The sequence below is a fragment of the Fibrobacter sp. UWB7 genome, assembly GCF_900142945.1.
GTDB lineage: Bacteria > Fibrobacterota > Fibrobacteria > Fibrobacterales > Fibrobacteraceae > Fibrobacter.
Genome location: NZ_FRCO01000001.1, coordinates 1,211,102 through 1,267,642, shown reverse-complemented (window position 1 = coordinate 1,267,642; position 56,541 = coordinate 1,211,102). Strand labels below are relative to the sequence as shown.

General features: G+C 46.5%; 54 protein-coding genes and 1 pseudogene. 32 read left to right on the top strand and 23 right to left on the bottom strand.

The genetic code is table 11. The features are described 5' to 3' along the window. Positions 1–25 precede the first annotated feature (25 nt). On the top strand, positions 26–961 hold the full coding sequence (locus tag BUC30_RS05310; RefSeq protein WP_073423850.1) for an Rpn family recombination-promoting nuclease/putative transposase: 936 nt from the start codon (positions 26–28) through the stop codon (positions 959–961). 210 nt (positions 962–1,171) lie between these two features. On the opposite strand, the gene BUC30_RS05305 is transcribed toward BUC30_RS05310, so the two are convergent. Continuing rightward, on the bottom strand, positions 1,172–3,412 hold the full coding sequence (locus BUC30_RS05305) for an efflux RND transporter permease subunit (protein WP_244536492.1): 2,241 nt from the start codon (positions 3,410–3,412) through the stop codon (positions 1,172–1,174). 303 nt (positions 3,413–3,715) lie between these two features. Between BUC30_RS05305 and BUC30_RS05300 the strand changes: the two genes are divergently transcribed. From BUC30_RS05300 to BUC30_RS05290, 3 genes are read left to right on the top strand one after another with little or no spacing between them, the layout of a single operon-like run. Beyond that, entirely contained in the window at positions 3,716–4,321 is a 606-nt protein-coding gene (locus tag BUC30_RS05300) for an MptD family putative ECF transporter S component (protein WP_073423848.1), read from the top strand. 47 nt (positions 4,322–4,368) lie between these two features. Beyond that, the gene (locus BUC30_RS05295) at positions 4,369–4,998 is read left to right on the top strand and encodes an energy-coupling factor transporter transmembrane component T (RefSeq protein WP_244536491.1); all 630 of its coding nucleotides are present in this window, start codon (positions 4,369–4,371) and stop codon (positions 4,996–4,998) included. 59 nt (positions 4,999–5,057) lie between these two features. Then, complete coding sequence (locus tag BUC30_RS05290; protein ID WP_073423846.1) at positions 5,058–6,581, top strand: ABC transporter ATP-binding protein; 1,524 nt, start codon at positions 5,058–5,060, stop codon at positions 6,579–6,581. Between the two features lie 82 nt (positions 6,582–6,663). On the opposite strand, the gene BUC30_RS05285 is transcribed toward BUC30_RS05290, so the two are convergent. After that, on the bottom strand, positions 6,664–8,319 hold the full coding sequence (locus tag BUC30_RS05285) for a glycosyl hydrolase (RefSeq protein WP_073423845.1): 1,656 nt from the start codon (positions 8,317–8,319) through the stop codon (positions 6,664–6,666). A gap of 166 nt (positions 8,320–8,485) precedes the next feature. On the opposite strand from BUC30_RS05285, the gene BUC30_RS05280 reads away from it, so the two are divergent. Next, on the top strand, positions 8,486–9,334 hold the full coding sequence (locus tag BUC30_RS05280) for a TIGR02147 family protein (RefSeq protein ID WP_073423844.1): 849 nt from the start codon (positions 8,486–8,488) through the stop codon (positions 9,332–9,334). After that, positions 9,331–10,494, top strand: coding sequence for a hypothetical protein (locus BUC30_RS05275; protein ID WP_073423843.1), 1,164 nt, complete (start codon positions 9,331–9,333; stop codon positions 10,492–10,494). Before BUC30_RS05280 ends, BUC30_RS05275 begins: the two co-directional genes overlap by 4 nt. Before the next feature lie 88 nt (positions 10,495–10,582). Here BUC30_RS05275 and BUC30_RS05270 read toward each other — a convergent pair whose 3' ends face one another. The 5 genes from BUC30_RS05270 to BUC30_RS05250 form a co-directional block, all read right to left on the bottom strand. Then, positions 10,583–10,984 carry a hypothetical protein gene (locus tag BUC30_RS05270; RefSeq protein WP_139260790.1) on the bottom strand — a complete coding sequence of 134 codons (402 nt, stop codon included), beginning with the start codon at positions 10,982–10,984 and terminating at the stop codon, positions 10,583–10,585. 90 nt (positions 10,985–11,074) lie between these two features. Then, entirely contained in the window at positions 11,075–11,518 is a 444-nt protein-coding gene (locus BUC30_RS05265) for a hypothetical protein (RefSeq protein WP_073423841.1), read from the bottom strand. A gap of 2 nt (positions 11,519–11,520) precedes the next feature. Further along, on the bottom strand, positions 11,521–12,162 hold the full coding sequence (locus BUC30_RS05260; RefSeq protein WP_244536490.1) for a DUF4405 domain-containing protein: 642 nt from the start codon (positions 12,160–12,162) through the stop codon (positions 11,521–11,523). Between the two features lie 39 nt (positions 12,163–12,201). Further along, positions 12,202–13,635, bottom strand: coding sequence for a flavodoxin (locus BUC30_RS05255; protein WP_073423839.1), 1,434 nt, complete (start codon positions 13,633–13,635; stop codon positions 12,202–12,204). Next, on the bottom strand, positions 13,635–14,864 hold the full coding sequence (locus BUC30_RS05250) for a carboxymuconolactone decarboxylase family protein (RefSeq protein ID WP_073423838.1): 1,230 nt from the start codon (positions 14,862–14,864) through the stop codon (positions 13,635–13,637). Before BUC30_RS05250 ends, BUC30_RS05255 begins: the two co-directional genes overlap by 1 nt. A 599-nt stretch (positions 14,865–15,463) precedes the next feature. On the opposite strand from BUC30_RS05250, the gene BUC30_RS05245 reads away from it, so the two are divergent. Continuing rightward, a complete protein-coding gene (locus BUC30_RS05245; protein WP_073423837.1) occupies positions 15,464–16,033 on the top strand; it encodes a sugar O-acetyltransferase in 570 nt (189 codons plus the stop codon). Positions 16,034–16,261: 228 nt separating this feature from the next. Here the strand turns inward: BUC30_RS05245 and BUC30_RS05240 are convergent, their stop codons facing one another. Continuing rightward, entirely contained in the window at positions 16,262–16,774 is a 513-nt protein-coding gene (locus BUC30_RS05240; protein WP_073423836.1) for a flavodoxin, read from the bottom strand. A gap of 329 nt (positions 16,775–17,103) precedes the next feature. On the opposite strand from BUC30_RS05240, the gene BUC30_RS05235 reads away from it, so the two are divergent. Both BUC30_RS05235 and BUC30_RS05230 read left to right on the top strand, forming a co-directional pair. Continuing rightward, positions 17,104–18,042 (top strand): aldo/keto reductase, encoded by a 939-nt coding sequence (locus BUC30_RS05235; RefSeq protein WP_244536489.1) that lies wholly within the window; start codon positions 17,104–17,106, stop codon positions 18,040–18,042. A 66-nt stretch (positions 18,043–18,108) separates the two neighbouring features. Beyond that, positions 18,109–18,912 (top strand): LysR family transcriptional regulator, encoded by an 804-nt coding sequence (locus BUC30_RS05230; RefSeq protein ID WP_073423835.1) that lies wholly within the window; start codon positions 18,109–18,111, stop codon positions 18,910–18,912. Between the two features lie 61 nt (positions 18,913–18,973). On the opposite strand, the gene BUC30_RS05225 is transcribed toward BUC30_RS05230, so the two are convergent. From BUC30_RS05225 to BUC30_RS05215, 3 genes and pseudogenes are all read right to left on the bottom strand, one after another. Continuing rightward, positions 18,974–19,306, bottom strand: a complete 333-nt coding sequence (locus BUC30_RS05225; protein WP_072980505.1) for a putative quinol monooxygenase — start codon at positions 19,304–19,306, stop codon at positions 18,974–18,976. Positions 19,307–19,517: 211 nt separating this feature from the next. Beyond that, positions 19,518–19,646 (bottom strand): annotated as a pseudogene (locus BUC30_RS05220) (type II toxin-antitoxin system mRNA interferase toxin, RelE/StbE family); the annotation flags it as partial. Positions 19,647–19,771: 125 nt separating this feature from the next. Beyond that, the gene (locus tag BUC30_RS05215; RefSeq protein ID WP_073423834.1) at positions 19,772–20,062 is read right to left on the bottom strand and encodes a hypothetical protein; all 291 of its coding nucleotides are present in this window, start codon (positions 20,060–20,062) and stop codon (positions 19,772–19,774) included. A 171-nt stretch (positions 20,063–20,233) separates the two neighbouring features. Here BUC30_RS05215 and BUC30_RS05210 point away from each other — a divergent pair, with 171 nt between their 5' ends. The 3 genes from BUC30_RS05210 to BUC30_RS05200 all read left to right on the top strand — a co-directional run bounded on the left by BUC30_RS05210 (position 20,234) and on the right by BUC30_RS05200 (position 22,700). Continuing rightward, positions 20,234–21,502: a hypothetical protein gene (locus tag BUC30_RS05210; RefSeq protein WP_073423833.1), complete on the top strand. Its 1,269-nt coding sequence runs from the start codon at positions 20,234–20,236 to the stop codon at positions 21,500–21,502. 139 nt (positions 21,503–21,641) lie between these two features. Further along, complete coding sequence (locus tag BUC30_RS05205) at positions 21,642–22,169, top strand: hypothetical protein (RefSeq protein ID WP_170861503.1); 528 nt, start codon at positions 21,642–21,644, stop codon at positions 22,167–22,169. Positions 22,170–22,178: 9 nt separating this feature from the next. Then, on the top strand, positions 22,179–22,700 hold the full coding sequence (locus tag BUC30_RS05200) for a hypothetical protein (protein WP_073423831.1): 522 nt from the start codon (positions 22,179–22,181) through the stop codon (positions 22,698–22,700). 86 nt (positions 22,701–22,786) lie between these two features. Here the strand turns inward: BUC30_RS05200 and BUC30_RS05195 are convergent, their stop codons facing one another. The 4 genes from BUC30_RS05195 to BUC30_RS05180 all read right to left on the bottom strand — a co-directional run bounded on the left by BUC30_RS05195 (position 22,787) and on the right by BUC30_RS05180 (position 25,987). Further along, positions 22,787–23,314 carry a cyclophilin-like fold protein gene (locus BUC30_RS05195; protein WP_244536488.1) on the bottom strand — a complete coding sequence of 176 codons (528 nt, stop codon included), beginning with the start codon at positions 23,312–23,314 and terminating at the stop codon, positions 22,787–22,789. A gap of 124 nt (positions 23,315–23,438) precedes the next feature. Then, positions 23,439–24,641 (bottom strand): alpha/beta hydrolase, encoded by a 1,203-nt coding sequence (locus BUC30_RS05190; protein WP_139260788.1) that lies wholly within the window; start codon positions 24,639–24,641, stop codon positions 23,439–23,441. A 159-nt stretch (positions 24,642–24,800) separates the two neighbouring features. Then, a complete protein-coding gene (locus BUC30_RS05185) occupies positions 24,801–25,412 on the bottom strand; it encodes a DUF1349 domain-containing protein (protein WP_073423830.1) in 612 nt (203 codons plus the stop codon). A 35-nt stretch (positions 25,413–25,447) separates the two neighbouring features. Beyond that, positions 25,448–25,987 carry a flavodoxin family protein gene (locus tag BUC30_RS05180; protein ID WP_072977139.1) on the bottom strand — a complete coding sequence of 180 codons (540 nt, stop codon included), beginning with the start codon at positions 25,985–25,987 and terminating at the stop codon, positions 25,448–25,450. A gap of 454 nt (positions 25,988–26,441) precedes the next feature. On the opposite strand from BUC30_RS05180, the gene BUC30_RS05170 reads away from it, so the two are divergent. Then, positions 26,442–27,299: a fibrobacter succinogenes major paralogous domain-containing protein gene (locus BUC30_RS05170; protein ID WP_073423828.1), complete on the top strand. Its 858-nt coding sequence runs from the start codon at positions 26,442–26,444 to the stop codon at positions 27,297–27,299. Between the two features lie 52 nt (positions 27,300–27,351). Here BUC30_RS05170 and BUC30_RS05165 read toward each other — a convergent pair whose 3' ends face one another. Further along, entirely contained in the window at positions 27,352–27,642 is a 291-nt protein-coding gene (locus BUC30_RS05165; RefSeq protein WP_244536487.1) for a type I restriction-modification enzyme R subunit C-terminal domain-containing protein, read from the bottom strand. A gap of 179 nt (positions 27,643–27,821) precedes the next feature. Between BUC30_RS05165 and BUC30_RS05160 the strand changes: the two genes are divergently transcribed. Then, on the top strand, positions 27,822–28,703 hold the full coding sequence (locus BUC30_RS05160) for a LysR family transcriptional regulator (RefSeq protein WP_073423827.1): 882 nt from the start codon (positions 27,822–27,824) through the stop codon (positions 28,701–28,703). Positions 28,704–28,726: 23 nt separating this feature from the next. Next, a complete protein-coding gene (locus tag BUC30_RS05155; protein ID WP_073423826.1) occupies positions 28,727–29,215 on the top strand; it encodes a GNAT family N-acetyltransferase in 489 nt (162 codons plus the stop codon). Here BUC30_RS05155 and BUC30_RS05150 read toward each other — a convergent pair. Continuing rightward, the gene (locus tag BUC30_RS05150; protein ID WP_073423825.1) at positions 29,200–29,991 is read right to left on the bottom strand and encodes a hypothetical protein; all 792 of its coding nucleotides are present in this window, start codon (positions 29,989–29,991) and stop codon (positions 29,200–29,202) included. The genes BUC30_RS05155 and BUC30_RS05150 overlap by 16 nt on opposite strands. Before the next feature lie 167 nt (positions 29,992–30,158). On the opposite strand from BUC30_RS05150, the gene BUC30_RS05145 reads away from it, so the two are divergent. Continuing rightward, positions 30,159–31,628 carry an ATP-binding protein gene (locus tag BUC30_RS05145; RefSeq protein ID WP_244536486.1) on the top strand — a complete coding sequence of 490 codons (1,470 nt, stop codon included), beginning with the start codon at positions 30,159–30,161 and terminating at the stop codon, positions 31,626–31,628. Between the two features lie 2 nt (positions 31,629–31,630). Here the strand turns inward: BUC30_RS05145 and BUC30_RS05140 are convergent, their stop codons facing one another. Next, positions 31,631–32,419, bottom strand: a complete 789-nt coding sequence (locus tag BUC30_RS05140; protein ID WP_073423823.1) for a ZIP family metal transporter — start codon at positions 32,417–32,419, stop codon at positions 31,631–31,633. A gap of 30 nt (positions 32,420–32,449) precedes the next feature. Further along, complete coding sequence (locus tag BUC30_RS15860; RefSeq protein WP_139260787.1) at positions 32,450–32,641, bottom strand: hypothetical protein; 192 nt, start codon at positions 32,639–32,641, stop codon at positions 32,450–32,452. Between the two features lie 200 nt (positions 32,642–32,841). Between BUC30_RS15860 and BUC30_RS05135 the strand changes: the two genes are divergently transcribed. The 3 genes from BUC30_RS05135 to BUC30_RS05125 all read left to right on the top strand — a co-directional run bounded on the left by BUC30_RS05135 (position 32,842) and on the right by BUC30_RS05125 (position 35,146). Continuing rightward, a complete protein-coding gene (locus tag BUC30_RS05135; protein WP_073423822.1) occupies positions 32,842–33,105 on the top strand; it encodes a type II toxin-antitoxin system RelB/DinJ family antitoxin in 264 nt (87 codons plus the stop codon). 111 nt (positions 33,106–33,216) lie between these two features. Continuing rightward, positions 33,217–34,224 (top strand): FISUMP domain-containing protein, encoded by a 1,008-nt coding sequence (locus BUC30_RS05130; RefSeq protein WP_083555511.1) that lies wholly within the window; start codon positions 33,217–33,219, stop codon positions 34,222–34,224. A 325-nt stretch (positions 34,225–34,549) separates the two neighbouring features. Beyond that, positions 34,550–35,146, top strand: a complete 597-nt coding sequence (locus BUC30_RS05125) for a class I SAM-dependent methyltransferase (protein WP_073423820.1) — start codon at positions 34,550–34,552, stop codon at positions 35,144–35,146. A 22-nt stretch (positions 35,147–35,168) separates the two neighbouring features. On the opposite strand, the gene BUC30_RS15760 is transcribed toward BUC30_RS05125, so the two are convergent. Beyond that, entirely contained in the window at positions 35,169–35,540 is a 372-nt protein-coding gene (locus BUC30_RS15760; protein WP_083555509.1) for a DUF2442 domain-containing protein, read from the bottom strand. A 31-nt stretch (positions 35,541–35,571) separates the two neighbouring features. Beyond that, positions 35,572–36,498, bottom strand: a complete 927-nt coding sequence (locus BUC30_RS05115) for a PD-(D/E)XK nuclease family transposase (RefSeq protein WP_073423819.1) — start codon at positions 36,496–36,498, stop codon at positions 35,572–35,574. A gap of 209 nt (positions 36,499–36,707) precedes the next feature. On the opposite strand from BUC30_RS05115, the gene BUC30_RS05110 reads away from it, so the two are divergent. Both BUC30_RS05110 and BUC30_RS05105 read left to right on the top strand, forming a co-directional pair. Further along, positions 36,708–37,145: a hypothetical protein gene (locus BUC30_RS05110; RefSeq protein WP_073423818.1), complete on the top strand. Its 438-nt coding sequence runs from the start codon at positions 36,708–36,710 to the stop codon at positions 37,143–37,145. 14 nt (positions 37,146–37,159) lie between these two features. Further along, a complete protein-coding gene (locus BUC30_RS05105; RefSeq protein ID WP_073423817.1) occupies positions 37,160–37,756 on the top strand; it encodes a fibrobacter succinogenes major paralogous domain-containing protein in 597 nt (198 codons plus the stop codon). A 315-nt stretch (positions 37,757–38,071) separates the two neighbouring features. On the opposite strand, the gene BUC30_RS05100 is transcribed toward BUC30_RS05105, so the two are convergent. Further along, positions 38,072–39,799, bottom strand: a complete 1,728-nt coding sequence (locus BUC30_RS05100) for an ABC transporter ATP-binding protein (RefSeq protein WP_073423816.1) — start codon at positions 39,797–39,799, stop codon at positions 38,072–38,074. Beyond that, complete coding sequence (locus BUC30_RS05095) at positions 39,792–41,555, bottom strand: ABC transporter ATP-binding protein (RefSeq protein WP_073423815.1); 1,764 nt, start codon at positions 41,553–41,555, stop codon at positions 39,792–39,794. Before BUC30_RS05095 ends, BUC30_RS05100 begins: the two co-directional genes overlap by 8 nt. A gap of 179 nt (positions 41,556–41,734) precedes the next feature. On the opposite strand from BUC30_RS05095, the gene BUC30_RS05090 reads away from it, so the two are divergent. From BUC30_RS05090 to BUC30_RS05040, 11 genes are all read left to right on the top strand, one after another. After that, on the top strand, positions 41,735–42,937 hold the full coding sequence (locus tag BUC30_RS05090; RefSeq protein ID WP_073423814.1) for a hypothetical protein: 1,203 nt from the start codon (positions 41,735–41,737) through the stop codon (positions 42,935–42,937). A 97-nt stretch (positions 42,938–43,034) separates the two neighbouring features. Next, positions 43,035–45,284 carry a TonB-dependent receptor gene (locus BUC30_RS05085; RefSeq protein WP_073423813.1) on the top strand — a complete coding sequence of 750 codons (2,250 nt, stop codon included), beginning with the start codon at positions 43,035–43,037 and terminating at the stop codon, positions 45,282–45,284. Positions 45,285–45,299: 15 nt separating this feature from the next. Then, on the top strand, positions 45,300–45,521 hold the full coding sequence (locus BUC30_RS05080; RefSeq protein WP_014546404.1) for a FeoA family protein: 222 nt from the start codon (positions 45,300–45,302) through the stop codon (positions 45,519–45,521). Next, positions 45,518–47,548 (top strand): ferrous iron transport protein B, encoded by a 2,031-nt coding sequence (feoB, locus tag BUC30_RS05075; protein ID WP_073423812.1) that lies wholly within the window; start codon positions 45,518–45,520, stop codon positions 47,546–47,548. Before BUC30_RS05080 ends, feoB begins: the two co-directional genes overlap by 4 nt. 202 nt (positions 47,549–47,750) lie before the next feature. Continuing rightward, the gene (locus BUC30_RS05070) at positions 47,751–49,988 is read left to right on the top strand and encodes a TonB-dependent receptor (RefSeq protein WP_073423934.1); all 2,238 of its coding nucleotides are present in this window, start codon (positions 47,751–47,753) and stop codon (positions 49,986–49,988) included. A gap of 59 nt (positions 49,989–50,047) precedes the next feature. Beyond that, positions 50,048–51,394: a hypothetical protein gene (locus tag BUC30_RS05065; RefSeq protein WP_073423811.1), complete on the top strand. Its 1,347-nt coding sequence runs from the start codon at positions 50,048–50,050 to the stop codon at positions 51,392–51,394. A gap of 226 nt (positions 51,395–51,620) precedes the next feature. Then, on the top strand, positions 51,621–52,328 hold the full coding sequence (locus BUC30_RS05060) for an energy transducer TonB (protein WP_072827996.1): 708 nt from the start codon (positions 51,621–51,623) through the stop codon (positions 52,326–52,328). Then, positions 52,328–52,894 (top strand): MotA/TolQ/ExbB proton channel family protein, encoded by a 567-nt coding sequence (locus BUC30_RS05055; protein ID WP_073423810.1) that lies wholly within the window; start codon positions 52,328–52,330, stop codon positions 52,892–52,894. Before BUC30_RS05060 ends, BUC30_RS05055 begins: the two co-directional genes overlap by 1 nt. Beyond that, positions 52,887–53,279 carry an ExbD/TolR family protein gene (locus tag BUC30_RS05050; protein WP_073423809.1) on the top strand — a complete coding sequence of 131 codons (393 nt, stop codon included), beginning with the start codon at positions 52,887–52,889 and terminating at the stop codon, positions 53,277–53,279. The genes BUC30_RS05055 and BUC30_RS05050 overlap by 8 nt, the downstream gene beginning before the upstream one ends. 4 nt (positions 53,280–53,283) lie before the next feature. Continuing rightward, on the top strand, positions 53,284–55,659 hold the full coding sequence (locus BUC30_RS05045) for an efflux RND transporter permease subunit (protein ID WP_083555504.1): 2,376 nt from the start codon (positions 53,284–53,286) through the stop codon (positions 55,657–55,659). 9 nt (positions 55,660–55,668) lie between these two features. Beyond that, positions 55,669–56,442, top strand: a complete 774-nt coding sequence (locus tag BUC30_RS05040) for an outer membrane lipoprotein-sorting protein (protein WP_073423808.1) — start codon at positions 55,669–55,671, stop codon at positions 56,440–56,442. The last annotated feature ends 99 nt before the right edge of the window (positions 56,443–56,541 follow it).

Sequence of the window (56,541 nt, the reverse complement as noted above, 5' to 3'; positions counted from 1 at the left end):
ATTCTCTTCTTGAGAAAGGAATTATATGAGCGAAGAAAATAATGCAACGAGACGAAACCACGATCCGTTTTTCCGTTGGCTGTTTTCTGATGTTGGGCATCTTAGAAATCTGTTGGAACTTGCTGGCAAAGTAAATTATGATGTTGGCGAATTCATATCGGCTATAAATATGGATACTCTAGTCCGTATTCCAGATTCGTATTCAGAGGTTGACGATACGGGTGAAGCGGATTTGGCGTTTCGTGTGAATGTATCAACAGGTGCACCGATTTTGGTTGGAATTCTGTTAGAACATAAATCGGGACGGGATCCAAATGTTCTTGATCAGATTGCTCGTTATGTCAATTCTGTGATGAAGATTTATGATAAGAATCGTGCATTTAGCGGAATTCCGACGATGGCAATTATCTTTTATAATGGACGGGAAAATTGGAATCCACTTAAGAGACTTGAAGAGGGTTATCCGGAGTATTTTCGTGGTTCTGTATTGCCTTTCCATTGCGCTTTTGTGAATATGGCGGATATACCCGATAGCGATTGTTTGACTTGCGAAGACGTTGCTGCTGGAATGGGCGTTGTCGCAATGAAGTATGCGTACAATAAGGAAAAATTGTTAGATGTTTTGCCTAAATTCCATGAAAACTTGCGAAAAATGCCACGCAACGAGGTGTCTTGTTTATTGCAGAAAATAAACATATATTTGAAAGAGTACGTTGATGAAGGTGTTCTCAAGGAGCTTGACATGGCTTTTGTAAGTGTTGGACAAAAATACGGTTTTGTGAGTGCCGGTGATGTTTTTCGTCAAAGGCTTGCTGAAGCTCGCAAGGAAGTGGATGAAGAACGGAAAAAAGCTGAAGAAGAAAAGCTTAAAACGGCTAGGGGACTTTATGAAGATGGGGTTCCCTTAGAGACTCTCGTTCGTAGATTCAATCTTACGGAAGAACAAATTCACGGAAAGTGATTTTTTTGTAGGGTTTATTAAGTCTATAGCTCTAAAATTCGAAAATGTTTACAAAAAGGTAGTCGAAAGACTACCTTTTTTACAGCATATCTAATAAAAGGGGGGGGGCACCTTTTATTGAAAAAAATCTTAGTGAGAGAAATTATGGATTCCCTCCCCTATCGTGCTACGCACTCCAGGGTCGAGAATGACGTCGGGGATGACATTGCATTAGCGGACTTGTTTATTTCGTTTCTCTCTCCCATACGGCTTGGTGACGTACACGAGGGCGGTGGTAAGCGTGTAGTCGGCGACGAGGGCGGCGGCAAGGCCGATGATGGAGAGTAATCCGACGTTGTGCAGTGCGCCCATGGGGCTGAAGATGAACACGAAGAACATCGCGCAGAGAATGAATGTTGTCATGCCCATCGTCTTTCCGATTTCGCGGTAAGAGAGCAACAATGCTTTTTTGTAACTGCCCGTGCGTTCGTAACCGTATTTGATGTGGTTGTTCATGTGGATGGTATCGTCAACGGCGATACCCAAAATCATCGGCATTACGATCATTGTTATCATGTCGAGCGGCATTCCCGAATAGCCCATGACGCCACCGATTAAAAGTACGGGGGCGACGTTTGGAATCATGCCGATGAGGCCTGCCTTGATGCTCCCGAATGCGAGAATCATCATGATGGCGATAATGACAAATGAACCTCCGAACGAACGCAACAGTCCATTGACGAGCTTGCCGTTCATTTCGGCATAGTTTACGACTTCACCGACGATTGAAGTTTTGGCGTCCGGGAAGATTTGGGCGGCGTATGATTTGGCGGAATCGAGATCCTCGACGATTTTCTTGGCATCGTATCCGGAAAGTTCTATGTGGATGTATGTTGTTTTGTAATCTTCGTCCATGCGTTCAAAGAGCGCGTCGGCATCTGAAATCTCGTAGAGGAACAGCAGTTGCGTGAGCATGTCCTGCGCGTCGGGAATTTTGTAGTATTCCGTGCTGTCGGCGTTTAGCGTGCGGTTCATTTCTTTCACGAGTCGCGTTACGGATTGCACGCGGGGCTTGTCGCCTGAAATTTTTGTGAGCTGGAGCGTGCCGAGTTTTTGTTCAAGCGTTTCGATGCGTTTCATGTTGGCGGGATTTTTAAGCGCGTCGCTTTCGTTGAATTCGACCATCACATTGAAATCGTAGAGGCTTCCGAGCTTGCCGCTGAGCATGTCCATGAGCCTTGTGACGAACGGGATTTTTTCGCCCATCGTTTTTGTGTAGTCCATGTTTACATCGATGTTCATCACGCCTGGAATTTGCAACAACATTATGGCGGCGGAAATTGCGGCGACGATGCCGCTGTGCCTGCAAACTTTGCGACCGAAGAATTCAAAGAGGATGTCGGTTTTGGTGGCGCCGGCCGCTTTCACTTCTGTCGGGTCGGGTTTTGCATTTTTGCCGAAACTCATGAGAATCGGAATCAAGATGATGACATACAGGTAAACCATGAAGACGATGCCTGCCGAAATGCCGCCAATCCAGCGAATCGGGCGGATGCCAGCGAACAAGAACGAAATCAGCGAGGCTACGGTAGTGATAACAGTGAAGAGAATTGGCCAGCCGGTTTCTTCGACGGCGTTTATCACAGATTCACGGCGGTTGCCCGTGCGCCTAAAGTGCATGCGGAACGAATTAATGTAATGGATGGAGTAGCCGACCGAAAGTGCCATGCCCAAAAGTACGGGGAGTGCGACCATGCTTTCGTCGCCGATGATGCCGAGCCAAGCGTTTACGCCGAGCACTGAGGCGATTCCTCCGACGGTTGCAATGGCAGGGACGATGACTCCGCGCAAGGAACGTACGAATAAAATAAGGCATGCGAGCATGACGGCAAAGCCGATGATAATACGCATGGCGCATTCACGCGAGATAACTTCGTTCTCTTCCATTTCGGTGTAGCTCATGCCGGTTGGGAGCATCTCGAATTTGTCACTTTTGAATTCATCGGAGAGAATGACGTTGCGGGCGAAAGGTGCGATGCTGTCTTTGCCGAAATCGATGCCGCCTTCGTATGATTTCAACGAGAGAATAACCCATGTTTCTTTGGCGTCGTCAGAGACGATGTTGTTTACCAGCGATTCTCGGCTCATGATGAGCGATTTCTTGGCGGCGAGTTGTGCTGAATCTGTCGGGATGCCGCTTTCGAATGGGTCGATGACTTCGAAGCCCTCATCATTTGCGATGGGGATGGATAAGTTATGCGTGAGTGAAACGACGCGGTCAGCGTAAGGGACTTCATTTTCGAGGCGTTTTGAAAGTCGGTCAATGGCGCTTAAAACTTCGGGTGCAAAAACATCGTTAGCACGGACCATCACCATATAGCCGTCATCGCTGCCGAAAACATCATTGAAGTGCGCTTGGTCGATTTTGACTTTGTCCCAGTCGTCGAACCATTCTTCTTCGCTGCTGGTCATTTGCAGTTGCGGAAGTCCGAGACATGCAATGAAAGTTACAAGAATTGTTACAAGTAAAATTAGCCAACGGAATTTGACTTGAAAACGCCCCAGACGGGCGAAAACTTTATTAACGCGAGAAACTTGCATGTTTCCTCCCCAAAATTTTTGCCCGAAAATAACATAACGCGTAGTGTTTTTCTACTCCAATCGGACGCGTTAGGAACAAGTGATGATATAGTATGTGTGGAAAATGTTAAACGGGGCTAAACTGCGTCTAAATGGAGTTGAATTTATAGCAAGAATTTTCAAGTTTTGGCGGCTATGAGAACTACTGGTAAAAAATCTTCGAATACATTGGTGCGTGACCTCGTGAACGTGGGCATTTTTGGTGCACTTTACCTTGTTCTTTCTGGACTTGGAGCGAGTATCGGTTTTATTCCTGCGTTTATTGTGGTTTCCACATGCGTAGTGAGCTTGGTGACGAGCGTCCCGCTATTCCTTTTCTTTTCGAAAGTCGAAAGACCTTTACTTTGCTGTGTGCTACTTTGCATGCTTTTCGGCGTTGTCATGACAATCTCTGGTCATGGAATTTCTTTTGGTTTACTTTGTGTGATATATGGCGTTTTGGCGGGCCTTTGCTTAAAGCTGTTCCATAAAAATTTTGTCGGTTGCCTGCTTGCTAATGTGATGATAAGTTTTGTGCCTTCTTCGATGATGATTCCACTTTGGTCTTCGACCGAAGAATATTTGGCGTATTGCAGTTCTATTTGTGATAAGGCTTATATTGCTCATTTGGCGGAGCTTTCTAGCAGCTATTGGCCTTTGATTGGTCTTTTTGGATTTGGTGCCGCAGGTGCTGTGGTGGGTGGCTTTATTGCTCGTCGCATGATGAAAAAGCATTTTGAACGCATCGGACTTGCGCAGTGAAACTAGATCCGCGTACAAAATTGTTTTTAGCGGCGGTGGCAAATGGTATGATTTTTTCCGCTCCGCTTGTCTATAGCTTGTTGATGGTTGTTGTAGCGTCTGTTTTGCTGTTGCTTGAGGGAAAGTGGAAATTTGTTTGCGCTTTCTTTTTTGTTTATTTGACGGCTGGCTTTTTCTTTGATTTTGTGAAAAATTTGGATATTGGCACCTCGGGCACGATAATTCTGGCGTCGTTGTTTTTGATGTACCGTATTATGCCGGCCTGCGCTGTGCTTTATTATGTGATAACAACTACCAAGGTCAATGAATTTTTGGCATGCATGTCGCGAATGCATGTTTCGAACAAGGTGACGATACCCTTGATTGTGATGATTCGATTTTTCCCGACGGTGTATGATGAATCCCGTGCGATTGGCAATGCCATGAGAATGCGCGGAATCCGCTTGTTCAGCTTGCGGACTTTAAAAAGTCCAGTGGCGTTTCTTGAATATCGGCTGGTTCCGCTTTTGGTTTCTGTTACGAAAATTGGTGATGAACTTTCGATTGCTGCGGTGACGCGTGGACTCTCGGCAGAAACAAAACGCACCTGCATTGCAACGATTGGATTCCGCTGGGCGGATGCTGTTGTGTGCGCTTATTGTATTGTTGTAGTTGTAATGTTTTTACTCCGTAATTAGTGCTGTTACGTCATTGCGAGCGTAGCGAATCAATCCATCTTAATTGTCTTTCCCAACCTATGAACATCTCCCTAAAAAATATTTCCTTCTCTTACTCTGATTCCCTTGACGATGCGATTCTCAAGAATTTGAATTTGGAGATTCGTTCGGGCGAGTGCGTTGTGCTGGCGGGTGAATCGGGCTGCGGGAAGACGACGATTTCAAAACTCATTAACGGTTTGATTCCGCATTACCATTCGGGAACGATGGATGGCGATGTGTTGCTCGGCGAAAAAAATACCGCCGATATGACGCTAGCCGAAATTTCACGAGTTGTGGGTTCCGTTTTTCAGAATCCGCGTTCGCAATTTTTCAACATCGATACGGATTGCGAACTTGCTTTTGGCTGCGAAAATTTGGGAATGGATCCCGAAGAAATCAAACAGCGCGTGGAGAATGTTGTTCAGGAATTTCATTTAGAGCATTTGCTTGGCCGTAGCATCTTTAACCTTTCGGGCGGCGAAAAACAGAAAATCGCGTGTGCGTCTGTTTCGGCGACAGGACCTGAAATTTTTGTGCTCGATGAACCTTCTGCAAATCTGGATCTCAAGACGATTGCGGATTTGAAGGAAATTGTTTCGCGATGGAAAAAGGCGGGGAAGACGGTCGTTATCGTGGAGCATCGCCTTTACTATTTGCGTGATGTCGCCGACAGAATTTGTTATGTGAAGGATGGGCAAATTGCAGAAGAGTGGACGCCTGCGGAACTCGAAGCGAAAGGCCCGGAATATGCGGCAAGCCTCGGACTCCGATGCATGAATTTGGAAATGTTGAATGGGCGGAATGGTGTCATCCTGAGCGTGGTTCGGCAAGCACACCGACATAACGACATTGCGAGCGGTGAAATTGACGACGTTGCGAGCGACAAAAATAACGTCATTGCGAGCGAAGCGAAGCAATCCATTATATTTACCAATCTCACTTTCTGTTATCATCGCAAGCATCCGATTTTGGATATTGACCGTCTTGAACTCCCGTGTGGGCAAATTACGGCGCTGATTGGTCATAACGGTGCCGGAAAATCGACGCTTGCCCAATTGCTGTGCGGCTTGCAGGGAAGCTGGCATCAAAAACGTGCAGCACGCAAACGCGGCGCATACCTAATTATGCAAGATGTGAACCATCAGCTTTTCACTGAAAGCGTTCTGGACGAAGTCTTGCTCGGCATGAAACCGCAAAATGAAAAACTTGCTCTTGAAATTCTTGATGGGCTCAATCTTAAGCAATATACGGAAAATCATCCGATGGCACTTTCGGGCGGGCAAAAACAGCGTGTCGCTATCGGCAGCGGAATTTCGAGCGGGTGCGATGTCGTTGTCTTTGATGAACCGACAAGTGGCCTTGATTATAGGCAGATGCTTGCTGTTTCTGCAACGCTTAAAAAACTTGCCGCCAGCGGAAAAACTTTGCTTGTAATTACCCATGACCCTGAATTTATTTTAAACAGTTGCCAATCCGTGATTCGTTTGGAACACGGAAAAATCGTGGAACAGTATCCGCTTTCAGGGAATGAAAAACAGCTTATCAAGACGATGGTGGAATGAGAAACGGATGCCGAGTTTTCGACATCCGATTTAGCGTGAATGCGTAATGTTCTTTTATCGCGCCGCCCTACACCCAATATTTTTATTTCTTGAAATACACCGTATTCACAATGTGTCCTTGAATCTTTCTACGTACAACATAGTTCCCTTGCGGAAGTTCTCGCATGCTGATGCCCAAATAATGACCGTTCATGTCAAAAATCCCAACGGTGGTTGCAGTCCCGGCCATGCGTGGCATGGTTGCGATACTGGTGGTACTTGTGTCAGGCTTGATAATTGCCGTGTACTTGTCCCAACCTGGCATGTCTTCGAGAGTAATGATACGCTCGTCATTCATGTTGCTCTTCCAAACGTCATCTTTTGTTTGGCCGGGCCAAGTTCCGCTCCAGGTGCTGTACCACGGCATCCACCAACTCCATACGGCTTCGTCGGTATGCATGTTGTTCACATCGGGAATGGGACCGTTTTCGCTGAGTGCGATAATTTTCGTGCTTTTCGATGCGTTTTTGAATTTGTCGAAGGCGCTTGCATTACTGGAATGGTCGTTTGCGCTATTGTAGATATCGATGGAGAGAACATCATAGTATTCGCTACCCGGATTCCAAGAGGTGACGGTGCTTCCTTCAGGGTTATAGACCCAAATCATGTTTTTTACACCCTTGACTTTGACCATGCGGTCATAGACGAGGCGATAGAGGGCTGCAAACTGTTCTCCGGAATTAATACTCCACCAGAACCACTTTCCGCCAGCTTCATGTAAGGGGCGATAGATTCCCGCTACACCTTCTTTCTGCAATTCAAGGAAGTAATCGGCGATGTGGTCAATGTCTGCAACGATTCCTTTGTAAGCCGCACTTTCCGTGTTCCATTCGGTAGTGCCTGGCTTGAAACCTGTAGAAAAATCAAAATCGGTGTATTCGCCACCATTCGCAGCGCTTTGAATATAGAAGGCGTCTTTTTTGTCTAGCGGATCTTTCCAGTGCCAAGTGAATGCCGGGATGCCGCCCGCTTTCCAAAGGCCTTTCGCGATGGAAATTGCTTTGTCCGTGTATTCCTTGTTCCAGCTTTCGTTTGCTTTCGGACCGCTTGCAAACAAGAAATCTAAACCGACAAGAGCCGGGTACTTTCCTGTGCGCGTGTAGGTGTATTTCACGTCGTCGTGCGTCTTGAAGTCGGCTCCCATGGTGTAACCGCTCATATCGCCGGTCATCATGCCGCTAATCGTCTTTTTGCCAAAGTTTTCACGCAAAAAGCTGTAGAGCTTGATTGCACTTTCGGTGGCGTTCGGGGTAACCGGTGTTGCGGATATTTTGAAAGGGGAGGATTGATAAGGCTCAACCTCAATATAGTCCACGCTAATCCAGCCCCAGTATTTCTCAATAGAGATTGTGTTTGTCCCGGCTTTAAGTGTAGCGACTGTCGTGACATCCGCCCATGAAGTAGTGGCGTTAAAGTCGATGGTGCCTGCTGTTGCGCCGTTTACTTTCAAGTAGTTTGCTTTGAAATCCCCGGCCTTGTAATGGATGGTCACTTGGTACTTGCCCGCACTTTCTGCGGTGACTCCATTAAAAGAAATATTTCCTTCTTGCAAGTCGGCATAACCCGTTCCCGAAACTCCGGATGCGTTGACATTTTTTGCTCCTCCGGAAAGAGTCGCTGCTTCAGCTTCGTACTTAGTTGCAAATGCCATACTCGAAAGAGTAAGAATCAAAATAAGGAAGTTTTTTCTTTTAATCATTAGGGTTCCTCCATTTTACGAAATTATATTCCCCAAGTATATTTATCAATTATTTTTTTCGAATGGTGTGGACAAAAATGTCCACGAATTGTATATTTTTTTTACGAGACGCCAGGAAATGAAACGATTTTTAGGTAGAGCTTTTTTATATCTGGCGAGACGCTTTATGTTTGCAAAAAACAAAATCAACATCTACGACTATTCGGACTACCGCAAGTTCCTGCAAGAGTTCTATGAACTCGAAAAATCGCTGGATTCCTCGTTCAGTTATCGAGTGTTTGCTGCGGCGGTTGGCATGGACGCAAGCCTGCTTTTGAAAATATTGCAGGGTAAACGCCACATTTCTCCGAAATGCATAGATGTTTTCGTTAAATTTTTCCGTTTCAAAGATGCCAAGGCGGAATACTTCCGTGAAATGATTGCTTACGGCAAGGCTAAAAACGACGAGGACGTTCGTCGACATTTCGAGACTCTTCAAAAAATGCGACCTGCAGCTTGCCGAGAACTCGACGAAGCCCGGTACCGCTATTTTCAGCAATGGTATTATCCGATGATCCGCTCGGCGCTCGATGTATTCAATTATCGCGGTACACAAGATGCTGCCGCCCTTGGGGAATGCTGCATTCCAAAGCTTTCCGCTTCGCAAGTAGAAAACGCTGTCGATGCTTTGTTGCAGCTCGGACTTGCGCATGCCCGCAATGACGGTCGCGTGGTTCCGACCGAAGCTCATCTCAAGACTATGGAACACTGGCTGAGTGCCTGTATCAGCGATTACCAAAGCAGCATTGCGGAACTGGCCGGCAAATCCATCCAGAATACTCCCAAAGAAAAACGCGACATCAGCACGCTCACGATGGCTCTTGATTCGCAACAAATTGATAAAATTCGTGAAATCCTCGCCAAAACGAGAAAAGCCATCGTAAACGTAGTCAATGCGATGCCTCCGCAAATTTGCGATAGCGTTTATCAGTTAAACTTTCAGTTGTTTCCGATGATGAAAAAGGAAGAACAATGAAAAAAGGTATGGAAACTTCGTTTTGTGTTTCGTTTTGCGCCTTGCTTTGCCTGTCGCTGTTTTTAGGTTGTTCAGAAAATAACACCGCAGGTGCCACAAGTGAAACGACAAATGGAATTGCCTTCAACGTCGTTGACAGTTTAAATAAGCCGTTCGCTTGCGCACAAATGAAGGTGTATTCAAAAGATGCCTTCTCGGTCATTGATAGCGCCCTTTCGGATTCAAGCGGACGAGTTTCTTTTAATGACAAACTCGGCATCTGCACAGACCAAGGCTGTTTTGTAGAAGCCCTTGCGGGCGAAGATTCCGCATTCATGAGTTGGTCGCCGGTCGATTTTGCAGACACCTCGGTTCAAGAAATTGCATTGTTGCCTTCGGCATCGCTCATTGTACGTACTGGCGTTTCGACCCAAGAAATCGAAGGCCTGTTAGAAAATGTTCAACTGGAATCGACCCCCTATTTTGCAAACCGCTTCGGTAGCGAGTATGTGTTTGCGCATGTGCCGGCAGGGTCCTTTACCATTGTTGCTGGAGATTCGACCGTCGCAGAAGTGGCGCTTGCGCCAAACGAATCCGCAGATACGCTCGTTCCTGTTCCAGGAAAGTCTGTTGAGTATGTTTTCGAAGACTTTGACGATGGAGATAGTTTGAATAACCTCGCCAAAACTTATCCTAACTACGGATGGTATTTTAATGCTGTTGGCAAAGCGAATTTTGCAATACCTGATAGTGCTGAAAGTTTCTCATCCGTATTAAAAGATGATAAAGATCATGGAAAGTATCTCGCTGTTAAATTCGCAATAGATACAGGCTTCGTTTTGCTCGGAACTCATCTAGGACTTGATACAGGATTTTTCGACCTGAGCAATCTCACGGCGATTCGCCTTACGGTAAGAGGCGACTGTGAATTGAATATCGCTTTGGAACATTACCGTGAAGTTGGAGAAAATACCTTTAAAAAATCGTTATGGAAGGCCAAAGCGACTGAAAACTGGAATGAAATCATCTTGCACCCCGGTAGGGAAGTTCTTGAAGAAAGCTCCTATCAAGTGGAGTGGAAAGAGATTTCTCACGAAATCGGTCTGTTTAGCATTTTTATGAGAAGCGGAACTTATTTGGAAGTTGACAAAATCGTGTTTGAAGGAATTGATTTCAAATAAGCGATTAATGCGATTGGTTATGCGATAGCGACTTCGGCATCAAAGCCCCCTCGTTTTTCCGAGGGAGCCTTTTTGACGATATGTCCGTTTATTTCACGAAAACGGCGAGAAGTTTATGTGCCTCGTCGCCTTCGACAAAACGGATTCCACCTACGTTATGGTACTCGAATCCCGAGAAATGCTGCAATTGCAGTGCCGCAAATTCGCGGTCCTGCGAGTAGCAAAGGTTCAGGCGAAAGTTTCCGTTGTCGCTTGTTTTAGGGTGGCCAATTCTTTGAATTGCCGCCACCAAATCATTTGAAGGCGCCCCGACAATCGTCTGGACTTTTTGCCCTTCCGTGGGGCTAAACTCCAGGCATATTCCCACAACGGGTGAATTCGTCTTAGTGTAGGTGACGTTTGTCTTGAAACCGAAAAATTTCTTTTCGGTCTTGATATAGGGCTTATTGAAGAGGGCGTTAGCCATCTCCATCTTGGAAATGTTATCCATGTTCTTTCTCTTTTTTAAAATGAATGATGTCGCGCACCCGGTAAGGGCCGCGGCCATTTACTAGTGCTTAAGGCTTGGAGAAAGAACTTGCTAACAGAGCATTCGCTCTAGCGTGTAAACGTAATATTCTTTAGGTTTTTGATAAACTAGCGGTAAAGGGAAGCCGCAATGGATGCAAATAGTTGACCGCGCGATTTTAGTCGCAAACGGTGTAGCCTGTTTGGACGTTGCCGAACCGCGCCCGCCATAGCCTTGAAGGCTACCGCTTCGCGATGTCCGCAATGAAACCTGCCGGCCCGACCTGCGCGTAAGCAGTGTTGCATCAGCTGTTGATTCTCGAGACAGGTATAACGGATTATCGGCAAAATCGTGAGCAGTGAAAACTTTCTCACTTTCTGCAACCTGACCAAGTTCAGCGCCGTAATCGTAAACAAAAGAACCCTCGACAATAGCAGAAAGAATCGCGAATAACGCGACTGCAATCATCGACAGAATATTTTGTTTAACAGGCTTCATTGTACTAATAATGTACAAATCTACGCCTTCATAAGTTTCGCCACATAATGCACCGCAACGGCAAACAGCACGACGATGGCGATATAGTCCACGAAAAAGAGGGCGTAGCCGCGTTCCGCATCAAAGAAGAAGAAGGGCTGCTGCAGGAACATGTATTTCCAAAGCCCGCGAATAACGAAGGCGTAAATTCCATAGCATGCCACGAGAGCGGCAATCACGCGAGTTGCGACAAGTGCAGCCTTTGACTTGAAAGCGCCCGCAAGCCCCAAGCGGTTTGCAATCAGGCTCACATGCAGCCCGATGTGGAGCGACATGAACACATAATACCAATGGCTGGCGAGCAGGTGCGCCGTGCGGGCGAAGCTTGCGCCCGATTCAATCCCGAGCCAGGCGAACACATGGTTCGAAAGCATGATTCCGCTCACCATCAAGAAAATTGCACACAAAAGAATCCCGCAATTCACAACCGCCTGCAAGAAGCGGAATGCGTTGTAGCGTCCCTTGAATAGCGAAAGGAAAAAACGCCGGTTCAGCGTGATATGCACCGCCCACAGAACAAGCAGCACCACGCCCAGAATCTCGTGAACGGCAGTCGATTCAAAGAAGTAATTGCCGCCCATCAGCAAGAGCGTCGCGACCGTCATCGCGATATCAAGTGGCATACGAATTTTAGCGGAAATAGGCATATCAAGGAATATACATTATTTCGTCTTCACGCCGTTTTTCTCGAGCCACTTGGCCACATCTTTCGAGAGGCTTGAACCGCCGGAATAATGCACCGAAAGGCCTTCGCCGATTTTTGCATTGGGCGCGAGTTTCGCAATCGCGGTGATGCTCTGACCAAAGCGCCCGCCACCGTGGGAGCAGAACGGCAGAATCCGCTTGCCCGTAAAGTCGTAACTTTCGAGCAAAGTCGCAATAGGCATCGGGATACTCGCCCACCAGTTGGGGTAACCGATGATAATCGTTTCGTAACCGGCCCACTTCTTTGCGTCGGGCTTTTTCTTGAGGGCAGGGCGTGCCTGTTTGTGCTGGTCGTTCTGCGCCTGCTTCAAGACGGTATTGTAGTCGTCGGAATAGGGCTTCACGAGTTCAAGTTCTACCATGTCGAAACCGGTCTGCTTCTTGATTTCGCGGGCGACACCGCGGGTATTCCCGCTCCAGGAATAGAAAACAATCAGCGCACGGGAAGTGCTTTTCGGGTTCGACGCCGCTTGTGCCTTTTCGCCCTTAAAGCCCGCCGCTTCTTGAGTCACAAAAGTTCCCTTGACGCCTGCACCCGCATTCATAGCGAGCCGGAGCCCCACATTGTAACTCTTGTTGGATTGCTGCATGGCTCCGCGATAGGCACTGCGGAGGTTCTTGCCGAAGTCGTTCCAGCCGCCACCGCGATGCACGCGTCTTGTGCCCGAAGGTTTGCCCGCCGGGTCAACCGTCACGCTTGCCGAGCTCGCAGAAACACCGTAATCGCCGTAAAAGTCAAAGCACCATTCGCCCACGTTCCCGTAAATATCGTAAAGCCCGAAGGGATTGGGCTTGAACTTACCCACGGGGAGCGTGTTCCCGCGGTAAACGCCGGGGCGTGTTTCCAGAACCTCGTCGTTGAAATAGTTCTGCTCGATTTGATACGGATAATGCCCGTAAAAATTCACGTCGTCGGCACCGGGAGCCTTCTTTGTGTAGAAAGGCGTGGTTGTGCCGCCCCGGGCCGCGTATTCCCATTCCGCTTCGGTAGGGAGCCTGTAGCCATTCGCCTCACGATTCCAGCTGACCGCATCGCCTTCGATAGCGTAAACGGGAGTGCGTCCGTTGCGTTCGCTTAACTTGTTGCAAAAACGAGCCGCTTCGAGCCACGTGATGTTTTCGACGGGCAGGTCGTCACCCCTAAAACTGGAAGGATTTTCGCCCGTCACTTCGCGGTAAAGCTTTTGCGTCACCTCGTATTTACCCAGGTAAAAATCGGAGACCTTCACCTTGTGCAGCGTCTCGTCGTTGACACGCCAGTCCTCGTTTGCGGGGCTTCCCATGTTGAAAGTCCCGCCCTTGATAAGCACGAAGCCGTCGGGTGCAGGTGCCGCCGCAAGCGACACCGCCGAGAACCACAAAATTGCACAAGATAAAAGTTTAGCGAGCATTATTTCAACTTCCCGTAGTCTTCGTCACTTACAGGCTCAAGCCATTCGTTGCGACCGCCTTCGCCAGGGACTTCAATCGCCAAATGCTGGAACCAGGAATCCGGAGCCGCCCCGTGCCAATGCTTGACGCCAGCCGGAATGTTCACCACGTCGCCGGGATTCAGTTCCACCGCCGGCTTGCCCCATTCCTGATAGTAGCCGCGGCCCGCCGTCGCGATGAGAATCTGGCCACCGCCCTTCTTTGCATGATGGATATGCCAGTTGTTGCGGCACGCCGGTTCAAAAGTCACGTTCCCGACACCCACCTGTTCCTTGCTGATCATGTCGAGATAGCTCTTGCCCACAAAATACTTGGCGTAGGCGTCGTTCGGCTTGCCCACCGGGAACACACTCCAGTCCTTGCCCGGCATGTTTTTTGTACCCGACGCGTTTACGGCACCAGCCGTCGCGTTTGCTGCCTCAGCCTCAGTCACCGCTTCCTTGAGCAGTCGCAACGCATTCAGCGTGCGTGGGTAACCGCAATACGGCAAGCAGTTGTAAATCGCCTGTTCCACGTATTCGGCCGTGCGAATCTTGAGGTTCGCGCCGATATGCGCCTTGAGCTGCGGTTCCGTTCCCAGGTTCACGAGAATCGCCATCGTCAAGAGTTCGCGGGTATTCAGGTCAAGCCCCTTGCGGGTGTAGTAATCGCCAAAGCAGTTGCTCGCCAAGAAGTAATTGATGGTCGGCATACCGCTCTTGCCGTTTTTCGCCATGTCGCGGAAAGTCTGGCCGAATAGCGTTCCCTGCGCGTCGGCACCCGCCTCCAGGCGGGACTGCGCCGTCACCGTCGCACGGTTTTCGTCCACCTTTACGTTCTTCGCCTTGAACACGCTGCGGGCAATTTCCACCGCATCCACCGTCCGCGGGAACCCGGTGTAGGGGGCGCACTGGTAAATCGCCTCGAGAATTTCTTCGGGAGCAAGCCCCTGCGCAAGCGCCGTCGCCACCTCTTCTTGCAAAAGAGCGCCCGACTGCTGCGTCACAAGCGACACCAGATGAATCAACTCCACCTCGCGCTTTTCCACAAGCGGAGTCGCCGCCGGAACCTCGTTCTGCGTGAAGTTGTCCATCACGGCACGCAGTTCCTTGTCCTGCGAAAGCGCCTTCGCCCCGTCTTGCGGACAGCAATCACATGCGGCAAGCACCGCACCCATACCAAGCATCGTCATAATCGTCCCTAGTTTCATGGTTTGTTCCTTTTTTATCTACGCCTTTAATATAAATAAATGCGCAAATCCCGCAAAATACCATTTTTTCATGCTCAGTATGCACGAAACGCATAGTGAAGCCCGCCAAGGGGATTGTTTCCCCTAGAAGATGTTATACATGACTGTTTAGGCAATCAAGCACCGCACTTTTGTAAACAATTTTGCCTATGAAACTGCGGAAATAAACATTGAAGTAAAACATCTTCAACCTTTAAAATTCTATCAAAATGATGAAGTTGTCGTTGATTTGGAGTAAAATATGAAAAGATGGATTCAAAAGGGAACATCTTTTTCTGTAAAAAGGTATTTGTCAGATGAATGCTTCTATAGCCTTCTTTTGGACTTTGCCTTTGAGTTCGGCGACTTGCCTTTTATCGCCAATTAGTATTAGTATATATTTGTTATTGGAGGTCTATTATGCGAGTGATTTCACAAGAATTCAAGCAGATGCTGAAAGATAGTGATGTGTTGTATTTGCAGACGGCGGGTATCACATACAAAAGTAACTAAAATTACAAAATCTTGAATATAATCGACTAGTAATAGACTAAGACAAATCGGAATTTGTGGAGGGAATGATGGAAAATTGCAGGAAAACTGAACGAGAAAGAATGACAAATGGAGAATCTTTTTTTACAAATGACCCGCAGCTCATGGAGGATAAGAAAAACGCTCGTATCCTCTGTTCTCGTTTTAATAGTTCTCCGGAAGATGAGTCCTTAAGAAAAGCATTGTTAAAACAACTATTCGGGCACTGCGGGGAGAGGATAGCCATCAAGCCCCCGTTCCATTGTGATTACGGATATAACATCTTTGCGGGCGATGACTTGTTCATAAACTTTGACTGCGTGTTCCTGGATGCAGCTCCGATTCGGATTGGAGAACATTGTATGATCGGACCTAAAACCTGTATATATGCAATCGGTCATCCGTTGGACGCAGAATCAAGAAGAGAAAAGATTGGTATCCCTAAGCCGGTCACCATTGGCGATAATGTCTGGATCGGTGGTGGAGTCACGATTCTTCCGGGTGTATCCATAGGAGATAGCACGGTAATCGCTGCTGCTTCTGTAGTAACTAAATCTTTTCCTGATCATGTGGTGATTGCAGGAAACCCAGCAAAAATCATAAAGAATATTGAAGAATAACTTCCAGTTTTTGGAAGAGAACATGCGCATAGATTTCAATGAGATTGCATCCATGACTATACATGACTGTTTGGGCAATCAAGCACCGCACTTTTGTAAACAATTTTGCCTATGAAACTGCGGAAATAAACATTGAAGTAAAACATCTTCTTTCCCCTAAAAAGAAAAGACTGCCAAGAGTTTCCTGGCAATCTTTCTAAAACATTCCGCCCATAAGGCGCTAGCCGATTACTTCACCCACTTGTCGACTTCTTTCTGGGCCTTGTCGCGTTCGTTCTGGGCCACGTGTCCGTAGATGGCAAGGCCCGCAGTCACGTTCGCGCCGGTCACCTTCTTGAGGCGTGCAACTCCCGAAAGGCCGCTGCCTTCGTGTGTCACGAACGGGTGAATCGTCTTGCCCTTCAGATTATACTTCTCGAAGAAAGTGAACATGGGCATGGGCATTTCGCCCCACCACACCGGGTAACCGACGTAGATTTCGTCGAATTCTTCGGGGTTCACGTTCACCGGCTTGATGGCCGGACGCGCGTCCTGCGCAAGTTCCTTCTTGGCCACGTTGATGCAGTCATCGTAGCCCTTGGGATATTCCTTCGCGGGTTCCACATGCAAAAGCGTGCCGCCCGTCTTTTTCGCAATCATCTCGGCAATGATTTCGGTATTGCCCTTGGTGATTGTTCCGACTTCATAATTTTCATCGGCACGGGAATAGTATGCGACGAGGATTTTCTTTTCTGCTGCCATAGAGACTCCTAGAAGAAGTGATAAAAGAATCAAGGTGATTTTTTTCATGAGATCCGCCTTTATCGTTAAAAATTTCCTTGAACCGGTTGTCTATAATATAAATAAATCCAGCACAGCCGCGTAATGCGTAATTTTTATGCCCAGTATGCGTGTGGCGCATAGCGGAAGTAACCATCTGCTCTTGAAAAAAAACAAATAATCCATTTTCGGGCTAAAATTCCATTTGAACTGGCGCAAATTTAGGTTTTCCCCCGCCTATGCCTTCAAAGCATATCTTTTATGCGAAATAAGTATTTGGGTTTGTTGCGTGATTTGGTTATTTTTAGGGCATGAGGTGGTTCAGTTTCTTGTTCGTTTTCCTGTTCATGGCGTGTTCGAGCGATGCTGCGTCGCAGGCTATGCCGAAAGTTTCGAACAAAGGAAATTCAATCGTGCAGAATAGCAAAGGGGCGGCCCCAACGGTCAAGTTGAATTCGGGTTTCGATATGCCGGTTCTCGGGCTTGGCACTTGGACTTTGCGCGGCAAGGTGGCTGAAGATGCGGTCTATGTCGCTATCAAGAACGGGTATCGACTGATTGATACGGCAAAATATTACGACAACGAAGAAGCCGTGGGTAGGGGGATTCGTCGGGCGATTGACGATGGGCTCGTGAAGCGCGGAGATTTGTTCGTGACATCGAAACTGGTGCCGTGGAGCAGTTCCCTGGACGAAGACATCGACGACTTACTCGAAAGGTTGGGGCTCGAATATATTGATTTGATGCTGTTGCACCAGCACGGGAGCGACGCCGAAGACAAGGCGGTTTACAAGGCTATGGAACGTGCTGTGAAGGCGAAGAAGATCCGTTCCATCGGCATTTCGAACTACTACACCGAAAAGACGGCGAAGCGCTTTTTTGCCGATTTCGAAATCAAGCCTGCCGTGGTGCAAAACGAGAACCATGTGTTTTACCAGAACACGGAATTCAAGGAATACGCAAAACGATACGGCGCTGTGGTGGAATCTTATTACCCGCTGGGCGGGCGCGGCCACACCGAAGACGTCTTGGGGAACAAGGTTGTCGCAAAGATAGCGAAGGCTCACGGGAAATCGGCCGCACAGGTGGTGTTGCGCTGGCATGTGCAATCGGGCTACATTGCCATTCCGGGCTCCAAGAACCCCGACCACATCGCAGAAAACATATCGATTTTCGATTTCGAGTTGACAGACGACGAAATGAAGCAAATCGCCGCCCTCGATACGGGACACCGCTACGAGAACTGGTGAAAACTCCCCCCACTATTCACTTGACGCATAGCGGATTTATTATATTCTCCCCAAAAGGGGATTTTTATGTTTGTCGAGACCTACATTTTGCGATTGCTGGCCGGGTTCCTGGAATATGGCACGCTTTCGGCCGTTGCGGACAAGCTCTACACTTCGCAGCCGGCGGTGAGCCGCGCGTTCAAGAAGTTGGAAGACGAAATCGGTGCTCCGCTTTTTGAGCGCAAAAAGAACCGCATTGAGCTGAACGAGAAGGGACGCACGGTCGCCGAATACGCTAAGCGCATCATGGATTTGCAAGGCGAGATGATGGAAAAGGTGAGCCCACAGGGAGCGGGCATGCGCACATTCTCCATCGCGTCGGTGGCCATTCTCCCTGCCATGCGGATGGTGCAGGAACTGCAGGAGAAATACCCCGGCGCGCAAGTCACTTACGAGATTATCGACAACGAGGCGGGCGTGCTGAAGGCGCTGAACGAAGGCTCTGCGGATATCGGCATCACGCTTAAGGCCCCCCGTGCAAAGAAGTATCGTGCCGAAAAATACATGCAGGAGCGGCTCTCGATTGCGCTCCCGAAAAAGCATCCGCTTGCGAAGCGCAAGTCCATCCGGCTCCGGGAACTCAAGGGCGAGACCATCATCCAGCGCAGCAATGTGGGTTTCTGGGAACAGGTCAAGCGCAAGAAGATTCCCGACGCCACCTTCATCAAGCACGACAGCACGAAGGGCATTTCAAAGCTCATCGAGCAGTCTTCGCTGTTGACGTTCGTTTCGGACCAAAAGTTTGATTACGACATTCCCAAGAGCCGCAAGATTGTGCCGCTCGCCGACCGCGAAATGAACGTGGAATTTTTCAAAGTGACGCTGGCGTAAAGGTTATTTCTCGCTGAACGATTTATCGCCGAACAGCGCGCGGGCATTGCATTGTTGCGACTTATTTCCTGATGAACTTTTCGTCGGTCTTGGGCATGGTGTTGTCGGGCGTGTAGCGTTCGACAGTCATTTTCAAGTCGTACTTGTCGCGGAGTTTCGCAATCGTCTTCATCATGGGCGAAGCGTGGTGCACGTCGATGGCGGCCTGGCTTTCCCACGCGTCAATCAGCAAGATGGTCTCGGGATCGTCCAGCGACTGGAAATATTCGTAGCGGATGTTGCCCTTCTCGGCACGTATTTTCGCCACCGTCCCGCTAGAAACCATCTCTTCGGCGAACTTCTTTGCCGCCCCGTTCTTACCCGTATAGCGCAGGTTTACCGTAATGTTGCTCATGGAACTCTCCGCAAACACGCTCGCAGCGAGCGCAAGGATTGAAAATAGTGTTAAAAATTTGAGTTTCATTTTGCCACTCCGAACTTATTTGCATATAATATAAATAATTTCGGAGCATGCACAAAATGCTTAATTTTCATGCTCAGTATGCGTAGGACGCATAGTGAAAGCAAATGCTTTTATGGTTTACTGTCGGAAAAATCTTCGGTGATTATTTCTTGAAAATATCGCTGTGCGTTCCCGTATCAACCAAGGTCAGCACAAGTACACCATTGTCCTTCAAGTAAAGCAAAAGCCAATCTGGTTGAATATGGCATTCCCAGACACCTTTGAAATTTCCTGACCGATTTAGGCCATTTATCTTCACTCATCTTTCCTCCCTCCGCCTACATGCATAAAAAGGCGGGACTTTGATTATTTGTCATTGCGAGCGAAGCGTGGCAATCTCTTACCAGAGAGGCTCTGCTAGGCTATTCCGTACGCCCGACCTCGGCTAGCAAAAAAATCCTCAATCCGTAAGCCCTTCCAAAACTGTTTTTCGGCTGCATGACCGATGTTTTTACGCTGAAATGACCGTTCGGCGGTCCGCAGCGTTTCCGTAGCCGTACAGAATGACTGGACAGAGCCAAAGAGTCTTTCTTTGGGGATTATCAAGAAATACTTGACGAGTTCGGCGTCCAGCTGCGTACCGGCAACATCCTTGATAATCTGGAGTGCGTCTTCGTGTATCTTGGGCGCCTTATACGAGCGACGCATGGTGATTGCCTAATGAACCCAAACGAATACAATATGTTCTATACAACAATACGTCAAAGTCTTTTCGCGATACGACTATTTCTTGGAAGTTGGTGTATCGCGACGAATATGGCCGTGGCGATACACTTGACATGACAACGAAATTTAAATAATTTGATAAAAAAGTCGTTTATGAAATGTCTGTCGCTTCCTGTTTCCGTAATCCTTTTGCTTGCAGGTCTAGCTTTTGCCCATGAAAGCAACCACCGGGGCAACCGCAGTATTTGCGGAATGACTTCAGTCTGGTTCTATGATAACGACGAAGAAGCTCAGAAAAAGATGGCTCAATCCCAGAAGCGTGAAGATAGCTTTGTCAAGTATGCGAAAAAGTTCTACCCAAGAGCAAAGACTAGGCTGAATACTGTGCAAGACGCATCGCAGAACGCACCAGTTTTTGGCTCTATCGTCAAGAAAAAGATTCTTGACAAGGACATCGAAGATGTTTTTCCAGAATATTCCGAGTCGTTTGCGAAATGGTGCAATGATAAAAAACAGGAATATAAAGCGAATGTCGCCAAGGCATCGTTAGAGACGCAGGAAACTTTTGAAGATTATAACGAAATTTCTACAGGATTCGGTTCACAATGTTTTCTGCTGCATATGGTGATTGACGTTAAACAGAAATATGATGTCGAAACGAAAAAATGGATTGCTCCATCACCTGAAGAAAAGCGCAAGACATTTTTTAAGTTCCTTTATCGGGGAGCATCTGCGGAAATCGATTCTGCGAAATCAGATTCTGCCGTTGCATTATTTGAAAAGGATTTTTTTCTTCCAGGGCCTACAGGAAACCGCATTTTCTTTGATGACGGCTGGACTCCCGTGCTTACGAAGAAGGAATTATTGTCCGTCAGCGACTCATTTGGGGATTCTTTGGCGTTTGTCCCTTTTCAGGTTGGTGGCCCGCTTCCTATAAATAAAAATTTGAGCCTGAAAAAGAAAATTTTAACCCATTTGGAAAATGGTGAATTTGATTCTATTCCGCCGCTGATAGACGAAAGCATGCACTATGCCGATACGGTGCATTTTCTTTTGTATAGACAGCTGTATTCCGAAAAGGAGTATTACGGCCTTTCGTTCTTGACTCGCCGATTCGATATGATTCTGAATAGAGACCGTAGCCGTTATTACCGCCCTGAAACGGTGGTTATGCATCGCCCATTAAGTAAAATCGATAAATGGATTTACGAAAATCTTGACAAGCATATCGACCAGACCCGTCTGGATTCGGCGCTTATCATTGCCAATTACAGCCGCCGTGCAGACTATATTATTCGCGAACAATACGAAAGATTCAAGGAACGGCACTTGCCTAACCGTTCGGGTGTTGTCAGGTACGTAAGGGATAGCGACGTGAAAGCAGTGGAATATGAAGTAAAGTTACCCAAGAACAAGAGGTGATAGGGCGTTGAAAATAAGTTATTTTTATAATATGAAGCATCTGCCTGTAGTTCGAATATTTCTTCTAGCGGTCCTGTTGTTCCTTGTCGGGTGTGCGGATGATAATTCGTCTGCACCCGAAGAAGATTCTCGCTTCAAGATGGAACTGGGAGAATTTACCTATGGTGAGTTCAAGGTTCGTACTCCCGCGTATCCTGTTTTTGAACATGTTGGCAATGGATATGACATTCTTGCCATTGGCAACAGCCCAAAAGGCCGCGTAATGCGGCTTGAGAAATCTCCGTGCAGCGGTGCCGACACTTCTTGGTTTGGTCTAATTTTTAGGGCTTTTTGCAACGGAGTCCCTTGCGAAGGGTATCCTGCTCAGACTATAAACTTCTATCCATTTGAAGGAAGTTATCAGACACTTGTGAACGCTCCTTCAAACGAAGATTATGACGCTGACAAAGATGGTCGTTTGCTTGTTTTTACTGCAGAAATTGATAAGGCAGGATTCTACAAGGACGTTCAAGTGGTTGCGATGCCCCAAAATGCTGAATTGCGTGTAGAAAAAATTACTTGTAAATTCCCTATTCCAAAAGTTGATGTCTCGGATACGTTAACTGTTAAAAACGCGATGTCTTCCGGTTTGATGGGCGGATTGTTTAATGAAAACGGTGTTTTTTGATAAAGACCTATGAAAATAAAAATTCTTTTTTTCATTGTTATCTCTTTGGAACTTCTTGTCGGGTGCAATGATTCCGCATCCAGTTCGGCGGAAGAAAAGAACCCAACGCTATATACTTCGGTGGTTCTTGGAAAGTGTGCGGATACTTCCTCATTCAGTTCGTCGGATATTGAGAAGATGATTTCGTCGCTAATTGTTGGTTATGATGAACATTCAGCTGTTTATTTAGGCGATTGCAGAGGTTGCTTTGACTTGACTCTTTACGCTTTAGATTATTGTGACGTTTCCGCTGATGTAGCTTTAGATTTTGTAGATGATACTCTGTTTATTTCTTATGTAAATGTGCAAGAGGCTTCCAAGTGCACCTGTTATTCCTCCCATGATTTCAAGGTTCCATCAGTGAATTATAGGTATGTCAAATTTAATGAACAAGTTTTTAATGTTGTTGCATCGAACATAAGGGTTGTCTGCTCAAATAAAGGGGATTATAAAGAAGGTTATTGCGTCGAGAACGGACCGACGCATTTGTAATTGTGATTCTATACAATATTTTTGCCAAAACAGGCTAAAAAAGTTCACTTTTGGCAGATTTATGGTAGTAAAATCGCCAAAACTACTTATTCCACCGAGAAAGTAGCCTTTACGTTCCCTTTGCCGAGGATCTGCTGGAGGCGTTTCTTGTTCACGTTGTCGATACGGGCGAGGCGCGTGAAGTTCCAGGAATTCTTGTCGTAGTAGATAGTAATGGAATTGCCCTGGTAGAGGATGATGTCGCCTGCGTCGGTGTCGATTTGCGTGTCGTTGCGCGGGAAACTGCGCGGCAGGTCGGCCACCTTCTCGAAACTGCCGTAGTCGTGCATGTCAAGCGTCATGTCACCCTGCGTGAGGAATTCGGCGAAGGCCTTGGCCGAGGAATTTTCTTCGAGCGTCGCCGTGAAGGTGGTATCGTTCACATGGATTTTAAGTTTCACGGGAGCCTCCCCCACTTTAGATGTTGAACTTGCTGGCACTGCGCCGGGCGTTTTACTGGCAGACGATTTTGGCGTTTGGGTTTCAGGTTGCGTCGGTTTGACAGACGATGCCGCGTCAGAAGAGCAAGCTGCGAACAGCAATAAAATGACAATGTATAGGATACGTCCTTTCATAAAAACTCTCTGAAAAATTTAATTCAATAATAAAAAGGAGATCCCCACCTTGGTGGCCATGCGCACTAAGCACTAAAGTGCTAAGTGCTGTCCGCCCGCCTACGCGGGGATGACATCAGTCAAGTTACTTCAAGTTCGTCTTGAAGAATTCGTTCAGCTTTTCGAAGGGGATTTTTTCCAGGTTGTCGTAGAGGTCCACGTGGGAGGCTCCGGGGATAACGAGGAGTTCCTTGTTGCCGACGGTCTTGCTCCAGTTCTTGGTGGCGTCAAGTTTTGCGGGGACGTTCGCCTTCTTGCCGGTCATCTTTTCGAATGCGCCTTCGCCGAAGTAGCGGCTGTGGGCCTTTTCGCCGTGGATGATGAGCACCGGGTTACGGATTTCGTTGGCATATGCGAGGAGTTTCGTGTTCATGAGCGAGGTGCCTGCGGAGGCGGCCCAGCCCTTGTTGCTGTTGAGGGAGCGTTTATGATAGCCGCGCGGGGTCTTGTAGTAGGCGTAGTAATCCTTGACAAAGTAAGGAGCGTCGTCCGGGAGCGGGTCAATAACACCGCCGGCCAGGTCATACGTACCGTTCTTGAAGTCCTTGGTGCGCTGGGCCATCAATGCCTTGCGGGCCTCGTTACGGGCATCGGCGTTGTTTGCGGAATCGAAGTAGCCGTTTGCGGTCACGCGGCTCATGTCGTACATGGTCGAGGCAACCGTCGCCTTGACGCGGGTGTCAATGCCGGCGGCGTTAATCGCCATGCCGCCCCAGCCGCAAATGCCGATGATGCCGATGCGTTCCGGGTCAACGTTGTCGCGGGTCGAGAGAAAATCTACAGACGCCATGAAGTCTTCGGTGTTGATGTCCGGGCTGTTCATGTAGCGCGGCTCGCCGCCCGATTCGCCGGTGAAGCTCGGGTCGAATGCTATGGTCAGGAATCCGCGTTCCGCCATCTGCTGGGCGTAAAGGCCGCTGGACTGTTCCTTGACGGCGCCGAACGGGCCGGATACTGCAATCGCCGGGAACTTGCCATTCACCTTAAGGCTCGTGTCTTTGGGCACGAACATGTCGGCGGCGAGTTCAATGCCGAAGTGGTTCTTGAAAGTGACCTTGGAATGTTCGACCTTGTCGCTCTTGGGGAAAACCTTGTCCCATTCGGCGGTGAGCGTGAGCTTGTTCATATTTTCTTCCTTTGTCTGTTGTGTTGCAGAGGCGGTTTCTGTTGCCTGCTTTGTTGTCGACAAGGTCCCTGAGCTTGTCGAAGGGGCTTTTTCGGGGGAGCATGCCATCAGGGTGCATGCGGAAACCACGGCGAGCGCTGCTTTAAAGAATTTGGATTTCATGATTTATCTCCTATTTAAAAATTCAACTCTTCTTGTCATGTCCGCGCAGGCGGACATCTCCCTTTACATTTTTAATATTATTTATTCCCTGTACAATAGCAATTGCTTATTTACTATGGCTTGTTATGCTTTTTAGGCATGAATATTTAATAAACAAATTCAATCAGGTTGCTGGCCGTCGTGAGCTTTCCACAGGCATTCCGTCAATGCAAAGTCTGAAAATTTTGCCAAGAACGAGGAATCTTCAGGGCTACAAGCGTAAATACCAAAGCGGATTTTACCAGCACCTTCCCACATGTGGCAAATGCGCATTTGCGTGAAGTTTTTTCCATCTTGCGAGCATTCTACGCAATAGTCACTTTCTCGACGGCTAAAGCGGAACCACATCGTTTTAATTTCGGCACTGATAGCAGTCGTAGCCCAGTCGGAATAACCGTGGTTGGTTACAACCGAACCAAGATGCTGGAATTTTTCATTTTCGTATTCAACAGATGCTTTCAGCCAATTTTCAGAATCAAGATACATAGCGATTCCGCACTGATCGAAGCGATGATGGCTTCTAGAAAAGTCTGTTTTCATGACAAACGAGAAAAATTTTTCCTCCGTTTCAATCTGAAGAACCGGCGCATTGTCGTTGCGAAAACGGTAATAAGTTCTTTGCCAGAGATCCGTATGCGGATCGGTCACGATGCAAATTTCATCCTCGCCAACTTTGTAAGTTGCAGGTTCGCGAGTCCATTTCAGGTCGGCAGTGTCAAAAACTTGCTTCATGAGGAATTCCTTTTTTCATAGTTGATCACCCCTTATTAAACTTTCTTTCCCATGGCGAACGCTTTTTTTAGGAGCGCGGAATTCTTCTTGACGTCGCCGGCGCTTTCGGCACCCGTGGCGCAGAGGGCGCCCTTGAGTTTCACGCCGTCGAAACAGGCAATCCACCCGCCAATGCCGCGCTTCGCGATGTTCATGGCCTTCGCGTCGGTGTCGGCAGCAGACGTGAGCAGGTAAATCTCGCGGAACTTATAATCGCTGGAATAGAGGGAATTCGCACGGTCGAGCATGGTCTTGAGCTGGCCGCTCATCTCGTAATAGTAAATCGGCGTCGCGAACACGATGACGTCAGCCGATTCCATCTTCTTGGTGATGGCGGGAGCGTCGTCCTTGATGACGCACTTGCCCTTCTTCTGGCAAGCAAGGCAGCCCATGCAAAAACCGATCTTCTTGCCGCGTAGCGACTCGAATTCCACCTTGTTGCCCGCCTCGGCGGCACCCTTCGCGAACTCCTGCGCCAGGGTTTCGGAGTTGCTACCCTTACGCAAACTGCTGGACAAGACCAATACTTTTTTCATAGGTTCCTCTCGGTTGAAGTCTTTACATGTTCAAATATACCTCTTTTTTCAGATATTGCAAATACTTTGTTTTCATAACTAGATATGCTTATAAGGCATGGATTTAAGCGGCATAAAAAGGCGGGGCTTTGATTGTTTTGCTTCGTGCGCGAAAAGTAATTTCCTACACATTTATGCACTAAACATAAGGGCTCTGCTAGGCCAATCCGTACGCCCGACCTCGGCTAGCAAACTTTCCCGAATCCGTAAACCCCTTCCAGGCTGTTTATTCACTGCGTAACCGTAGTTTTTAGGCTGTTTCGGCGGGTTCCGACTTCGCAGCGTTTTCGCAGTTTTGACCCAAAAGTACGGTCTGACTTGACAGAGCCTGAAAGATAGCCTCTTTTGGTTGCAAAAAATATTCGATGCCTGAATAATTATAAATTTGTCTAGAATTTTGATTAATGGAGGAAGCATGAAAAATATTTTGTTTGCGATGGGGATGGCTGCGTTTTTGACGGCCTGTGATGATGCGGCGTCCGCAACCGATAATACCCCAAATAAAAATCAGGACAATGCCGAAGTGCAGGGTGATTTGTCTAGTGACTCTGAAGTGATGGCGCAATCCTCGTCATCCAGGCGTGAATCGATAGGATCCAGTAATAGTGCCGACCAGCTTTCGTACTGCAAAACCGAAACGGAAGACAATTGCGAATACGGTACAGTAATCGATGACCGTGACGGGAATACCTATAAGACGGTGAAAATCGGCTCGCAGGTTTGGATGGCCGAAAATCTCAAATTTGATTCCGATAGTATAAAAAGTGAATGCTATGGATATCAGGCAGAAAATTGCGAAAAGTATGGACGATACTATTTATGGCATACGGCGATAGACCGCCCTGAAAAGGAGTGTGGACATGGCGACACTTGTTCCTTGCCGCAAGGAAACATCCAGGGCGTTTGCATGAAGGGGTGGCACCTGCCAAGTAAGGATGAGTGGGAAACTCTGCTTGAAACTGTGGGCGGAAAGTTAACCGCAGGAATGATTCTCAAATCGCAGTCGGAATGGTATGACGACAAGAACGGCGTTGATGCATTCGGCTTTTCGGGAGTCCCCGGAGGGCGCTTGCAGGACAACAGCTATTTTGACAATAAGGGCTTTATGGGCGAGTTTTGGAGTTCCACCGAGTATTTAGGGCCCTTTACAAGCTCTACGGAATATCAGAATGGCGGCGCTTACGTAATGTTTTTACATTACAACAACGAGAATGCTGCCATAGTTCACGAACTTAAATACTTCGGACTAAATGTCCGCTGCGTAAAGGATTAGGAATGCGACGTAAAGACCGAGAAGTATTGGGCGACGAAAATATTGCAAAAAATTACGCTACATACAACGTCTTCTGGAAATCGGTGAAGAGTTTCTTCAAATCCTTGCCGGTCACACCCATTTTATCACAGGCGTCCTTGATGGTGCCGTACTTGAGTTTGACGAGCTCGGGCAGCTGATTCAATGATAGTTCATCGACTCCGTTTTCCACGTATTGCTGCAAGACGAATTCCATAAAGGGAACTTGCTTTTCGGATATTTCGTTCAGGATTTCTTCGTGCATCAAGCGGGCTCTTTCGGCGCGTTCCATGGGGCTTTTGTTGTAAGCGATGAGTTCCAGCACATCAAGCAGGTCGCATTTTTCGTTTTAGGGGGCGGAGCCCCTTAGGCGAGGGGGTGGAGAGCAACGAAGTGCGAACCAGGGGGAGACTTCCCCCACCGTCAAATCAATCAGTTATTCCTTTCGGGCATTATTTTTGCAATTTCATACCCACGGGGCTTGAATTTTATTAGTTTTCGGGTATGGAACTTCGAGTTTTGCGGTATTTTCTGGAGGCGGCGCGGTTGGGGAATGTCTCGCGCGCGGCGGATAATCTTTGCGTGACGCAGCCGACGGTGAGTCGCCAGCTCAAGGAGTTGGAGGAGGAACTGGGCGAGAAGCTTTTCGAGCGCACGAACTACGCGATTCGGCTGACGCCTGCGGGGGAACTCTTGCGTGAGCGTGCGGAGGATATCCTTTCGATGGCGGACAGGACGGTGCAGGATTTCAAGTCGCTGAAGGAAGACGAGGTGGTGGGTGAAATCGCCATTGCCTGCGCGGAATCGCGGAACGTGAACTTTCTTTCGAAGTGCATCGCGATTCTCCGGGACGACTATCCGAAGATTAAGTACAACTTATATTCGGGCGACAGCGAGCGCGCTTTGGAAAAGTTGGACAAGGGCATTTTCGATTTCGCGGTGGTTGTAGACAACGTTGACTTGGAAAAATACAACTGCCTTGCGGTGCGTTCGGTGGACCGCTGGGGAGTGGTGATGCGTCGCGACGACCCTTTGGCCAAGCGGGATTTCATTGAGCCGAAGGACTTGCTCGACAAGCCGCTGTTGGCGTCGCGCCAGGCGATGGTGGCGGATTTGCCGAAATGGTTCGGCGACGATATTTCGAAGCTGAACGTGATTGTGGGACTGGATCTTTCGTACAACGGTTCGGTGCTTGCCAAAGAGGGCACGGGCTACCTGCTCACTTTCGACGGCCTGGTGGATACGAGCCGCAGTTCGCGCCTGTGCTTCAGGCCGCTCATGCCCGAACTCACCACCAACATGTACATCATTTGGCGGCGGAGCCAGCAGTTCACGCGGGCGGGCGAACTTTTCCTCGACACGCTCCGGCACGTGCTGGGGGAATAAAAAGAAATTAGAGGATTATTCTCATGCTTAAAATTGAAGAATACAGTACAAAGTATATCAACGACGCGATTGAAATCTGGAACGATATCGTCGAAGACGGAATCGCGTTCCCTCAGAAAGATGCGCTTGACCCGCAGACGGGTGACGCCTTTTTCAAGTCGCAATCGTTCACGGGTATTGCTCTTGATACGGACTCCGGCGAGGTTGTGGGGCTGTACATTCTCCACCCGAACAATGTCGGGCGCTGCGGGCATATTTCGAATGCAAGCTATGCGGTCAAGAAGAACAAACGCGGCCAGCACATCGGTGAATTTCTCGTAAAGGATTGCCTCGCGAAGGCAAAGGAAATCGGCTTCAGGATCTTGCAGTTCAATGCGGTTGTCGCCACAAACACGTCGGCACTCAAGCTCTACAAGAAGCTCGGATTTACGCAGCTCGGCGTGATTCCCAAGGGTTTCTTGCTCAAAGACGGGAACTACGAAGATATTATCCCGCACTATATCGAACTGTAAACGTAAACTCCTGAACGGGTCGAAACAAATTTTCCGTTGAATGGTTTGTTTAACGTTCCGTAAACTTTGATTGGGCAGAACAGAGGTGTCTCAGGTGGTTTTTCTTTATCGAGAAGGTCCAGTTGCAGAGTGTCACCTTTGATGAACACTCCGATTGATTTGACATATTTTCTAGGATAGTCTAATTGCGACGGGAAAACAATGATGTTCTTCCCGTTTTTTTCTTCGACAAATGCGGTGTCGGAAAAGTAGTGCTTGTTTATTTCTTGTTCGTCGAGGATGCAATCCGATATGGAATCCAGAGTAACGAAATTTTCGTCGTAGCGGATGATGGAATAAGCGCCCATAGCTGCTAGGTAATTCTCTTCTAGTTCTCTTTTTAGCGAAGTGTAGACTAGAACGGGGCAGGCGAGGCCGGGTACGGCTGTGCTTTCTTTTTTTCGTTTCATGGAAACGATCAACGTGTCGTTTGCGCTGCGAGTTGCGATGGTGTAATTGTCTCTTAAATCATTGATATTTGCAGGGAATGTGAGTCTCCATGTTCCGTCAAAATATTTAAGGTAGATTTTATTTAATGCGATGAGTCCTTCAATTGAATCGGGATTGATGATGCATGACGAAATTGAATCCAGAATCAGTGGGCTTTTTTCGTTGTTTGCGAAAACGCATTCATTTCCGTTTGCCCCGCTAGAATTGTCGCTTGAACAGCCTAAAATGGCAAATGATGTAAATAGTATAGCCAATGCATGGGTGAGTGCGATAGACTTTTTGTTCATGTTAATCCTCCTTACTGTATTGATAATTACTTAATATAAAGTAGTAAAATTGGTTGGCTAAAATTGATAAAAATTGCAAAAGTCATGAAAAAACTTGACAATGTATTGTCTTTTTTTTATGATACCCTTGAAAAAGAGTGTTTTTGTTAGAATTTGTTGATTCTCTAATGAAAAATATTTATATTAACTCTAGAGTAAATAACTTTAAAGTTAATAACTTTGGAGTAAATAAGATGTTTGTCGGACGTAAAAGAGAATTAAAGCTTCTTGAAGATCTTTATCGGTCTAAGAAATTTGAAATGCTAATCATGCATGGTCGTAGGCGCGTGGGCAAGAGTTTTCTTTTGGCTCACTTTGCCTCGCTTCATGAAAAGGATACTGTGTTCTTTACTGCTGACAAAGGGAGCGAAGCCAATAATGTTCGTAATTTTTGTACGGAATTGAAACGGGTATTAAATGCTGGCGATTTTTTGAATTCACTTGAGACTTGGCAGGATGTCTACTCGTTCATCGATGGTGCCGCTTTTTCTAAACGTGTGAATATCATTATTGACGAGTTTACTTATTTGTACAATTCAAATCCTGTATACGATTCGGGGCTGCAGAATGCTATTGACCGAATTCTGAAAAAAAAGAACATTTTTTTAATTTTGTGCGGTTCTGAAGTTTCTGTTATTGAGGACTTGTTTGATGATTCGACCAAACCTTTATATGGTCGCAAGACTGCCGATTTGAAATTGCAACCATTTTCATATAAAGAATCTAAAGAATTTTTCCCCAAATATAGTGACGAAGAAGTCCTAACGGTTTATTCAATTCTTGGCGGTATTCCTCTATACCTTTCTCTTTTTGACGATTCCGTTTCTATTCGCGAGAACGTCATCAAAAATTGCCTTTCTACAACGGGCTACTTATACAATGAAATTGATACGTTGCTTCGCATGGAACTCAAAGAAACGCTTTTTTATAAGAATATTCTGCTTGCTATCAATTCTGGTGCTTCGACGCTTAATGATATAAAGATGAAGGTTGGAGAAGAAGGTGCGAAGATTGCAAAATACTTGAACGTCCTTCAAAATTTGGGATTTATCAAAACAGAAATCCCTGTTGGCGAAAAAGGCAAGGCTCGCAATACGCTTTATTCTATTGATGATAACTACTTTGCGTTCTATTTCAGATTTATCTATAAACATTTGAATATGTTGAACGGACTTATTTCGCCTGAAATTTATTATGATAGGGAATTTACGACTGAAAGTTTAAATGGATATATTGGGCATCGATTTGAAAGAGTGTGCTCGCAGTTTATTATGGAAAAATCCTATAATGGCGAGCTTCCGTTCTTTGCTGAACAAGTTGGACGCTGGTGGGGTAATAACCCTCTTGTGAAACGTCAAGAGGAAATAGACATTGTTGCCCAAGATGAGAATAATGCCATTCTTTGCGAATGTAAATACACTGAAAAGGCGTTTGATGAGACTGAACTTTCTGACTTGCAGGCGTGCGCACCGTGTATTAAACGCGACAATTTGTATTTTTGGATTTTTTCCAGAAAGGGCGTCACGGCTGGTGTCAAGAAGAAAATAAAAAATCTGGGCAATTACAAGGTTATTTCGATAAAAGAATTGTTTGCTTGATTTTAAAGCGCGCTGTCGAGTGCCATCATGAGTGTGAAGCCGACGGCGAAGAGAATGGTGCCTGCGTCAAAGTGGTCGCCTTCGCTCACTTCGGGGAGCATTTCTTCGACGACAACGTAAATCATTGCGCCTGCTGCAAACGAGAGCAGGTAGGGCATAAATGGCGAAAGGATTTCGGCAGCGATTAAGGTAATCAAGGCACCGATGGGTTCGACAGCTCCGGAGAGCGCTCCGAGTGCAAATGCTTTTTTGCGCGTTGCGCCTTCTGCTTTTAGCGGGAGCGAAACGACTGCTCCTTCAGGAAAGTTTTGTATCGCGATACCGATGGAAAGAGCGAATGCGGCCGAGAGCGTGATGGCGACGTTCCCGGAAAGCCAGCCTGCAAAGACGATGCCGACAGCCATGCCTTCGGGTAAATTGTGGAGCGTCACGGCGAGCGTGAGCATCGTAGTGCGTTTGAGTTTTGCTCTCGGACCTTCGGGAGTTTTGCTGCCCAAATGCAAATGCGGTGTGATTTTATCCAAAATATATAAGAATAAAATACCAGCCCAAAACCCAACTGCGGCGGGTGCAAATGATAATTTCCCCAAATGTTCGCTGGCGCTGATGGCCGGGAGGAGCAGACTCCAGACGGATGCTGCTACCATGACGCCAGCCGCAAATGCTAAAAGTCCGCGCTTGAGGTTCTGCTTCATTTGCCCGCGGATAAAGAATACGCAGGCTGCGCCGAGAACCGTCCCTAAAAACGGGATGGTGAGGCCTTGGATAATGGGTAAAATGGGTTGAGTCATCGATGTTGGTACTTGATTGCTTAGCGAAGATTATGATCTGTTTACTACGCTTGTTCTGTTTCCTTTTTCGTCAAATATCCATATTTCTTTTCCGTGTCTTACAGAAACTGTTTCTGAAGTAAAATTCACAAGTCCTTCTGCAGTGTCTATGCTTCCTGATCTGTTGCCGTCTTCGTCTATGATCCAGTATAAATTTCCGTGTTGGGTAACGTTTGAAATCATTTTAGCCTCTATTGGTGTGTGTAATACAATTTAAATAAAAAATAATATAAATATCGTGCTTGGTTTGGTTGCGGACTGGTTTTGTTTGTTTGCGTGAATATGAATGTATTTCTGCAAAATAGATACATTTGCATAATATTGGTTGCATTTCATTGTGAAAACAATTATTTTTAGTAAAAATGCATCTCAGAAGGTCCGTTATGGCTCAAGCAACAATTTCAGCACGTGTCGATTCTAAGGACAAGGAACGTTTTGACGAGTTCTGTGAAAACGTGGGCATTTCTACCTCTGCCGCCATCTATATGTTCGTCAAGAATGTTATCAACGAGCATAGGATTCCTTTTGAAATTCGCGAACCCCGAGCTGCTTACAACGCTAAAAATATGGCGTTCTTGAAAGAAGGTATTGAAGCTCTTAATGCGGGAAAAGGCGTTGAACACGAACTGATTGAAGAAGATGACTAATGAAGAAAATTTGGTTCGAAAAAGCATGGGCTGACTATCTTTACTGGCAGTCACAAGATAAAAAGACTCTCTAAAAACACTCGAAAATTTAATTTCAAAAGGGATGATAAAATGAAAAAGACGAAAATGAACATGCTTATTCTAGGAATTGTATTCCTGTTTGCAGATTTGGCTTTGGCTAAAAATCCAGTTGGAACAGATCCTCTGAAATGTGTTTTTAACAAAAGGGGCTTGTATCGGCAAGTGCCTACATGTTTTTATTCATGTGATGATGGTTCGGAGTTGACTGACTGTTACAATACGAACATTGTCTATTTTTGCGTGAATGAAAATGAAGCCTATGAAAAGAAACCTCAACGTTGCAAAACAAAAGAGGAAGTTGCTGCAGACAAAGAACGTAGGAAAAAAGAGCGTGAAGTTCGTGATGCTGAACGAAAAAAGCAGAAAGAGGAAGCTCTTCGTGCTGAAGAAAAAAAGGAACAGCAACGGCTTGATGATATTGCAAGCAGGTCGGAAACAATTACGGATTCAAGAGACGGACATGCGTATAAAGTTGTGAAAATTGGTGACCAAGTGTGGATGGCGGAAAACTTGAATTATGCCGATAGCGCAAATTATCCGAGTTTACGTGGGCGTTCTTGGTGCTATAATGATGATAAAGAAAAATGTGCTAAGTATGGTCGTTTATATACTTGGTCTGTAGCGATGGATAGTGCCGGGAAATTTTCAAAGAATGGGAAAGGATGTGATAGTGAAAAAAAGTGCTCTTCAAAACGTCCTGTTCGCGGAATTTGCCCTTCGGGCTGGCATTTGCCTGAATCATTGGAATGGAAAAAATTGTATGAAACGGTAGGGAAAAGCTGGGACGCTTTGATGCAGAAAGATGAACGCCTTGGAAGGGAAGACAAGTTTGGCTTCTCTGCTCAAAAATCCGGCTATTATGGTTATGATGGATTTGAGATGGTTTTTGATGAACTTGGTTCTTTGGGATATTTTTGGAGTGCTTCGGACGATAGTGCAGAAACTGCGATTGGTGTGGTGGTAGGAACGAATTTAGAGAATAATTTTTTGTATAAAGGCAAGACGAACGGATATTCAATTCGTTGCGTTAAGGACTAAAAAATTTGCCGTCATTTAATCTGTTGGCTTTAGAAAATTCAAAAGGACGCTCGCCAAGCGTCCTTTTCTAATGCATGGTTTGATTGTAATTTGCCAAATCTACCCTGAAAAACATGCGTTTGGTAAATTATAACGCATTGGTTTTATTGAAAAATGCGTCCGATTGGAGTGGTCGTAGAGTGACCGCGTGTGTATATTTGTAGTAATCAAGATGGCGGATCATGCTTCGACATAGCTCAGCACAGGTGTCCGCCATGACGTTGTTAGCCACCGAAACTATATAACGTAAAAAGGGAGAGGCCTCGCGGTTGCGAGGCGTAATTTTATGAGCTTGAATATTTGGGATGTCTTTGCGCCGGTTTATGAATTTGCAATGCGTTCGCAGAAGGATATTTATGATTTTATGTATGGGCGAATTGGCGAGGTCGCGCGGGGCAGGGATGTACTTGAACTGGCGACGGGTCCGGGGATGATTGCGCGGCATATTGCGCCTCACGCGAATCATGTGGTTGCGACTGATTTTGCTCCGAAGATGATCGAGACGGCTCGCAAGGCGAAGAATCCGGAGAATGTGCGTTTTGAAGTGGCTGATGCGACTTCGTTACGGTTCATGGACAAAGCTTTTGATGTGGTCGTGATTGCGAATGCTCTCCACATTATCCCGGAGCCCTCGAAGGCGCTTGCGGAAATCCGCCGCGTCTTGAAAGATGACGGCGTGCTGATAGCTCCGAACTTTATATTCCCTGCTGACGGCAAAAGAAACTTGTGGCAAAAGCTTTTGAGTCTTGTCGGTGTCCGCTTTGCGCACGAATGGACGGAAGACGAATACAAGTCTTTTTTGAAAGGGAATGGCTGGACGATAACGGAAAATTGCGTTATTAAAGGGCGGATTGATTTAGCCTACGTGGAATGCAAGAAATAAAGACTATTTCGCTTCTATAAATTCATACCTTGTATTTTTTCTTGACATCGGAAAGGACCATCGCTGCAGGGCGGGTGCGACCTTTCAGCATGTCATTGTATCCTTTTTCGAGTTCCGTGTCGAGGCGCTCTTTTGACCATTTAGCGGCATTTTCGGGAACCTTTTGCAAACTCTTGATGAATTCTGGTGCGAAATCAACGCCGTTTGACCATGTGATTGTGTGTGCTTGCAGGCTGAAATCTTTAAATGTGTTGATGTTCGCTAGTTGTTGCACGATTGCGCGATGATCGGACTTGACGACTTTTTCAAAATCAGCGATGATACGACATCCGTCATTAAATGCGACGGAAATCTTGTAATCACCAATGTATTTTGCTTCGGTCACGTGCAGCATGAACTAAACCAATGGGGCTATTTTACGAAGCTTATGCAGGTGCGTCAGTTTCCTCAAGTTCTTTCTTCAGCTTGAGTACTTCCCTTTCGGAAAGCTTGGTAATTCTAGAAATTTTTTCTACAGAATCACCTTCGGCGAGCATTGCTTGGGCGTCATCTATCTTTGCCTGAAGATAAGACCCTTGTTTTTCGTAAAGCATGTCCGTCATTCCGTCAACCTCATTCAGAAGAGTTTCGTCGGTGTACCCTTTTAAAGATACATCTTTTGCAAAGTCCTTGTCAAGTAGTTTCTTTAACTTGTCTTCGGGAATATCTCTGTCCTCAAGGACATCGCGGAAAATACGCAACATTTCAGCCCTGTCAGACTGCTCGCGACATTGTGGCGATGTGCGATCATCAATTGCAAAGAACTTATCCAATTCTATCAGAAAAATGTCCAGTTTTTCGTAGAAAAGACTATGGTTACGAACCAACTGTACGTGATGCAGATAGGAGTTGTGCTCCCTTGGAAATTGATTTTCGGTTAGAATGGAAAGCACATAGATATGTGGGAGCTTGTAATCTTGAGCTTTCTTAACTGTACGTGAAACGACTCGGGCTGCGTAGTAAATGAGCCGATCGATAAAAAGAGTATTGAAATTTTGTTGGATTTCGATAAGTACTGGTTCGCCCGCCTGCGTTGTGCCGTAGATGTCGAATATGGCGGTTTTGTCATTCAGCACGCCAGGGTTTTCAGGTACGCCCAGTGTAAATGTTACGATAGCTTTATCGCCGGAAAGCCCTAGCATAGCATTTAGGAATTTGACGGTTCGTTTGGGCTTGGCTTCGTTCGCCATAAGCATCTTAAAGATGCCGTCGCTGAATGGATAAACGTTTTTGTATTTCTTACGGTAATCAGCCAAATGTTCGGGATGCTCATGTACGTCCTTGACAAAGGCGATGAATTCGTTTCGCGTCATATTACCTCCGTTCGCCTACATGCATAAAAAGGCGAAAATTCTAAAACTACTCACTTGAGCACTGAAAATATAAATCACCGAAAGGCAAATGTCAAGAGGTTTTCGAAAAAATGGAGAGACTGCAAAAAATGGATGAGCTTTTATGGTAGAACAGACTTTGCTATATTTGCGAAGGCTTAATAAACTGTTTGGAGCAGAAGGGAGCTATTATGAAAAAGTTGACCATTGTTTTGGTTTTGCTTATGTCTATGATGTCGTTTGCAGAACAATGTTATTTTCAAACTCGACGGAAGAGTTATGACTCAGGGACGTCTGTAAAGAAGATTTCCTGCCAAATATTAAAAAATGCGCAACAGGATGTTGTTTTCTATAATGGTCGTGATAATTATGCTCGATATTTTGGACGGCAGTTTGGCAAGGAAGGGAATCTTATTGTTGAAATTGACGGCAAAATACTTATGACTAAGTTTTATTACGCCCTAGGCGAATATAGATACTATGGGCAAATTATATATAGTGGTGCTAATGTGATGAGTTGTCAAACTACCACTAGTACAGGGTATTGTGATAGTGTTGAATACACTGAATTTGGAAGTTATTTGCGGGATTTTCTTAGTTCTCCCGCGAGAAAAAAGAAACGTAAATAAGAAGGGGGGTATTTATGAAAAAGTTTATTTTATTGTTGCTTTGTCTAGTTAATATATTGTTTGCTGGATCATTTAGGGACTCTCGCGATGGGCAAGTTTATAAAACCGTGAAAATTGGAAATCAGGTTTGGATGGCTCAAAATTTGAATTATGAGATGAATGAAAGTGCTTGTTATGAATTTAGTGAACGGAATTGCAAAAAATACGGTCGTCTTTATACATGGAGTGCTGCTAAATTTGCGTGCCCTAAAGGATGGCATCTACCGGATACTACGGAGTGGATTGAATTGTTTGAGACTGTTGGTGGATCTGATATTGCTGGAAAAATGTTAAAAAGTAAAAATGTTTGGAAGGGCGATGAGAGGGGAAATAATGCTTATGGTTTTTCTGCTTTGCCTGCAGGACAGGTAAAGAATGGAGGCTTTTGGGGATTGGGCATTCATGGTAGTTTTTGGACATCGTCGACATATATGAATCGACCTACTTATCAACATGTAGATCCTAATGTTTACATATGTCTTGCAACATTTTTGATGGATTCTGCTTATAAATGTTCTTATACTCGAGAATATGATGATGGGTATTCAGTCCGTTGCGTTAAGGATTATTAGAAATGAAAAAGTTTAGTTTTTGACTTGTGATAACTATTCTTTTGCTGGGTGCATTTTCCGCATCCGCGTATAATTTCAAGTGCCAATCGCGTAATGGTTGGGCGCCTGGGAATGGTCGATATAGCTATCAGGGCGAATGGATTGACTATTTTAAAGTCTATGCTAAAGCGGGGGAATATGTGCTGTTTTATTACCCTAAAGGTGGGAAGGGATATTGGTTCCCTAGAAATAAATGTTACGAAATTTAATTCTTAAAAACAGAAAATTGCCCCGGATTTCTCCGGGGCAATTTAGTAGGTGGTTATTGAATGAGTTCTAGTTCACTTCTTGGAGCTTGAGCATTTTGCCGAAGAGGCCGCCTTTCGCTTTTAGTTCTGCGGGGGAGCCGGTTTCGACAACTTGACCGTTTTGCAGGACTACAACCTTGTCTGCATTGGCGATGGTGCGCATGCGGTGGGCGATGATGATGACGGTCTTGTTCTGCACGAGTTTCGAAATGCTCTGCTGAATCTTGGATTCGTTTTCGACGTCGAGGCTTGCGGTAGCTTCGTCGAGGAGCACGATGGGGGCGTCCTTGAGGATGGCGCGGGCGATGGAGATTCGCTGGCGTTCGCCGCCGGAGAGCGTGTCGCCGTTTTCACCGATGACTGTGTCGTAACCTTGCGGGAGCTTTTGCACAAAGTCATCGCAGTTTGCAAGTTTTGCAGCTCGCAGAATTTCTTCGTCGGTGGCATCGCGTTTACCGATGCGGATGTTGTCGCGGATGGAAGTGTTGAACAGCACGACATCTTGGAAGACGATGGAGAAGTTTTTGAGGAGCGTTTCGGGATCGATTCTTGAGATGTCCTGGCCGCCGAGCGTGATGGTGCCGCCTTGAATGTCCCAGAAACGGGCGGCGAGCTTTGCGGCTGTTGTCTTTCCGCTGCCAGACGGGCCCACGAGTGCGGTGATTTCGCCTTGCTTGGCGGTGAACGAAGCCTTCTTCAAAACTTGCTTTTCTTCGTTGTAGTAGAAATCGACGTTCTTGAATTCAATGTCGTAATCAGCGGGCTCAAACTTTGTGGAACCGCGCTGGACTTCCATATCGTCCATTTCCTTGAATCGCTTGAGACGAACATCCAAGAAGAATAGTTCCGTCATGTTGTTTAGAACGAGATAAATGGGGCTGTAAATCGTCGATGCGCAGACGATGTACACGAGGTAATCAAATACGCTTAATTTGTCTTGTGCAAGGAGGATAGAACCGAAAATGAGAACGGAAGCAAGGCCGAGTTTCAGGAAAATTTGTGCACCGTTCAGGATGACTCCTGACATGAATTCGCCTTTAATCTGGGAATGTTCATAGAATTTGGAGTGATCGTCCAATGCTTTGCAGACGCTTTCTTCTTCGCAGTAGGACTTGATTTCTTGAATATTTTCAAGGCTTTCCTGGATATCTTCGGTAATGACGCGGGCCGCATTGTAGGTGTGCTTGAAGTTTTTGAACTGTAATTTGCGGGACAAGTAAATGAGCAATCCTGCAAATGGTGCTACCCACAAAAGTGCAGTAGCCATCACTGGATTGTAAATGATGAGTGCGACTGCGCAGATAACGAGCATCGCGGCGACTGCGAAAATTTCAGGAACGGCGTGCGAGAAAATCATTTCAAGAGCGTTTACGTCGTTCATGATGGTCGATGTCAAGTCGGAAAGGTCCTTTTTGCCAAAGAAGGCGAGCGGGAGCTTGCGCAACTTTTCGGCGAGCGTGATGCGACGTTTTTTACATTCCGAATAGACTGATTCGTACGTGCTGTCGTAAGAAAGCGCGTAGATGAAGTACATGACAAGGTAAATGACGACCGCAATTGCTATGTAAACCCAGAAATTATGCGGTTCTGCCGACGGATTTTGCATTTTCGCCATGAATTCCTTGAGGAACAGGAATACGAACGAAAGCGGGAGCATTAACGAAAGGTAATGCCACGTTGTCCAAAATACGCCTTTGATAAATGTTTTTGTACCTTCATCAGAGAGGACAAAGCGATTTTTGATCCAATTATACATTCTTGCCTCCGATAGTCCAGCTGACGGACTGCTGATAATCTTGCCACATCTTGGCGAATACGCCGCCTTTTTCAACGAGTTCCTTGTGCGTGCCGCGTTCCACGATGCGTCCGCCTTGTACGACGAGAATCTGGTCGGCATTCACGATGCTTGTGAGTCTGTGTGCAATCATCAAGACTGTTTTGCCCTTCGAAAGCGTTTGCAGTGCTTGCTGGATAAGGCTTTCGTTTTCGGGGTCTGCAAATGCGGTCGCTTCATCAAGAACGACGATGGGGGCGTTCTTGAGGATGGCTCGTGCAAGTACGATTCGCTGCTGCTCGCCACCAGAAAGGTATGTACCCTTGCTGCCGATGACGGTGTTGATGCCTTCGGGCAGGCGGTCAATGATTTCGCGGCATTGGGCGAGATCAAGCGCCTTGTTGACGCTTTCAATGGATGCCTCAGGAGTTCCGTAACGGACGTTTTCCAAAATACTCTTCTTGAAGAGTCGAGTATTCTGGAAAACGAATGATGTGTTTTTCATGAGGACTTCTTGGGGTATTTCCTTGATGGGCGCGCCGCCGACTAAAATTTCACCATCGTTGGCGTCGAAGAATCTCGGGACGAGCTTTGCGATGGTGCTCTTGCCGCCGCCAGATGTACCAACGAGTGCGACTGTTTCGCCTTCCTTTATTTTGAATGAAATGTCATGAAGGACTTCATTTTCTGTGCCGGGGTAGGTGAACTTGACATTCTTGAATTCAATATCGAAATGCTTGACTTCTTGCGGGCTTGTCGGTGTAGCAAGTTCTGGGTAATCTGTCAACGATTCAATGCTACCAATGGCGAGTTTTGCTTGGTTTACTGCTTGGCTCAAGTACATGCTGCGCATGACGCACTGCGAGAAAACGGGGGTCACGAGAACATAGAGCATCAAGTCCACGATTGTGGCGGCGATGTTGCCTGAACTTGTTGCGATGAGGAATGCCGTGGGGACGAGGATGAGGGCAACGCCGTTGATGAGCGTTGTGTAAGAGCACATGATGAACTTCCAACTGCTAGAATATGCAGTGACCATTTGGTGGTAATCATCAATTGTTTTATAGAAGTTCTTAAAGGAATAAATAGTTTGCTGGAAGACTTTCACAACGGGGATGCCGCGCACGTATTCGACCGCTTCTGTATTCATGTCTTCGAGAGACTTCATGTACTTTTGCATAAAGTCCTTGCTCTTGTTCATCTTGGAGCCGAGCGTGATGATGGCGTAGGCAATTGGGACGAGTGATGCGATGCCAAGACGCCAATCGAAAATGAACAACAATACGAGCGAGGCGATGGGAACGACGATGGTCCCTGCTAAATCCGGAAGCTCGTGCGCCATGAATGTATGTGTGACGGCTGCGTTGTCGTCAATGATTTTGCGGATGCGTCCGGTGGGATTCTTGTCGAAAAAGCCAAGCGGGAGCTTGAGCAATTTTTTCATGGTGATTCTGCGGATGTTGCCTTCGATGCGGAAGGCGACTAAGTGCGAACAGATGAGCGCTGAAAAATAGAGCACGATGCTTATGACGGAGAAAATGACGGCCATCAATGCGTAATGCTTGACCATGTCGTATGAAATATTACCTGTGTCAGCGAATAATTCACGGACGATGAGCCATACATATATAAAGGGAGCGATCCCCGCGATGGAACTCAGTGATGAAAATAAAAGTGCAAACGGATATAAAATTTTTCGCGATTGCATATAAGGTGTTAGTCTTTTGAAAACACTCATAGTTACCTTCTGTTTGTTTTTCGCACCAATTTTAATTTATTGATGTCTTGTTTTAAAGGTTATATTAGTCATATCTAACTTTTTGGATTGGTTTGAGTCCATTTGGAGTTGAGGCGGTCTTTTGGGATTTCTAAAATGCGGGCGAAACTTAAAAAGGTGTATAACACTAGGAGTCATTTATGAATAAAAAACTCATTGCACTTACATTTGCTGCAAGCCTTTTTGCCGCCTGCGGTAGCGATTCTTCGAGCAATGCCGATTCCGAAAAGGATGATTACAAACGCGAATTTGCAACTTCCATTTCGACCGGCGAAACAATGTTTATCGGCACGATGTCCCTCGATCACACGGATGATTTGGGCAAGGACTTTGTTGAAGTCGGTACGCGTGCAGGTGTTGTCTATTACGATAATTCCCTGTTCATCGCTGATTTGGATGTTGGTTCTATTTCCCGTTATAGCCTGGCTGAAAACAACAAGCTTGGCAAGGTGACTGCAAAGCTCTCTCTCCCGGGAACTTGGGTAAACCACATTTACTTTGTCAACGAAGAAAAGGCTTATTTGGGCGGTATGCTCGATTCCTTGATCATCATCAACCCGAAAACCATGAAGAAGACGGGCGCCATTGACCTTTCCAAGTACAAGAATAGGGACGCTCTCGTGGTGAGCCCGGGAACTGGCGTGATTGTTGACGACCGCCTTTATGTGGGTCTTTTGCAGAATGTGAGCGATTATGCTACGGGTAATGAAGCCCAGGTCGCCATTATCGATGTCAAGAAGGACAAGGTAATTGATGTTGCCAAGGATGACCGCATTGCTGCCGTGGGTTCTTTGGATGACTCCCAGAATCAGTCCTTCGTTGTGCTTGACGGTTACATCTATTGCTACAGTAATGCTTCTTGGGGCTACGCTCCAGGCCAGGTTGATGGCTTCCTCCGCATTAAGGTGGGTGAAACCAAGTTCGACGAAAAGTACGTTTGGAAGGTCAGCGAAGAAGTTGGCGTTAAGAACCTTACGGAAAAGGGTAACTTCAAGTATCTCTCTCCGGCAACGTATCCGTCGGAAGATGGCTATGTCTATGCTTTCTTGAACGTGATGGTTGATTTGCAGCAGACTTGGACGGACATGGATAGCTATCACAATAACACTTGCAAGCCGGTGCAGGTTGACCTTGCCAAGAAGAAGATCAAGGCTTTGCCGATTGGTTATTCTTCGAGCTGGGCAAGCTACGGCAAGTATGTGGAAGATGATGGCAACGTAATTTTTGCGGTCTCTACTGAAGAAGATGGCAATGCTTACTTCCGCTATGATCCGAAGACGGATAAGGCTAAGAAAATTGCTGAAGCCGAACAAATCCCGATGTGGATTGTTCCGCTGAAGTAATAGATGCTTTGAAAAAATGGTGACCCCGTCCCGGCACAAGGCCGGGATGACAGTCCGGGGTGACATTGTAAAAAAGTAGTTCTGGGTTTTATTGAAGATGAATATTCGTAAGTTTGCTACTGTTTTTGCCGCTTTTGCGGCATTTGCCGTTGTTTCTGCTTATGCACAGGATGACGAAGTTACTTCGTTCGAAGATTTTGATGAACCCGTCGCGGAAAGCAATGCGACGGACGCTCCAAATGGTGGCGCTTCTGAAGTAAATGCTGCGGGCGCTTCCACAAGTTCCGAAGAAGTGACGAAACTGGATTTGCTTTCGGTCGAGACAGAATCCGAGGCCGAACAGGCTGCTATTGCAAAACAGGTTGAAACGGTTTCAACGATTGATGCCGCTGAATTGCAAAATACGAGCAAGAGCGTTTCCAAGGCGATTAATTCTGCGTCTGGCGTGAAAGTGCGCAAGTCTGGCGGAATGGGTAGCGAAGGCAAAATAAATATTCGCGGCATGGAAGGCAAGAACATCAAGGTGCTTGTCAACGGTGTTCCTGTCGAAACGCAAGGAAATTTGGGACTTGACGATATTCCTATTGACCAGATTGCGGATATTGAAGTTTATAAAGGCTATATCCCGGCACGTTTTGCGACAGACGGCGCGGGCGGTGCCATTAACATTGTGACTAAAAAACGTCCGACAAATTCTGTGGACGCTTCTTATAGTATTTCGAGCTTCAATACGCACAAAGCTTCCGTTGCCGCAAGCCATTTGATTGATAGCATTGCGGGCGCTGCAAGCCTTGAAATTGGTGTGTCCGGTTACTTTAACCATTCCGATAACGATTACGAATTTACATCGCCGTATATGAAAAGTTCTACGGGCGAAGATACGAGCGTTGTTCGCGATCACGACCATTATACCTCTTACAATGTGCAGGCTTTTGCAAATTTGATGAACGCCTGGTTTGACCAAATTTCGTTGGGTGCAAGCTTTGGCGCGTTTGACAAGCAGATTCAGGGCATTGAAAATCGCATTAAGGAATCAACCTCCGAAGGCTATAATTTCGGTGCTTCTTTTGGGCTAGACAAGAAGAATTTCTTTGCGAAAAACTTGAATTTCGGTGATTTTTTTTCGTTCGGTTATGCCGAAAATAAAATCATTGATACGAGCCGAGTCCATTGCCGCAACTGGTTTAGCTGCGATACAGCGCAGAAGAATGTGGGCGAACTCGTGTCTATGGGACTTCCGAGATTGCGCACGGTGCAGGTGTACGATTTCAATAATTTGCTGAATTTTGATTATCAGTTTATTAAGGATCAAAAAATTTATTGGAATACGCTCATCAAGTACCACAAGGAAAATCCTGAAGACGATTACGGCTCTGAAAAGGCTCAGTTTAATACAGCTGGGCTTCCGGGAGTAGTTTTCTCGATAACGACGGGGCTTTCTCTTGAAAATAATTTCTTTGATTCGCGCCTCCAGAATCTTCTCGGTTTCAAGTTCCATTACATGAAGGCTGAAATTTCGAATATGCCGACGAGCCTTCTGATTGAACCTGCGGTGGAATCGAACGACTACCATGATTTTAGTTATGATGAAAGCTTGATGTTCAAGATTGCAAAGCCCCTTTCCGTGAAGGCGTCGTATCAGCATGCTGTGCGCTTGCCGACTCCTGAAGAACTCTTTGGCGATGGCATTCGCGTGAGCGCGGCGACAAGCCTCAAGCCTGAACAGGCTGATAATTTCAATTTTGGAATTTCTGTAGACTTGCAGGAATTGCCGCTTGTGACAAGGCTCCGCTTTGATGGCGATGTGTTTTATTCGTACTACAAAGATAGAATCCATTACATGAGTTCGGCACAGATGTCTACGCCTTACTTTAACATGAATCCGATTCGTGCCTGGGGCTACGAAGGCGATGTGAAGTTGGATGTCAATGAATGGGTTTTGCTTGGGACGAACTGGACTTTCCAAGATTTGCGTAACATGAAATATACGGCAAAACAGGGCGTCCCCAAGAAGGCGATTGTGCCTAACATTCCGCGATTCTTTATGAATTATCTTGCGGAATTCCATATGGGTGATTTGTTTAGCAAAGAAGACTTCTTGAAAGTCTGGTGGTCCGCAAATTATACGGATGAATATTTCTACGGCTGGAAGATTAGCTCCCGCCAGAGCCGTAAAATTAAAGCTTCGTTCACGCAGGATGTGGGCGTTGAATATTCCATTTGGGATAATAAACTGGGCTGGAGCTTTGAAGTTGATAACATCACGGATAGCGAATCGTTCGATAAGTTTGGTGAAAGTAAACCGGGTAGAAGTTTTGCAACAAAGATTCGCTACAGTTTTAAATAGAAGGAGTTTGTAAGAATGTGTTTGTCTGAATTACAGGAAAATCAAAAGGGCTTGATTCAAAAGATTAACGGGGATTCCCGCTTCATTTCTCGCGTGGTTTCGATGGGGCTTCCGCCAAGCAGTCCGTTCTTGGTGCTGCAAAATGATGGACGTTCTCCAGTTCTTGTGTATTCGCACGATACGATGATTGCGATTAACCGCAAAGAATGCATGCAGATTGACGTGGAGATGGCATGAGAACGATTGCATTGCTGGGACAGCCGAATTCCGGCAAGTCCACTCTTTTTAATGCATTGACGGGTTCGCATCAGCATGTCGGTAACTGGCCCGGAAAAACGGTGGAAAGGGCGGAAGGCTTTTTCACGCAGGGCGAAGAACTTTATCGCGTTGTTGATTTGCCGGGTAGCTATGGGCTTACGGCAAACTCTGCCGAAGAAGTTGTGACGCGTACATACATTGAACATGGTTACGCCGATATTGTCTGCATTATCGTTGACGCGTCGCAGCTGGAACGCAGCCTTTACATGCTTGCAGATTTTGCAGGCGTTAAAAGCCCGGTGATGCTTGTGCTCAACATGATGGATGTTGCCGAGCAGAAGGGCAAAAAGATTGACGTCCAGAAAATCGAAAAGCTTTTGAACATTCCGGTGCTTGGCTTTACGGCGGCAAATTTGGACGGCTATCCGAAATTCTTTGAAACGCTGAATCGTGCGCTTGAAAAGAAGGCGACGATTTCGTCGGATAAAATTCGTGACATTGTTGAACGCGAAGGCGGAAAGTCGCGTGTTGAAAATCTGAAAAAGCTTGAAGATTTGATTGCATCTCTAAAATTTGACAATCGCGAAAGATTCTGGGTTGCATCAAAGCTTTTGGAAAATGATTCGCTTGTGCGTTCTGAAGTCGAAACGGCGGTGACGCCGGAACATTGGAAGCAAATCAAGGAAATTCTGGATGCTGAAGGTGCTGATGGCGGACTTTTGACGGGTGAAGCGAAGTACCGCTTTGTCTCTGAAGTTCTCCGTGATGCGTCTGAAGGCGAAGAAAAGTCGATGAAACTTTCTCGCTTTGATAAAATTGCGACGCACCGCATCTGGGGTAAAATTGTCGCGTTCTTTATTCTCGTGCTTACGCTTGCGGTGAGCATGATGATCGCAGTCCCGATTATTGCAAGCTGCTTTGGACTCCAGCATGTTGCAGAACCGCTTGTGGTTCAAATGTGCGAAAAGTTTGGCTGGTGGCCCTCTGTAGCGTCGTTCATCAATGGCGTTATCATTGGCGGTCTATCTGTGACTGTCGCCATGATGGGATTTGTCTTTGCAATTCTTGTGACGTTTGGATTGATGGAAGATACGGGGTACTTGGCGAGATCTTCGTATGTGTTTGACTCGTGGCTTTCACGGCTTGGATTGCATGGTAAGGCGTTTATGCCTTTGGTGTCGGGGCTTGCGTGCACGGGCGGTGCTGTTTGCGGTACGCGTGTGCTTGATACGCGCGGGCAGCGCTTGTTTGCAATGGTGCTTTTGTGGTCAATCCCGTGTGGCTCAAAAGTTGCCGTAGTGCTTTTCCTTGCTTCCGTTTTCTTTGGCTCGGCGGCTCCGCTGTTTGGCTTGGTTTATGTAGCGATGATTTTTGCATCGTTCTGGCTCTCGTCTAAGCTTTTCGGAAACAAGCTGATGCCGGTGAATGAACGCGTGGGCATGATTATGGAACTCCCGCCGTACCACAAGCCACATTGGAAAATTTTGCTCAAGACGGTTGCTCGCAATGTCTGGGCGGTTTTCAAGAAGGCGATTGCGGTCATTTGGTTTGTGTCCCTTTTGTTCTGGCTTATTTCATATTCGAAAGATGGAAATGTGGAACATAGCGTGCTTTACACCATTGGCAATGCGATTGAACCGTTTACGCAGATTTTCGGTATGCGCTGGCAACTGTTTATTTCGTATATCGGCGGAATCTTTAGCAAGGAAGCGTCGCTTGGCGTGATGAGCGTTGTCTTCTCGAGTACAACGGATGCGTTCTCGCTTGTTGCCCGTAATGAGGCGGGTGCAAATCTTGGCGAAATGATGCGTGCCGTGGTGACCATCCCGGAAGCTCTTGCATTTATTTTTGCATCGATGTTCAATATCCCTTGTGTACTTGCAATGGGTACAACGTATCGTGAAACGCATTCCCTTAATTGGATGCTTGCGATTGCGGGTTATTACTTTGCGATTTCGCTTGGTTTGGCGTTTATCGTTTACCACATTGCGCTGTGGGTGCTTTAGGACTTCTTCACAAAACCCAGACTACAATAGAAGCGGGTATGGCGTGCCGAACGGTGCGCCATACTTGTTTTATATCGCTGCGCTCAGAATGACGAAAAATTAGCTTTGTCTAATCGGATTGTTTTAAAACTATTTAGAGTAGAACCTTTATAGGGGCTTAATTTATTTTTACTCGTCCATGTTGGAATTGGGGCATTCAAAAATGAAAAAGAAAATTGCGTTCTCTGTTGCGTTGTGTTCTGCTTGTGCGATTGCGCAGAACGATGAAGTTACAAGCTATGATGATGCATTTTTTGATGAACCCGCGGCAGTGAGCGAAACGCCTGCTCCAACTGCAGTGAAAACTGAAGGTGCTGCAGAAACGCCTTCCAAGAATTCCTCAAAGCCCTCTGATGTTACGATTCTTGATGGTTTGTCTGTCGAGGATGAAAGCGAAGCGGAAGCTACTCCTGTCGATACAAAAACGAAAGCAGAATCCGTCAAAGTTTTGGATGCAAAGGAATTGCAAGGCTCCAGTGCAACAATTGCCGATGCAACAAATCGCTCAAGTGGCGTGAAGGTTCGTCAATCAGGTGGTCTTGGCAGCGAAAGTAAAATCAATATTCGCGGCATGGAAGGCGAAAACGTAAAAGTCCTTGTCGATGGTGTGCCTGTTGATAATGGTAACGGAAGCCTGTCTGTAAATGATATCCCGATAGATAAAATTGATCGCATTGAAGTTTATAAGAGCTATGTGCCGGAACGCTTTGCGACGGATGGCATGGGCGGTGTCATCAATATCGTGACGCATAACTTGCCCGAAAGTTCCATTACAGGTTCTTATTCATTCGGAAGTTTCAATACACATAAGGCTTCGTTGGATGCGAAATATGTTTGGGCGGTCGATTCTGCAAATCAGCGCTCTGTAGAAACGGGCATTTCGGCTTATTACAACTATTCCGATAACGATTACGAATTTACCACGCCGTATATGGATACGACGGTGACGCGTGAACACGATCGTTATTACAGTTATAGCATTGCTCCGTTTGTGAACTTGAACCGTTTTTGGTTTGACCGTATTTCGTTGGGCGCAAGCTTTGGTGGAATGAATAAAGAAATTCAGTCAACGGCGCATCGTGTTGAAGATGCGTTTGCTGAGGCATGGGGCTATGGCGTTTCTTTAGGACTTCAAAAGAATGATCTTTTTGTGAAGGGCCTTTCTGCTGGATTGTCTGTCGGTTTTAATTACAGCAAGGATCGTGTCGTTGACACAAGCCATGTGTATTACTTTGGATGGGATAAGAATAATTACAAGGAGATGAAACGTTCTTCCGGTGAAATGTCCATGGGCAGTGCAACTTATGTTGAACGCAAAAATTATACGTTGACGATGCCTTGGAATATCGGTTACGATTTCAATGACAATCATTCTCTTTTGCTTAGCGGCCTTTATCGCTATGAATCGCAGGATCCGAAAGACAAGTTGGCTGCTAAGGGACAACTCCTGAATAATGCGGGATTCCCTGGAAATAGCAATTCGTTGGTGGTTGGTCTTTCTTCTGAAAATAATTTCTGGAATAAGCGAATCCAGAATGTGGCGGGATTCAAGGTATATTATTACTCCATTACTGCCGATAATGTTGACGGAAAACTGAAACGTTTAACGGATGACGATGCCACAAATAAGGATGTTGGCTATAGCGAAAACTTACGTGTCAAGATTTTTGAACCGTTTGCTATTAAAGGTGGATACCAGCATAGCTTGCGTTTCCCGACTCGTGAAGAAATTTTTGGCGATGGAATGTATGTGCAGTGTGCTCCGAATTTGAAACCTGAAAAATCGGATAATTTTACTGCCGGTGCAGAACTTGATTTGGATAAGATTCCTCTTTTGCTTAAAATGCACTTGGAATTCAACTGGTTCTATTTGCTGATGGATAATCGAATTTATTGGAATAATTACGCCTCTATTCCGCGCCCGTATTATAATAGCGTCGGTACGATAACTTCAGGATTTGAAATTGACGCTGCGATTGATGTGAACGAATATGTTGCGCTCTCGTTTAACTTGACAAAGCAGGATGCAGAAAGCCGCGAAGCGGATATGTCGTTTGGTATTGCGAAAGGTCTTACTGTTCCGAATACGCCGACGTTCTATATGAATTTTGGAGCAGAATTCCATATTGGTGATTTGTTCTTCCGCGATGACTTCTTCAAACTTTATTGGTATGCAAATTATACGGATGAATATTATTACGGCTGGAAAGTTTCGGCAAAACAAGATCGCACGATCCCGAGTTCGTTCTCGCAAGATTTAGGTGTTGAATACTCCATTATGGCAAATAAGCTCTCTTGGAGTTTTGAAGTCAAGAATTTTACGGATGAACTTGTCTATGACAAGTACGGAGAATCTAAGCCAGGTCGCGCTTTTGCGACGAAGGTGAAGTTCTCGCTTTAATGGAATGCCCGCAGGCATGACAAGACGAAAGATTTAACAAATAACAAAAAGGAATAAAAATGAAATTCTACAAGTCCCTTATTCTTACAGCTGCACTCGGCTTGATGCTTGCTGGTTGCGGCGATGATTCTGGTTCCAATGCTCCGGCTGATGAACCGAAAAGCTCTTCGTCTTCAGAAAAGACGGCAAAGAGCTCTTCTTCTGTCAAGAAAGAAAACAAGAGTTCATCTTCGTCTGCAAAGAGTTCCTCTTCGGCTAAGTCTAGCAGCTCTTCTAAAGAAGAAAAGAAATCTGAAGATCAGAAGTACGTTCTTTCTTTCATGATGGAAACTTCTCAGTATGTGGGTATTGCTTCGCTTTCTGATGACCAGTCCAAGGTTGTCAAGAATTTTGTCGAAGCAACGAATTCTGGTTCTGTCATGTATTTTAATGGCTCTGTCTATGTGCTCGCTGCTGACAATGCCATGAACAGCACTCTTTCCCGCTATGAAGTTAAGGATGGCAAGATGGCTGACAAAGCTTCTGCTACGGCTAAGTTCACGGGAACGCAGTCTATTGCAATGAAGTTTGTCGACAAGAACAAGATGTATGTCGAACAGGCTTTGGGTGATGTGATTACCGCTTTGGATCCGACGACTCTCAAGGAAACTGCAAATATTGATCTTTCTAGCTACATCGATGAAGAAAGCGGTGCTTTGAGTACGGTTCCGGGTTCTGCTGTGATTAGCGGAGACAAGATGTATGTTTGCTTGAACCAGTTTGTTGATTTTACAAACATGATTGCTGGCCCGCGTGCATCCGTTGCCATTATTAACACCAAGACCGACAAGGTTGAGAAGGTTGTCTATAGTGACAAGGTTTCTGCTGTCGGTGGCATGGACGATATGAACGGCACGGCTTCCTTTGTTGATGAAAAGGGCGATGTCTACTTCTATTCCAATGCTTCTTACGGCTTTGTTGAAGGCTATAAGGAAGGTTGGATACGCATTAAGAAGGGTGAATCCGAATTTGACAAGGATTGGATTTTCCGCATGAATGAAGCTGAATACGATGGCAAGAAGACGAACGACAATCATTTGATGGTTGGCGGAACCTATATGGGTGACGGTAAGTTCATGGGCTTCTTTGGTAATTTTGAAGATCCGACGAACTTCAATAACTATGAATGGTACTTTGTGGTGGTTGATGTTTACAAGAAAACCATCAAGAAGCTTGACTTGAGCCCGACGATTCCGTGGTTTGCTCCGTCTATCCACTTGGATGCCGATGGCAAGAGCGTTTTGCTTGGCCATGCTGACAGCAAGGGTGGTGCCATCTACCGCTACGACATTGCTTCTGGCAAGGTCAAAAAGGAAATGAGCGTTAAGACGGGAACTGCTTACTACATCGTTCCGATTAAGGACTAATTAATTTAGGATTTAAAACTCCTACTCTTCTGATCCAGACTCCCATAGAAGAAAAAGTATGGCGTGCCAATTGTTGATTCATGCGGTGCGTCATATTTTTTTTATCTCGCTTTGTTCGAAATTTTAAAAATGTTACCCTAGTCTAATTGGAGCTTTTTTAAACCGTTTAGAGTAGAATATAGGGGGTGTTCTGATTTATTTTTGTCCGTCCAATTGTGTGGTTCAAATGACTCAGAAACGAATCTATTCAGCTTTGTCTTTCAACAAGGCCTTCTATATAGGGCTTGCCGTTGCAATCCTTATCCATATCGCCACACTTTTAAACCCGTATTTCAAGAAACAAGAAATCTCGACGCAACGCCCCGATAGCCCCGTAATGCATGCGGAAAAGGTCTATATCGCGCCCCCTCCGCCTCCAGAAGCGCCTCCGGTCGTGAAAAAGGTCGTTCGTGCTAAAATTATCCCGAAGGTTGTAGAAAAACCGGTTGAAGAACAGCCTCCAGAACCGGAACCAATCCCGGAACCGGTAACAGAAACGGCCCCGGTTGCAGTTGCGGAGCCTGTTGTTGAAGCGCCTCCTGCGCCCCCTGTGGTCAAGGAACCGCCCAAACCATCGGCAGACTCTATAAAAATGGTGACCCGCACTTACTTGCGCTCGCTCAAAAAGCAACTGGAACAGATCAAGGATTACCCTGCGACGGCTAAGCGCCTAAAGCAGGAAGGCACGGTACGTGTGCGGTTTACCATCCTCGCCGATGGCAAGATTGAACAGATTGAAGTTTCGGAATCAAGCCGTTATTCGTCGCTGGACAATAGCGCCTTGGAAGCCGTTGCCAACATGGGCAAATTTCAACCTATTCCAAAACTTTTAGAAAAAGAACGCTGGAGAATCGAAATTCCAATCCAGTACAAACTTAATGCAGGGAGATCGTAATGAACTTCATTCTCGACTTTGTCAAACAGGGCGGTTACATCGGCTACATCCTGGTTGCACTGAACTTTATCGGTTACGCCATCATTATCTGGAAGGTGATTTCGCTAATTGTCTTTAATAAAACGGTTCAGCCGCGTTTGACAGATAAAGTTATCCATCGCGTGGTGACCTGCAATACCGACCATCACATCATTACAGAAAGTATCCGCACTGAAATCGGCCTTGCATTCTCTCCGCTCACGAAGGGCCTTACGACAGTCGAAAATATCGCATCCATTTCTCCAATGCTTGGCCTCCTCGGTACGGTGGTGGGCATTTTCAACGCTTTCACGGTGATAGCGGCCTCTGGCCTTGATGATCCATCCGCTTTTGCGACGGGCATTAAGTTTGCTCTCGTGACAACGGTCCTTGGGCTTGTGGTCGCTATCCCGCACGTGATTGCGTTCAACTACCTGAACGCCCGCATGGAACAGGAACAGGACGAAGTCGAAAACCAGGTGCTTTTGCACTTGGGCAAGACTTTGCAGGAACGTGACGCAAAGAGAACGGAGTCTTGCAATGGCTAAAAGACGTCGTCGCATATCGCTGGACATGACGCCACTAATTGACTGCGTGTTTTTGCTGCTTGTCTTTTTCTTGGTGACGTCTGTCTTTAAGCAGGACAAATCTGTCCTCAAGCTTTTATTGCCTGAAACTTCGAGCGAAGTCAAGCAGGAAGTTTCTGAAGGATTCTTTATAGAACTTTCGGAATCGGAAATCGCCATCAACGGTGAATTGGCAACGGTTGAAATTTTGAAGAACAAGAGCGCTGCCGTGCAGAACAAGAAAGCGCCGGTCGCCTTGAAAATCGACAAAAAGACTCCTTACGAAAAAGTCGCAGAAGTCTTGGATGTTCTCCAGATGGAAAAGATTTACAACATACAATTCGTCAATGAATTAAAAAAGGAGTGAGAAGATGTCACGTATTCGAATAAATATCGAAAAGGTGAACGAAAAATTTGAAAACTTCGCAAGGTTCCTGATTTCGCACAGGGCCTTGCTTCTTGTTTCGTTTATAGCCTTGCTTGCGATTTCTATCGTGGGCATGAAAAAGATTTACGTCGAAGCATCATGGGATAGCTACTTTATCGAAGGCGACCCGATGCTTGTCGAAACGGACAAGTTCAAGGAAACGTTTGGCAATGACTATTTCGTAGGCGTGATGGTCGAAACGGAACAGTCCGTCTTGACGCCGGAAAACTTGAAGCTCTTGCGCGAGCTTTCGAACGAGTTGCGCGATAGCCTCTCGTATTCTGACGGTAAGGCCACATCGATTGTCGATTTGGAATACATGCTCGGTACGGACGAAGGCATGGAAATCGTGCAGATCGTGCCGGAAGAAATCCCGACAGATGCAGCGGGCCTTGCCGAAATCGAAAAGCGCCTCGCCGCAAAGCCGGAGCTTGCAAAAAAGCTCATCTCTAAAGACCGCAAGCAGGCCTTTATTAACGTGAAGCTCCGTCCGTTCCCGGAAGATTCTGTGTGGAAGGCTGAAGGCGAAGCGAAGGGCGTTAAAGCAGAAGCTCCGGACATGAAGACGGGCCGCGAAACCTCTGAAATCATCGCCAAGGAAAAGTACGCTCCGCTGCACCCTCTCGCAACGGGTATGCCTTACTTGAGCCATCAGAAGCTCAAGTACATCGGCGAAGAAATGAGCCGTATTTTCCTCATTACGGTTCTTTGCTCCATCATCGTGATGTTCCTTGTGACGCGTTCGCTCCGCGGAATCGTTTCTCCGCTGATTACCACGTTCGCGGGCGTTATCATGACTTTTGGCTTGGTCGGCTATCTCGGACTTTACATGGATGCGACCAACATCATGGTACCTGTCATCTTGGCGTTTGCCGTCTCCATTGCGTATAACATTCATATCCATTCTTTCTTCCGCAAGAATATGATGCTCACGGGTAAGCGCAAGGAATCTGTGCTTTACGCCATGAAAGAAACCGGCTGGTCAGTGCTGTTCTCGGGACTCACAACGATTGTGGCACTTCTGTCGTTTCTGTCGGTGATGCTTAAGCCTATCCGCTCCGTGGGCATCCTCTCTTCTATCGCTGTTGGCTTCATTCTCCTTGTGGCTCTTACAGTTTCGCCGATTCTCCTAAGCTTTGGCAAGGACAAAAAGCCGAACGCCAAGGTGCTTGAAAAGGGTGATACGCGTATGGGCATCATCCTCAATAATCTCGGTCAGTTTGTTCTGACTCACGGAAAGCCGATTGCCATTATTTTTGCTGTGATTACCGCAATTTCGATTTATGGCGTCACCAAGATGGAACCCGCTTTTGACGTGGAACGCACGATGGGCCGCAAGGTCGAATATGTGAACAAGATGCTCTACGTTGCCGAATCTGAAATCGGTAGCTTCTACTCTTACGACTTGGTGATTGACTTTGGCGAAAACGACAAGGCAAAGGAAGTCGATAATCTCAAGAAGCTGGAACAGCTGCAGGATCACGCCCAAAAGTATCCGCTGACAAAACGCTCCACTTCCATTCTCGACATACTGAAGGATTTGGATCGCACCTTGAACGAAAACCGTCAGGAAATGTACGCCATCCCGGAAACGGAAGAACAGGTGGCTCAGCTCTTGCTCTTGTACGAAAATGCCGGTGGTTCCGAAGCAAGCTACTGGATGGATTACGATTACAAGAAGCTCCGCTTGATGGTCGAAATTTCTAGCTACAACTCCAACGAACTCCAGAAGGAGATCGAGGATTTGCAGAATTTCGCACGCGAACTTTATCCGAATGCAAAGGTAACGGCTGTGGGTAACTTGCCGCAGTTTACCGCTATGCAGCAGTACTTGGAAGTGGGTCAGATGACGTCCTTCCTCATTTCTGTTGTGATTGTGGCGGTGCTCTTGATGATTGTCTTCGGCAGCGTCCGCACGGGTCTCATCGGCATGATTCCGAACATCGCTCCGGGTATTTTCGTGGGTGGTTATCTCGGCTTTAGCAACATCCCGCTCGACATGATGACGGCAACGCTTATCCCGATGATCATCGGCCTTTCCGTAGACGATACGATCCATTTCATCAACCATGGCCATGTGGAATTTGACCGTAATAAAAATTACACGGATGCCATTCTCAAGGTGTTCCGCTCCGCAGGACCTGCTCTTGTGATGACGACGATTATCATGGTGGCGACATTTGCGGGCTTTACGACTTCGCAGGCCACGCAGATGTTCAACTTTGGCTTTGTGGTGTTTGTGGGACTTGTCTCGGCTTTGCTCGCCGACCTGTTCGTGACACCGCTTTTAATCAAGAAGTTTAAAATTTTTGGAAAATAGGAGGAAATTATGAAAATTTCAAAAATTGCTGCGACGCTCGTTGTCGCTCTCAGTGCAATGTCTATGGCTCAGACGAATGCCCGTGACATCATGGTCGAGGTCAAGAACCGCCCGGATGGCGACACGCGCTCTTCTTCGATGGAAATGAAGCTCGTGAACAAGAGCGGTAACACCCGCGTCCGTAAGATTACATCTTATGCGATGGATGTGGGCGTGGATACCAAGACCATCATGTTCTTCCAGTACCCCAACGATGTGAAGGGCACAGGATTCTTGACCGTGAACTATGACGATGTCAACAAGGAAGACGACAAGTGGCTTTACTTGCCCGCCTTGAAGAAAACTCGCCGCATCAGCGGAAAGAGCTCCAAGACCGATTACTTCATGGGCTCCGACTTCACCTACGATGATATCGGCAAGCGCAATGTCGATGAAGATACGCACAAGCTCTTGCGCGAAGAATCGGCAGACGGTTTCGATTACTACGTCGTCGAATCGACTCCCAAGAAGGAAGGCGAAATCTTCTCCAAGAAACTCGTCTGGATCCGCAAGGATTGCGATGTCGTCGCCAAGGTCGAATTCTACGACAAGCTCGGCAAACTCCATCGCCAGATGATTTCTTCGGACATCAAGAAGGTTGACGGTTTTTGGACGGTCGGCAAGATGGAAATGAAGAACGTGCAAACGGGACACTCCACGGAACTCCTCTTCCTCGATCCGAAATACAACATCCAGCTCGATTCCAAGATCTTCTCTGTGAACAAGTTGGAACGTGGGTTGTAGTTAGTAGACTGTACAGTCCTGTGTCATCCTGGAGGGGCGATGCCCCGATAGGATCCAGTGAATGTATGATTGTCATGCCCGCCTCTTTGTCATCCCGGA

Excerpts from the sequence above, each read along its gene's own strand:
- BUC30_RS05310 (WP_073423850.1), top strand. The coding sequence starts at position 26 with ATGAGCGAAGAAAATAATGCAACGAGACGAAACCACGATCCGTTTTTC.
- BUC30_RS05305 (WP_244536492.1), bottom strand. The coding sequence starts at position 3,412 with ATGACCAGCAGCGAAGAAGAATGGTTCGACGACTGGGACAAAGTCAAA.
- BUC30_RS05300 (WP_073423848.1), top strand. The coding sequence starts at position 3,716 with ATGAGAACTACTGGTAAAAAATCTTCGAATACATTGGTGCGTGACCTC.
- BUC30_RS05295 (WP_244536491.1), top strand. The coding sequence starts at position 4,369 with ATGATTTTTTCCGCTCCGCTTGTCTATAGCTTGTTGATGGTTGTTGTA.
- BUC30_RS05290 (WP_073423846.1), top strand. The coding sequence starts at position 5,058 with ATGAACATCTCCCTAAAAAATATTTCCTTCTCTTACTCTGATTCCCTT.
- BUC30_RS05285 (WP_073423845.1), bottom strand. The coding sequence starts at position 8,319 with ATGATTAAAAGAAAAAACTTCCTTATTTTGATTCTTACTCTTTCGAGT.
- BUC30_RS05280 (WP_073423844.1), top strand. The coding sequence starts at position 8,486 with ATGTTTGCAAAAAACAAAATCAACATCTACGACTATTCGGACTACCGC.
- BUC30_RS05275 (WP_073423843.1), top strand. The coding sequence starts at position 9,331 with ATGAAAAAAGGTATGGAAACTTCGTTTTGTGTTTCGTTTTGCGCCTTG.
- BUC30_RS05270 (WP_139260790.1), bottom strand. The coding sequence starts at position 10,984 with ATGGATAACATTTCCAAGATGGAGATGGCTAACGCCCTCTTCAATAAG.
- BUC30_RS05260 (WP_244536490.1), bottom strand. The coding sequence starts at position 12,162 with ATGCCACTTGATATCGCGATGACGGTCGCGACGCTCTTGCTGATGGGC.
- BUC30_RS05255 (WP_073423839.1), bottom strand. The coding sequence starts at position 13,635 with ATGCTCGCTAAACTTTTATCTTGTGCAATTTTGTGGTTCTCGGCGGTG.
- BUC30_RS05250 (WP_073423838.1), bottom strand. The coding sequence starts at position 14,864 with ATGAAACTAGGGACGATTATGACGATGCTTGGTATGGGTGCGGTGCTT.
- BUC30_RS05245 (WP_073423837.1), top strand. The coding sequence starts at position 15,464 with ATGGAAAATTGCAGGAAAACTGAACGAGAAAGAATGACAAATGGAGAA.
- BUC30_RS05240 (WP_073423836.1), bottom strand. The coding sequence starts at position 16,774 with ATGGCAGCAGAAAAGAAAATCCTCGTCGCATACTATTCCCGTGCCGAT.
- BUC30_RS05235 (WP_244536489.1), top strand. The coding sequence starts at position 17,104 with ATGAGGTGGTTCAGTTTCTTGTTCGTTTTCCTGTTCATGGCGTGTTCG.
- BUC30_RS05230 (WP_073423835.1), top strand. The coding sequence starts at position 18,109 with ATGTTTGTCGAGACCTACATTTTGCGATTGCTGGCCGGGTTCCTGGAA.
- BUC30_RS05225 (WP_072980505.1), bottom strand. The coding sequence starts at position 19,306 with ATGAGCAACATTACGGTAAACCTGCGCTATACGGGTAAGAACGGGGCG.
- BUC30_RS05215 (WP_073423834.1), bottom strand. The coding sequence starts at position 20,062 with ATGCGTCGCTCGTATAAGGCGCCCAAGATACACGAAGACGCACTCCAG.
- BUC30_RS05210 (WP_073423833.1), top strand. The coding sequence starts at position 20,234 with ATGAAATGTCTGTCGCTTCCTGTTTCCGTAATCCTTTTGCTTGCAGGT.
- BUC30_RS05205 (WP_170861503.1), top strand. The coding sequence starts at position 21,642 with ATGGAACTGGGAGAATTTACCTATGGTGAGTTCAAGGTTCGTACTCCC.
- BUC30_RS05200 (WP_073423831.1), top strand. The coding sequence starts at position 22,179 with ATGAAAATAAAAATTCTTTTTTTCATTGTTATCTCTTTGGAACTTCTT.
- BUC30_RS05195 (WP_244536488.1), bottom strand. The coding sequence starts at position 23,314 with ATGAAAGGACGTATCCTATACATTGTCATTTTATTGCTGTTCGCAGCT.
- BUC30_RS05190 (WP_139260788.1), bottom strand. The coding sequence starts at position 24,641 with ATGAAATCCAAATTCTTTAAAGCAGCGCTCGCCGTGGTTTCCGCATGC.
- BUC30_RS05185 (WP_073423830.1), bottom strand. The coding sequence starts at position 25,412 with ATGAAGCAAGTTTTTGACACTGCCGACCTGAAATGGACTCGCGAACCT.
- BUC30_RS05180 (WP_072977139.1), bottom strand. The coding sequence starts at position 25,987 with ATGAAAAAAGTATTGGTCTTGTCCAGCAGTTTGCGTAAGGGTAGCAAC.
- BUC30_RS05170 (WP_073423828.1), top strand. The coding sequence starts at position 26,442 with ATGAAAAATATTTTGTTTGCGATGGGGATGGCTGCGTTTTTGACGGCC.
- BUC30_RS05160 (WP_073423827.1), top strand. The coding sequence starts at position 27,822 with ATGGAACTTCGAGTTTTGCGGTATTTTCTGGAGGCGGCGCGGTTGGGG.
- BUC30_RS05155 (WP_073423826.1), top strand. The coding sequence starts at position 28,727 with ATGCTTAAAATTGAAGAATACAGTACAAAGTATATCAACGACGCGATT.
- BUC30_RS05150 (WP_073423825.1), bottom strand. The coding sequence starts at position 29,991 with ATGAACAAAAAGTCTATCGCACTCACCCATGCATTGGCTATACTATTT.
- BUC30_RS05145 (WP_244536486.1), top strand. The coding sequence starts at position 30,159 with ATGAAAAATATTTATATTAACTCTAGAGTAAATAACTTTAAAGTTAAT.
- BUC30_RS05140 (WP_073423823.1), bottom strand. The coding sequence starts at position 32,419 with ATGACTCAACCCATTTTACCCATTATCCAAGGCCTCACCATCCCGTTT.
- BUC30_RS15860 (WP_139260787.1), bottom strand. The coding sequence starts at position 32,641 with ATGATTTCAAACGTTACCCAACACGGAAATTTATACTGGATCATAGAC.
- BUC30_RS05135 (WP_073423822.1), top strand. The coding sequence starts at position 32,842 with ATGGCTCAAGCAACAATTTCAGCACGTGTCGATTCTAAGGACAAGGAA.
- BUC30_RS05130 (WP_083555511.1), top strand. The coding sequence starts at position 33,217 with ATGAAAAAGACGAAAATGAACATGCTTATTCTAGGAATTGTATTCCTG.
- BUC30_RS05125 (WP_073423820.1), top strand. The coding sequence starts at position 34,550 with ATGAGCTTGAATATTTGGGATGTCTTTGCGCCGGTTTATGAATTTGCA.
- BUC30_RS15760 (WP_083555509.1), bottom strand. The coding sequence starts at position 35,540 with ATGCTGCACGTGACCGAAGCAAAATACATTGGTGATTACAAGATTTCC.
- BUC30_RS05115 (WP_073423819.1), bottom strand. The coding sequence starts at position 36,498 with ATGACGCGAAACGAATTCATCGCCTTTGTCAAGGACGTACATGAGCAT.
- BUC30_RS05110 (WP_073423818.1), top strand. The coding sequence starts at position 36,708 with ATGAAAAAGTTGACCATTGTTTTGGTTTTGCTTATGTCTATGATGTCG.
- BUC30_RS05105 (WP_073423817.1), top strand. The coding sequence starts at position 37,160 with ATGAAAAAGTTTATTTTATTGTTGCTTTGTCTAGTTAATATATTGTTT.
- BUC30_RS05100 (WP_073423816.1), bottom strand. The coding sequence starts at position 39,799 with ATGTATAATTGGATCAAAAATCGCTTTGTCCTCTCTGATGAAGGTACA.
- BUC30_RS05095 (WP_073423815.1), bottom strand. The coding sequence starts at position 41,555 with ATGAGTGTTTTCAAAAGACTAACACCTTATATGCAATCGCGAAAAATT.
- BUC30_RS05090 (WP_073423814.1), top strand. The coding sequence starts at position 41,735 with ATGAATAAAAAACTCATTGCACTTACATTTGCTGCAAGCCTTTTTGCC.
- BUC30_RS05085 (WP_073423813.1), top strand. The coding sequence starts at position 43,035 with ATGAATATTCGTAAGTTTGCTACTGTTTTTGCCGCTTTTGCGGCATTT.
- BUC30_RS05080 (WP_014546404.1), top strand. The coding sequence starts at position 45,300 with ATGTGTTTGTCTGAATTACAGGAAAATCAAAAGGGCTTGATTCAAAAG.
- feoB (WP_073423812.1), top strand. The coding sequence starts at position 45,518 with ATGAGAACGATTGCATTGCTGGGACAGCCGAATTCCGGCAAGTCCACT.
- BUC30_RS05070 (WP_073423934.1), top strand. The coding sequence starts at position 47,751 with ATGAAAAAGAAAATTGCGTTCTCTGTTGCGTTGTGTTCTGCTTGTGCG.
- BUC30_RS05065 (WP_073423811.1), top strand. The coding sequence starts at position 50,048 with ATGAAATTCTACAAGTCCCTTATTCTTACAGCTGCACTCGGCTTGATG.
- BUC30_RS05060 (WP_072827996.1), top strand. The coding sequence starts at position 51,621 with ATGACTCAGAAACGAATCTATTCAGCTTTGTCTTTCAACAAGGCCTTC.
- BUC30_RS05055 (WP_073423810.1), top strand. The coding sequence starts at position 52,328 with ATGAACTTCATTCTCGACTTTGTCAAACAGGGCGGTTACATCGGCTAC.
- BUC30_RS05050 (WP_073423809.1), top strand. The coding sequence starts at position 52,887 with ATGGCTAAAAGACGTCGTCGCATATCGCTGGACATGACGCCACTAATT.
- BUC30_RS05045 (WP_083555504.1), top strand. The coding sequence starts at position 53,284 with ATGTCACGTATTCGAATAAATATCGAAAAGGTGAACGAAAAATTTGAA.
- BUC30_RS05040 (WP_073423808.1), top strand. The coding sequence starts at position 55,669 with ATGAAAATTTCAAAAATTGCTGCGACGCTCGTTGTCGCTCTCAGTGCA.